This is a genomic window from Mycolicibacterium parafortuitum (assembly GCF_002086815.1).
GTDB lineage: Bacteria > Actinomycetota > Actinomycetes > Mycobacteriales > Mycobacteriaceae > Mycobacterium > Mycobacterium parafortuitum.
In genome coordinates this window covers 1-56039 of sequence record NZ_MVID01000003.1, presented here as the reverse complement: position 1 = coordinate 56039, position 56039 = coordinate 1, and the positions used below count along the sequence as shown (strand labels likewise).

Sequence of the window (56039 nt, the reverse complement as noted above, 5' to 3'; positions counted from 1 at the left end):
GTATCGGCCGCGGCATCGCCCTACGCCTGGCCCGCGACGGCGCCGACGTGGCCCTGGTGGACGTCCATCAGGGCGGTCTCGATGACGTCGCCGCGGAGATCGCCGAAATCGGCAGCAAAGCAACGACGTTCGTGGCCGACGTCAGCAACCGCGACCAGGTCTTCGCCGCGGTGGAGCACGCCGCGTCGGCCCTCGGCGGATTCGACATCATGGTGAACAACGCCGGCATCGCGCTGGTCGGTCCGATCAGCCAGGTGACACCGGCCGAGCTCGGCAAACTCTGGTCGATCAACGTCGACGGCGTGCTGTGGGGGATCCAAGCGGCCGTCGCGCAGTTCACGACGTTGCGCAACAAAGAGCAGGGAAAGATCAGCAAGATCATCAACGCATCGTCGATCGCCGGCCACGACGGATTCGCGATGCTCGGGCCGTACAGCGCGACGAAATTCGCGGTCAGGGCACTCACCCAGGCCGCGGCCAAGGAACACGCCGCCGACGGCATCACCGTCAACGCGTACTGTCCCGGCGTCGTCGGCACCGACATGTGGGTGGAGATCGACAAACGGTTCGCCGAGCTGACCGGCGCCGCCGAAGGCGAGACCTACGACAAGTTCGTCGGGGGCATCGCGCTGGGCCGCGCCGAGACCCCGGACGACGTCGCCGGTTTCGTGTCGTATCTGGCAGGGCCGGATTCGGACTACATGACGGGACAGGCGGGGTTGATCGACGGCGGCCTGGTCTACCGCTGAGATGGGGAGCACAATCGGAGTCGATGCCCAGCAATGTCGGCAGCCCGCTCGTGCCTGAGCCCGCCGTCGCGGTCGGTGAGGATCCGCGCAGCTACGCGCGGCTGATGTCGGCTGTCTACGACGCGACGATGGCCGGCGATCGCGCGCCGGCGCGTCCGCGGGAGGTCATCGGGGACTCGTGGCGCCGGATCATGGCCAGCGGTATCGAGCCCGACGAACAGGCGGAGCCGGTGGTCGAGACGGGGGCGCTGGAGATGCTCCGTCGGTCCTCCGGGCTGATGGAGGTGCTCGACGACATCTCCCACGGCTTGGGGCCGCTGGTCGCCGACGGCGAGAACATCCTCGTGGTGGCCGACGCCAAGGGCCGCGTGTTGTGGCGCTCCGGGTCGCCGTCGGTGCTGATGAACGCCGACCGGCTGGGCTTCGTCGAAGGCGCGAACTGGGGTGAGCGCGCGGTCGGCACGAACGCGATCGGGACGGCCCTGGTGTCGCAGCGCGCCGTCCAGGTGTTCTCGGCCGAGCACTTCCTGCGCAGCCATCACTCGTGGACGTGCGCGGGCGCACCGATCCGGGATCCGCGCACGGGGCAGGTCATCGGCGTGGTCGACGTGTCCGGGCCGGCCGCGACCGTGCACCCGACGACCGTGGCCCTCGTCGACGCCGTCGCCCGGCTCGCCGAATCCCATCTGCGGATCGAACACGACCGCACGCTGAACAGGCTGCGGGCGCTCACCGCGCCGATCCTGGCGCGGATGGGCAGCCCGGCACTGGTCGTCGACACCGACGGATGGGTGGCCGCGGTCGACGCGATGCCGCTGCACCACCGCATCCTGTTACCCGAGCGGCTCGGCCCGGGGCGGGTGCGGTTGGCGACGCTGGGGATGTGCGCCGTCGAGCCGCTGCCCGGTGGCTGGCTGGTGCGTCCGGCCGGGGGAGAGGACGACGAGGACGCCGACGGCGCGCACCCGTCGCGGGCGACCCTCGACGTCAGTGACCCGGACCGCCCGTCGCTGGTCATGGTCGGACGGTCCGGCAGCTGGCGCCACGACCTGTCGTTGCGGCACGCGGAAATCCTTGTCGCTCTGGCGCTCTCGCCACAGGGTCGGTCGGCGCCCCAGCTCGCGGAGGACCTCTACGGGGACCGGTCGAAGGTGGTGACCGTCCGCGCGGAGATGTCGCGGCTGCGCAAGCAGTTCGCCGGGATCCTCGCCACCCAGCCGTACCGGTTCGCGCGGGCCATCGAGTTGTCCGTCCGGTATCCGGCCGACCGGCGCATGATCCTTCCTCCGTCGAACGCCCCGGTGATCCGCGTCGCGAGGGACAATGGCTGATATGGCCGCACCTCATCGGGCGCTGATCACCGCCGCCGCCGCAGAACTTCTGCTGTCCCTTCAGGAACGTCACGGCCCGTTGATGTTTCACCAGTCCGGCGGATGCTGCGATGGTTCGTCACCGATGTGCTATCCCGCCGGCGACTTCATCGTCGGAGACCGTGACGTGCTGCTCGCGGTGCTCGACGTCGGTGCCGGGGTGCCTGTCTGGATCTCCGGTCCGCAGTTCGACACGTGGAAGCACACCCAGCTGGTGATCGACGTGGTGCCGGGCAGGGGTGGCGGCTTCAGTCTGGAATCGCCGGAGGGCAAGCGGTTTCTGTCCCGCGGCCGGGCGTTCACCGAGGACGAGAACCGGGAGCTCGACGACGCCCCGCCGGTGACGGGGGCGGCCTACGAGCGGGGTGAACGACCGCCGCGCACCGGCACGCATGTCGTCGCGGATGCCGGCTCGGTTCAGGATGTGTGCGGTATTCCGCAGCGGTGAGCGCGAGTACGCGCCGAAGGTAAGAACACAAGATCATCACGATCGCGACGCCGCGGGCGGGATCGCAGCGGGCTCAATCGGATCCGTCGGTACCGCGTCGACCGGGCACGAAACCACCCGACACCGTCGGGCGCGGTGGAACGCGTGCCCGCGCCGTGACCGAGCTGTTACGCCACGCGGCGCCGGATGCGGCGCGCCGTCCGAAATGTGGCCCATAGCAGCGTTATCGTCGAATACGTGATCCCGTTGCCACGAGCATCGGCCCTCGCCGGAGTGATGATCATCGGTGTCGCTCTGGGAATGATGGCCGCGCTCATCGCCGCCGTCGAAGTCACCGCGACTGTCCGGCCGGACCTCGTCATCGGTGTCGTGGTCGGCGTGCCCAGTGTGATCGGGATGTTGATGATCCTGACGTCGAGCCGTCGGTGGGTCACTGCCGTCGGAGCCATGATCCTGGCCATCGGACCGGGTTGGTTCGGGGCCCTCACCGCAATCCAGGTGGCCTCCGGTGTCTGAGCACACGCAGTCCTTCACGCCCGTGTTCACCGGCGGAATCGCGATGCCGACGGTGATCGATCCACCCGCGTACGCCGGCGAACTTCCCCCGCCGCATGCGCAGCCGGTCGTCGTCCCGTCGGTCCAGCAGTACGTGAGCCGGTGGCGGTTCGTGGCTGTGGTCGCCGCGACGTGGATCGCCGCGGCCGCCGCCGGGGCGGGTCTGTACTACTGGTGGTTCCACTCGATGGACAAATCCCTGCCGGTGTTCGCCGTGCTCGTCTTCGTCGTCGCCTGCGTCGTGGGCAGCCTGCTGACCGCGATGGTGCAGGAGAGGCCCGGTATCGCGGCCATGTCACTGGCGATGATGTCGGCGCCGTTGGCGACGGCGCTGGGAGCCGGCGCGCTCTACGCAAGCTACGGATTGGGCTGGATCCCCGCCTGAGGCCCCGCCCGAGTCCCCGCCCGAAGGGCCGGTGCGCACAGAAGTAGTTCATGTGTTCAGATAGACACATGAAATCCCGCGTCGCGTTGGCCTGCGCGCTCAGCGCCGCACTTGCCGTGGCGGCGTGCTCGGGGTCCACCACCGAGGAGCCCGGCGACCAGATCGTGCTCGCGGAGGGCTACGAGCTCGGGGGCTACAACCCGGTCAACGGTTACGCCGAGTCCGGTGTCTCCCCGATCTACGACGGTCTCTTCCGGCCCAGCGCGACCACCGACACCGTGGTTCCGGAGCTGGTCCCCGCCCTGGCCGGTGAGGAACCGCAACCCGCCGGCCCGAACCGCTGGCGTATCCCGCTGCGGCCCGGCGTCACGTTCTCCGACGGAAGCACCTTCGACTCCGCCGACGTCGTGGCGACGTACAACGCCGTCCCGGACCCTCGGGTGGCGTCGGAGATCTCGACCTCGGTGGCGCCCGTCGTGTCGATCGAGGCCGACGGTCCCGACGCCGTCGTCGTCGAGCTCGACACCGCAGCCGACCCGAAACCCTATCTGCTGCTGGGCATCCTGCCCTCGGAGAAGGTCGAGGCGAAACCGGCCGCGGATTGGGCGGTCAACACCGAGCCCGTCGGCACCGGCCCCTACCGCCTGGAGAGCCTGCGCCCCGATCAGGCCGTCCTGGTCGCGCGCGAGGACTACTGGGGCGGCGCCCCGCAGGTCACGCGGCTGGTCTACGCCTATGCGCCCGACGACAACGCCAGAGCGCAGAGCATGGTGTCCGGCGCCGTCGACGGCACCAATCTTCCACCGCGGCTCGTCGATTCGGTCAAGGGCTCCAACGGCGATGTCCAGACCGTCGCCGTGCGCTCCGCGGACTGGCGCGGCATCGCCCTGCCCGCGGGCAACCCGTTCACCGCCGACGTGACCGCCCGGCTGGCGATGAACATCGGCGTCGACCGTGACGCGATGGTGCGCGACGTCCTCCTCGGCTACGGCAGCCCGGCCAGCACCCCGGTGGCCGCCGCGTACGGCGACGCCTACGACCCCGACGCGCAGTACGCGTTCGACCTCGACCGCGCCAAGGGGCTGCTCGACGATGCGGGGTGGCGTACCGGGGCCGATCAGGTCCGCGAAAAAGACGGTGCGCGTGCGTCGTTCGAGCTGCTCTACAACGCCCAGGACACCCTGCGCCGGGATCTGGCGGTCGCCTACGCCGCGGCGATGAAACCGCTCGGTGTCGACGTCCGGCCCCGCGGCACCAGCTGGGACGAGATCGACACCCGGTTCGCCGACTCGGCCGTGGTGCTCGGCGGTGGCTCGACGCCCTACAGCATCGACTCCCAGGTGTATGACACCCTGCACACGCGGGTGCCCGACTCGTCGCCGTACTCCAATCCGGGGAACTTCACCGCGCCGGGGATGGACGCGATGCTCGAACAGGCGAGCCGGTCGCCGTCCGGTCCCGCCAAGGACGAGCTGTACCGCAGGATCCAGGCCGCGTACACGGCCGCGCCGTCGCACGTCTTCCTGGTGTTCCTGCACCACACCTACAGCTACAAGGATCTCGGCTGGCAGCAGAGCCCGCCGATCATGGAGCCCCACTCGCACGGGGTGTCGTGGGGCCCCTGGTGGAATCTCGCCGCGTGGACACGCTGACGCCGCCGGCGTTCGCCGAGAAGGCCGCCGCGCGCCCCGTGCGTGCCGCGGCCCGGCTGCTGGCGGTCCGCACCGCCGTCGCTGTGCCCCTGACGGTGGCGATCTCGGCGGCGATCTTCGCCGTCGCGTCGCTGTCGCCCTTCGATCCGCTGGCGGCCTATCTCGGCGGCAACTACCAGTTCGCGACGCAGTCCCAGCGCGACGCGATGCGCGAGGCCTACAACACCGACATGCCGTGGTATCAGGCCTGGTGGCAGTGGATCGGCGGGGTGTCGCGGGGCGAGCTCGGCTGGTCGTCGACGCAGTCGCAACCGGTCACCACCGTCCTGGCCGAGCGGATGCCGTTCACCCTGGCGCTGTCCGGGGCCGCACTGCTGACCGCGACGGTGTTGGCGGTGCTTCTGGGCTGCCTGGCGGGGATGCGCCGCGGTGGTCTGGTCGACCGGCTGTGTACCGGCTTCTCGGTGACCTTCGCCGCGGTGCCGCCGTTCGTGGTGTCGCTGGCACTGGTGGTGGTCGTCGCGGTCGGTCTGCGGTGGCTCCCCGCGTCCGGCGCCGCGCCGCCCGGCGCCGACTACACCGTCGAAGGTGTTCTGCGCCATGGCATCCTGCCATGGATCGCGCTCACGGTGTCGATGATCCCGTGGCTGTTGCTGACCACGCGTGCCGCCGTCGTCGAAAGCGTCGGCTCCGATGCGGTGCGCGCCGCGCGGTCCCGTGGGGTGCACGGCTGGGCGCTGCTGCGGGGGCATATCGCGCCGGTCTCGGTGCTTCCGACGCTCGCGCTGCTGGGTACCAGGCTGCCCGAGCTGATCGCCGGCGCCGCGATCGTCGAAACCGTCTTCGGCTGGCCCGGTATGGCCGCCGTGCTGGTGGATTCGGCTGCGGCGCTGGACTTTCCGCTGCTCGCGGCGCTCACCGTGGCCGCGGCCGCCGCGGTGCTCGCCGGTTCGGCGCTGTCGGATGCGGCAGCGGTGGGGATCGACCCGCGGGTCAGGATGCGCGCATGAGCGAGCGTGCGAGCGAATCATCGGCTATGAGCGAGCGTGCGAGCGAATCATCGGTCATGAGGGAGCGTGCGAGCGAACTGGCGCGCAGCTCCAGGTGGCCGTGGATCGTGCTGGGTGTCATCGCCGCGGCGGCCCTCGGTATCCCGCTGCTGGCCGGCGAACAGGTGGCCGACTTCTCCGCCGCGCTGCGCCCACCGAGCGCCGAACACCTTGTCGGAACCGACCATTCGGGCTACGACCTGCTGGTCCGCACTGCGGAGGGGCTGCGGGTCTCACTGGTGATCGCGGTGGTGTGTGCGGTGGCGGCGACGTGTCTGGGCCTGGCGGTCGGCGTCGCCGCGGCCCTGGTCGGCGGGTGGCTCGACGCGGTCGTGATGCGTCTGGTCGACGGGTTCAACGCGCTGCCCCACCTGGTGGTCGGCATCGTGATCGCCGCGATGTGGCGCGGCGCCCCGCTGGCGATCATCGCATCCATCGCGCTGACGCACTGGCCGGCGGTCGCGCGCGTGGTGCGCGCCGAGCTGCTCGCGGTCGCCAATGCCGGGTGGGTGGAATCCGCACGGCTGGCGGGGGCCTCGCGATGGTTCGTCGCACGCACCCATCTCGTGCCCGCGGTGACGGGGCAGGCCCTGGTCGCGATGATCGTGCTGCTGCCGCACGCGGTGTGGCACGAGTCGACGCTGTCGTTCCTGGGGGTCGGGCTCTCCCCGGACCGCGCCAGCCTCGGCACGTTGCTCAGCGAGGCCCGCGGCGACGTGCTCACCGGCGCCTGGTGGACGCTGGCCGTCCCCGCCGCGGCGCTGATCGCGACGGCGCTCGCGTTCGCCGCGGCAGGCACCCTGATGCGCAACCGGCACCGACCACCGGCGGGGCAGGTGTGGTGAATTCACAAACGCAGGAGGACACGATGAACGCCGCACGCCTGACCGGGCTGACCGTGGGCATCGATCTTCGCCGGGGACGCGGCTCGGCCACCGTCGATGTGCTCGACGACGTCCACCTCGACGTCCCCGCCGGCCGGGTCACCGCGCTGGTCGGCGAATCCGGTTGCGGAAAATCGCTGGTGGCCGCCGCGCTGACCGGACTGATGCCGCCGGGATCCCGGGTTCGCGGCACGGTGCAGGTCGGCGGCCGGCAGGTGCGCTGCGACGACGAGCGCGCCTGGCGTGAGTTGCGCGGCCGCCAGGTCGGTTCGGTGCCGCAGTCGGCGTCGACGTCGTTCACCCCGGTACGCACCATCGGCTCCCAGCTGGCCGAGATCTGCGCCCGGCTGGACTCCGACCGCACTCCCGAACAGCTGTGTGCCGCCGTCGCGCTGCCGCCGCACGTCGTCGACCGTTACCCGCACGAACTGTCCGGCGGCATGGCCCAGCGCGTCGCGATCGCCGCGGCGCTCGCCGGCCGCCCGGGCCTGCTGGTCGCCGACGAACCCACCTCGGCGCTGGACCCCGACAACGCCGCACTGACCTGGCGGCTGCTCGGCGACGCCGCCGCCGACGGCGCGGGCGTGCTGGTGATCACCCACGACATGCCGTCGCTGCTGCGTGCGGCGGTGTGCGACGACGTCGCGGTGATGGCACGCGGCACCGTGCTGTCCCAGACCTCGTTGGTCGACACGCTCGGCAGCACCGATGCGTACACGCAGGCCTTGCTCGGGACGGTTCTGGTGTGACCGGACTGTCGGCCACCGGGATCGGGCTGGCGCTCGGCGGCAGGACCGTCCTGGACGCGGTCGATCTGAGCGCTCCGGCCGCGCAGGTCACCGGGGTGACCGGCGCGTCGGGCAGCGGCAAGACCACTCTGCTGCGGGTGCTGGCCGGGCTGCAGCGGCCCGACACCGGGGAAGTCCGCTACGACGGGGATCCGGTGGCGCCCAGGGGATCGATCGCGCTGCTGGCCCAGCACCCGCGCCTGGTGTGCAACCCGCGCTGGACCCTGGCGCAGATCCTCGCCGAGCCCGCGCTGATCCGCGGCGCTCGGTTCGGCGCCGACGACCTGCACCGCACCGCAGGCGAGGTGGGGCTTGACCCGGTACTGCTCGACCGCTATCCGGGGCAGGTCAGCGACGGACAGTTGCAGCGCGCCTGTATCGGGCGGGTGCTCACGCAGCGGGCCCGGTTCGTGCTGTGCGACGAGCCGACCGCGATGCTCGACCCGATCTCGACCGCGTCCGTGGTGGCACTGTTGCGCCGCCTCGCCGACGGCGGCGCCGCCGTGGTGCTCGTCAGCCACGACTTCGTGTTGGTCGAGACGCTCACAGCAGCCACGCTCGCCTTGCCGAGCCCACTAGGGTAGGTAAACGTGACCCACTATGACGTCGTCGTCCTCGGAGCCGGCCCCGGCGGTTACGTCGCGGCCATACGCGCGGCCCAGCTCGGGCTGAAGACCGCCATCGTCGAACCCAAGTACTGGGGCGGCGTGTGCCTCAACGTCGGGTGCATCCCGTCGAAGGCATTGCTGCGCAACGCCGAACTCGCCCACGTGTTCCACAAGGACGCCAAGACGTTCGGCATCAGCGGCGACGTCAGCTTCGACTACGGCGCGGCCTACGACCGCAGCCGCAAGGTCGCCGACGGCCGCGTCGCCGGTGTGCACTTCCTGATGAAGAAGAACAAGATCACCGAGATCCACGGCTACGGGAAGTTCACCGGGCCCAACAGCCTCGAGGTCGACCTGAACGAGGGTGACACCGAGAAGGTCGAGTTCGACAACGCGATCATCGCGACCGGCTCGAGCACCCGGCTGGTGCCGGGCACGTCGCTCTCCGAGAACGTGGTCACCTACGAGAAGCAGATCCTGAGCCGCGATCTGCCCTCCTCGATCATCATCGCCGGGGCGGGCGCGATCGGCATGGAGTTCGCGTACGTGCTGAAGAACTACGGCGTCGACGTCACGATCGTCGAGTTCCTGCCCCGCGCGCTGCCCAACGAGGACGCCGAGGTCTCCAAGGAGATCGAGAAGCAGTACAAGAAGCTCGGTGTGAAGATCCTGACGGGCACCAAGGTCGAGTCCATCGAGGACAGTGGATCGTCGGTCACCGTGAAGGTGTCCAAGGACGGTAAGTCCGACGAGCTCAAGGCCGACAAGGTGCTGCAGGCCATCGGTTTCGCGCCGAACGTCGAAGGATTCGGCCTGGACAAGGCGGGCGTCGAGCTCACCGACCGCAAGGCCATCGGCATCGACGACTACATGCGCACCAACGTGGGCCACATCTACGCGATCGGTGACGTCACCGGCAAGCTGCAGCTGGCCCACGTCGCCGAGGCGATGGGCGTGGTCGCGGCCGAGACCATCGCCGGCGCCGACACGCTGGCACTGGGCGACTACCGGATGATGCCGCGTGCGACGTTCTGTCAACCGCAGGTCGCGAGCTTCGGGCTGACCGAGCAGCAGGCCAAGGACGAGGGCTATGACGTCGTCGTCGCGAAGTTCCCGTTCACCGCCAACGGCAAGGCGCACGGTCTGGGCGACCCGACCGGCTTCGTGAAGCTGATCGCCGACAAGAAGCATCTCGAGCTGCTCGGCGGGCACCTGATCGGTCCCGATGTCGCCGAGCTGCTGCCGGAGCTGACGCTGGCCCAGAAGTGGGACCTGACGGCCAACGAGCTGGCCCGCAACGTGCACACCCACCCGACCCTGTCGGAGGCACTGCAGGAGTGCTTCCACGGCCTGGTCGGCCACATGATCAATTTCTAATTGAGAGCGATCTGGGTCGCCGGTATCGGCGGATTGGTGGTCGGCCACATTCTGTGGCTGGCCGGTATCTCCTTTGCCATCTCATCGACGAACATTCCGGCATGGGTGCTCGTCGTCGCCGGGGTGTCGTTCGCCGTGGGGTTGGCGGCATCGCTGCGCGGCCGCCGGCTGTGGCAGCGCAAGGATGAGAAGTCCGAGGCGCGCGCGGCATTCCTGTGGGGACTGTCGGTGTCGCCGGTGCTGTTGTCGCTGATCGTGCTCGGCGTGACGTACCTGTAGGTCAAAATGGCCTAGTGGGAGACGGGACCGCCGGTATCGGTGTGCTGTTGCGGGAATGGTGGCAGCAGCGCGACGACTACCAGTGGCGCATCGATTTCCTGCGCAGCCGCGGGCTGCTGTCGATCCTGCGGTGGGTGATCGCCGGCATCGGCGCGACATTGGGCCTGCTGTCGGCCTACAACGCGTTCGTACCGCCGGGCGCCGACGGCGCGCTGATCCGCACCGGCTGGGCGGTGGTCGCGGTCGGCTCGCTCGGCTGGGCGGCCCGTTGGGCGCTGCGGCCGTGGCCGAACGTGGTGGAGTCGGCGGTGCTCATCATCGCCGTCGACGTGTTGATGACGGTGTCGGCGTTGCTGTTCGGCGATCCGACACTGGCCATGTCGGGCATCCCGATCCTGCTGTGCGCGGGCGGATACGTCGCGTTCTTCCACGGCCCGCGGCTGCATCTGATCCACATCGCGTGGTGCATCGTGTCGGTGCTGGGAATCGCGGTGTGGCTGGCGTTGTCGGATCCGGTGTTCGGTCCGCAGGTCGCGGCGTCGCGGGCGGTCATCGCGCTCGCGGTCACGGTGTGCGTGCTGCCCGCGCTGCAGTTCGGGTTCTGGCTGCTGCAGGACAGCTCGATGCAGTCGCTGACCGATCCGCTGACCGAGCTGACCAACCGGCGCGGGCTGGCGGTGTCGGTGAAACGGCTCAACGCCGACGCGCCCGCCGGGGAGCACCTGTGCGCGCTGCTGATCGACGTCGACGGCTTCAAGCGGGTCAACGACACCTTCGGTCACGCCGTCGGCGACGACGTGCTCATCCGCACCGCGCGCCGGATCCGGGCCAGCGTCGACGACGCCGCGGTGGTGGTGCGCTGGGGCGGTGAGGAGTTCCTCGTCGTCGACCGGATCGCGCGCCAGCACGCCCCCGAGGTCGCCGAGCGGATCCGCGCGGCGGTCGCCGAACCGGCGGACCCGACCGTCACCGTGAGCATCGGGCTGGCCACCTGCGAACGCCCCGACATCGACCTGATCGACGTGATCGGCGCGGCCGACGCGGCGATGTACGAGGCCAAGGCCGAGGGCGGCAACCGCGTCGTGGTCGTCACCAACGGCTCCACCAACGGCGCTACCTGACGGTCAGCTCTGCTTGCGGCGCTCGCCGTTGTGCGGCGTGAGGTGCTCGGCGAGGAACGCGAGCACGTCGTCGGCCTTGGCGAACCCGCCGAGGTGGCTCTCGTCGGGCATCAGCAGCAGGTCGACGGCGGGCAGGTGCTCGGCGGCGGCCTGCGCGTCGGCCAGCGAGATGATCGAGTCCGCGTCGCCGTGCCACCACCGCACCGGGACGTCCACGTCGGCCATCCGGAAACCCCAGTCGAGGCCGAACAGGCGGGCGTCGTCGAGCAGCGCCTGGAACCCGCCGTTGGCGACGTGCACGATGTCGTCGATGAACATCGCCTCGATCTCCGGGTTGGCGAAAACCCGCTTGTCGCCGTCGGGCATCACGGCGGCCAGACCGGAGTAGGCCAGGTGGGCCAGGGGAATCACCGGGGTCAGCAGGCTCGCGGTGACCGCGGCGAACGGCCGGCGCAGTGCCGACGTCACCGCCGACAACTGCCGGGCCAGCGTGATCGCGCCGCTGGCGGTGGCGTCCGGGCCCACCGACGGGGTGACCCCGCCCAGGACGGCGACGGCGGCCACCCGGTCGCGCAGGGCGGGCATCCCGGCGCAGGCCAGCGCATACGGGCCGCCGCCGGAGAGTCCGGCGACGCCGATGCGGTCAGCGCCGAGGACATCGGCGACATGCGCCATATCGGTGGCCCAGTCGCCGATCTGGCCGTACTTGTGCCGATCGCTCAGGCCCGAGCCCGCCCGCTCGACGAGCACCACCCGCAGGCCGAGCCGTTCGGCCGCGCGCCGGCCGACGATCGGCAGCTGGCGCCGGCCGCCCGGGGTGCCGTGGAACCACAGCACGACCGGGCCGGTCGGATCACCGAACTCGGCGTAGCCCAGCCGGCGGCCGCCGGGCAGGAAGAACGTGCCCTCGGCACGCGGTGGTTCGCAGCGGGGCACCCCCGGAGGGTGGCGCCACGGGTTCGCGGGGCTCATGGACGCATGGTAACCGTGGCGTTACACCCGTGGTCACGCGTGTCAACCCGTGCCGTCAGTCCGGGAAGTCCAGCGGAACCCCGAGCGTCGAGATCGTCGCGGCCAGGCCGTCGTATTGCGCTGCGAGCAGACAGAATTCGATCAGCTGCGGCTTGCTGAAGTGTCGGCTGAGCTGCTGCCAGGTCTCGGGGGACACCCCGCGGGTGACGACGAACTCGTCGGTCGCGGTGATCAGGACCCGTTCCTTCTCGGCCAGCCCTTCGGCGTCGGGGCCCTCGAAGATGCGCGCCTGAGTCTCTTTGTCGAGCCCGCGCGAGCGTGCCAGCCTGCGGTGCTGCTGCAACTCGTACTCGCTGTCGCGCAGGTGTGCGACGCGCAGGATCACCACTTCGGCGTCGCGCCGCGACAGCTTGCCCGCGTAGAGCAGGTACGCCGACAGTGGCAGCCAGGCCAGGAACATCAGCCGGTGCCGGCCCAGCACGTTCATCAGGCTGAACCGGGGCCGGCGGATGCCGCGGGCACCGCCCTTGGCGATCAGCCAGTTCAGCGGGCCGAGATCCTTGAAGCCGCCGGGCGGGATGCGTTCGGTCATGACTGCTTCACCAGGTACGGCGAGACGGTGGAGCGGTGCTCGTCGATGTCGAGCGCGCGGCCGAGCGCGGGGAACGCGCGCTGCGGGCAGTTGTCGCGCTCGCACACGCGGCAACCGGCGCCGATCGGCGTCGCGGGCACATTGGGATCACCGGTCACCAGGCCTTCCGAGTAGACCAACCGCTGCGCGTGTCGCAGTTCGCAGCCGAGGCCGATCGCGAACGTCTTACCCGGCTGACCATAGCGGGTGGCGCGGCGCTCCACGGTGCGCGCCACCCACATGTAGGCCCGGCCGTCGGGCATCTCGGCGATCTGCACCAGGATCTTGCCCGGGTTGGCGAACGTCTCGTAGACGTTCCACAGCGGGCAGGTGCCGCCGCTGGACGAGAAGTGAAAACCGGTGGCGGACTGGCGTTTCGACATGTTCCCGGCCCGGTCGACCCGGACGAACGAGAACGGCACCCCGCGCATCGTCGGGCGCTGAAGCGTCGAAAGCCGGTGACAGATCGTCTCGTAGCTCACCGAGTAGTACGCCGACAACCGCTCGATGTCATAGCGGAACCTCTCGGCCACCTCATGGAACTGCGCGTACGGCAGCACCGCCGCGGCGGCGAAGTAGTTCGCCAACCCCATCCGGGCCAGCTTCTTGGACTCCTCGCTGGTGAAATGCCCGTCCTCGACCAGCTTTTCGATCAGATCGCCGCACTCCAGGTAGGCCAGCTCGGCAGCCATCCGGAACACCCGCTGCCCGGCCGAGAGCTGGGTGCCGATCTCCAGACGCTTGGTGGCCGGGTCGTAGCGGTGCATCACGGCCTCGCCGAGGTCCGGGCTGCGGATGATCGTCACACCGTGCACGAACCGCAGCCGGTCGGCCAGGTCGCTGGCCAGCTCCCCGCGGTGCACCCGCATGTCCGCGGTGAGGTTCTCGGCGGCCACGTCGAGGTCGTGCAGATAGTTCTGCCGTTCGTAGAAGTAGTCGCGGACTTCCTCGTGCGGCATCGAGATCGCGCCGGAACCGCTGGCGCCGGACCCGATACCGCCGAGGAACCGGTCCTCGGTCGCGGCGGCCAACTGGGTGGTGGTCAGCTGGTAGCGGCGGTGCAGGTTCACCATCGCCCGCGCCAGCCCCGGATGCGACGCGACCATGTCGGCGACCTCGGCCGGGTCGACGTCGACGTCGAGGTCGCGGTCCATCAGGACCTCGCGCAGTTCGGCGATCAGCCGGGTGTCGTCCTGGGAGGCGAAGAACGTCGCGTCGACCCCGAACACCTCGGTGATCCGCAGCAGCACCGCGACGGTCAGCGGGCGCACGTCGTGCTCGATCTGGTTCAGGTAGCTCGGTGAGATCTCCAGCATCTGCGCGAGCGCGGCCTGGCTGAAGCCGCGCTCACTGCGCAGCTGCCGGACCCGGGCGCCGACGTACGTTTTGGCCACATCACCGAGCGTAACAACCCTGCTAAGGCTGTATTTGCAGCGTTGGCAGACCAGCCCCGTGTGGCAGTATCGGAACCCGTGAGTAGTACTGGACGGCCGGTTGCGGGCCTGGCGAAGACGATGATGCCGGTGCCGGATCCGCACCCCGATGTCTTCGACGTCCAGTGGCCGCTGCGGGTCGCCGACGTCGACCGCGAGGGCCGGCTCAAGTTCGACGCCGCCACCCGCCACATCCAGGACATCGGGACCGATCAGCTGCGGGAGATGGGCTTCGAGGAGACCCATCCGCTGTGGATCGTGCGCCGGACCATGATCGACATGATCGAGCCGGTCGTGTTCAAGGACATGCTGCGGCTGCGCCGCTGGTGCTCGGGGACGTCGAACCGGTGGTGCGAGATGCGGGTCAGGGTCGAGGGGCGCCGGTCCGGCCTTCTGGAATCCGAGGCGTTCTGGATCAACATCAACCGCGAGACCCAGGGGCCCGCGCGAATCAGCGACGACTTCATCGAAGGCCTTCGGCGCACCACGGGCGAGACCCGGTTGCGGTGGAAGGCCTACCTGACGCCCGGCTCCCGCGACGATGCCGCCTCCGTGCACCGGTTCCCGGTGCGCGTCAGCGATATCGACATCTTCGACCACATGAACAACGCGGTGTACTGGAGCGTCGTCGAGGACTACCTGGCGTCGCGGCCCGAGCTGATGAAGGCGCCGCTGCGGGTCGCCATCGAGCACGATCTGCCGGTGGCTCTCGGCGACGATCTGGAGATCATCCGCCACGAGTATCCGGCGGGTTCGACCGACAAGTTCGGCGAGGAACTCACCGATCGCGCTGTTACAACCCTCACATATGTGGTCGGCGACGAGACGAAAGCCGTCGCCGCGATCTTCCCGCTCTGAGTGCGCCAGCTAAACAGTACGGGCGTACTGACCTGCGCATATTCGCTACTCGCCGGTAGCTTCTGAACCGGTCAAGGCCCGCACCTTCTTTGCAAACTTTGCAAATTCCCGCGCACGGTTGGCGAAAATTGGCAAGCGAAACGGGTGGACCTGCGCTTATGGGCTGAGGCATGCTCGTCGTAGCAAGCCGGTGAACTCGCCGGAGCATTAACAAAGGCTGTGAGTCCTCCCCGTCGGGAGGTTTGCAGTGCTGTGCAACACATCGAAGGAGCAGGCCCCGCCATGACGAAGTCGACCGTTGGCACGCCGAAGAGCCCGGAGCAGATCCAGCACGATTGGGACCACAACCCCCGCTGGAAGGGCATCACCCGCACCTACACCCCCGATGACGTCATCGCCCTGCAGGGCCACGTCGTCGAGGAGCACACCCTGGCCCGCCGCGGCGCCGAGGTGCTGTGGGAGCAGCTGCACGACATGGACTTCGTCAACGCGCTCGGCGCGCTGACCGGCAACATGGCCGTCCAGCAGGTCCGCGCCGGCCTGAAGGCGATCTACCTGTCCGGTTGGCAGGTCGCCGGCGACGCCAACCTGTCCGGCCACACCTACCCCGACCAGAGCCTCTACCCGGCCAACTCGGTGCCGCAGGTGGTGCGCCGCATCAACAACGCGCTGCTGCGCGCCGACGAGATCGCCAAGGTCGAGGGCGACACCTCCGTCGAGAACTGGCTCGCCCCGATCGTGGCCGACGGTGAGGCCGGCTTCGGTGGCGCGCTGAACGTCTACGAACTGCAGAAGGCGATGATCGCCGCCGGTGTCGCCGGTTCGCACTGGGAGGACCAGCTGGCCTCGGAGAAGAAGTGCGGCCACCTCGGTGGCAAGGTGCTGATCCCGACCCAGCAGCACATCCGCACCCTGACCTCGGCCCGCCTGGCCGCTGACGTCGCCGGCGTGCCGACCGTCGTCATCGCCCGCACCGACGCCGAGGCCGCGACGCTGATCACCTCCGACGTCGACGAGCGCGACCAGCCGTTCATCACCGGCGAGCGCACCGCCGAGGGCTTCTACCGGGTCAAGAACGGCCTGGAGCCCTGCATCGCCCGCGCCAAGGCCTACGCGCCGTACTCCGACCTGATCTGGATGGAGACCGGCACCCCGGACCTGGAGCTGGCCAAGAAGTTCGCCGAGGGCGTCAAGAGCGAGTTCCCGGACCAGATGCTGGCCTACAACTGCTCGCCGTCGTTCAACTGGCGCAAGCACCTCGACGACGCGACGATCGCGAAGTTCCAGAAGGAACTCGGCGCGATGGGCTTCAAGTTCCAGTTCATCACCCTCGCCGGCTTCCACGCGCTCAACTACTCGATGTTCGATCTGGCGCACGGCTACGCCCGCAACCAGATGACCGCCTACGTCGAGCTGCAGGAGCGCGAGTTCGCCGCCGAGGAGCGTGGCTACACCGCGACCAAGCACCAGCGCGAGGTCGGCGCCGGTTACTTCGACCGGATCGCCACCACCGTGGACCCGACCAGCTCGACCACCGCGCTCGCGGGCTCGACCGAAGAGGGCCAGTTCCACTAGCCCTCCCCGACGGCGAGCGTGCGTGTCTGCAGGCGCCACGCCGTGCCACACGCAGACAAAGCGCACGCTCGTGCAGCTTGACAGCGCAGACCCCGCCCACAAATCTTGGGCGGGGTCTGACGCATGTAACAGGAGAAAAATCTTGAGCATTGAACGTGTAGGTGTGGTCGGCGCAGGGCAGATGGGTTCGGGCATCGCCGAGGTGGCCGCGAAAGCGGGCGCGAACGTCGTCGTCTACGAGCCGTCGGACGCGCTCGTCAACGCGGGGCGGGGACGCATCACCGCGTCGCTGGAGCGGGCGAAGGCCAAGGGCAAGCTCGCCGCCGACGACTTCGAGATCACGCTGGGACGGCTGAGTTTCACCACCGACCTCGCCGATCTGGCCGACCGTCAGCTGGTGATCGAGGCGATCATCGAGGACGAGGCCGTCAAGGCCAAGCTCTTCGCGCAGCTCGACGAGGTCGTCACCGACCCGGATGCGGTGCTGGCGTCGAACACCTCCAGCATCCCGATCATGAAAATCGCTGCGGCGACCAAGAACCCGAGCCGGGTGCTGGGCCTGCACTTCTTCAACCCGGTGCCGGTGCTGCCGCTGGTCGAGGTGATCAACACGCTCGTGACGTCCGAGGACGCGATCGCGCGGGTCGAGCAGTTCGCGAGCGACGTGCTGGGCAAGAAGGTCGTGCGCTGCGGCGACCGCTCGGGCTTCATCGTGAATGCGCTGCTGGTGCCGTACCTGCTCTCGGCGATCCGGATGGCCGAGGCGGGCGTCGCGACGGTCGAGGACATCGACACCGCGATCGTCGCCGGGCTCTCGCACCCGATGGGCCCGCTGCGGCTGTCGGACCTGATCGGCCTGGACACCATGAAGCTGATCGCGGACTCGATGTACGACGAGTACAAGGACCCGAACTTCGCACCGCCGCCGCTGCTGCAGCGCATGGTCGAGGCCGGTCAGCTCGGCAAGAAGTCGGGTAAGGGCTTCTACACCTACTGAGGCGTTTTCGATCGCCGAGTGCACGCTTTCTGACCCGCTTTCGCGGATTTCGCATCAGATTGCGTGCATTCGGGAACCGCTGGGCCTCGCGATGCGCCTAACAGTGTGTGCGGGAACTGTTTCTGGGCTCGGAGGCGCTGGCCTGCGGTGCGGTGACGCGGCAGGACCTCCGCCGGCGATACGTCAAGATTCATCACAATGTGTATGCGCCGCAAGGCATGTCGCTGACGGCCCGCGACCGTGCGGTCGCGGCGTGGCTGTGGTCGGGACGACGAGCCACCCTCGCCGGGCTGTCGGCGGCGGCGATGCACGGTGCGCGGTGGCTGCCCGACGACGCCCCGGCTGAGCTGACCCGCGTGCGGTGCGGGAGTCCGCCGGGCATCTCCATTCACCGCGACACCCTGCTCGCCGGCGAGGTCTGCCTGGTGCAGAGCATCGACTGCACGATCGTCCCCCGTACCGCATTCGACCTCGGCCGCCGGATCCGCGGCGATGAGGCCGTCATTCGGATCGATGCCCTGCTGAACGCGACGCGCCTGCCGGTGTCGGACGTGGCCGCACTCGCCGCACGCCACCCCGGAGTGCGGGGGATCCGCCGGCTACGGGAAATTCTTGCGCTGGTCGACGGCGGTGCCGAGTCGCCGCAGGAGACCCGCGTGCGGTTGGTTCTGGTCCGCGGCGGCGCACCGAAACCGCAGACACAGATCCCCATTGCCAACGCGTCCGGCCGAGTCGTCCGGCGAATCGACATGGGCTGGCCCGAGTACTGCGTCGGCGTTGAGTACGACGGCGAGCACCATTGGACAGACCCCGCCGCCCACGCCGACGACATCATGCGGCTGGAGTTCCTGGCGGCGCGGGGATGGATCATCGTTCGCGTCAGTGCACGACAGCTCCGTGACGACCCTGCCGGGATCTGGCGGCGTGCCGAGCCGGCGTTACGCCGGCGCGGGTGGCCAGGACCGCCGCGAGTGCACGGTTTGTGACGGGTTTTGGGGCAGATTCGCGCAGAATGCGTGCGCTCGGCGAGCGGCGCCCAAGGCCCCCTACGCCGTGCCCCCCTTACACCGCGGCCAGCCGCTTCTTCTCCGCCTCGACGTCGAAGTCCGGCGGCGGCCAGGACATGTTGAGCCCCTTGAGCGCCTCGATCAGCAGCTCGGTGATCGCGAGCCGGCTGTACCACTTCCGGTTGCAGGGCACGATGTGCCAGGGCGCGTAATCGGTCGACGTCCGATCCAGCATCGCCTGGTAAGCCTGTTGGTAGGCAGGCCATTTCAGTCGCTCGTCGATGTCGCCCGGGTTGTACTTCCAGTACTTGTCCGGCCGTTCGAGCCGCTCGGCGAGCCGCTTCTTCTGCTCGTCGAGTGACACGAACATCGCGACCTTCACGATTGTCGTTCCGGCGGAGACGAGTTCACGTTCGAACGCGTTGATCTCGTCGTAGCGCGGCTCCCACACCCCGGGCGGGACCAGATTGTGCACCCGCACGATCAGCACGTCTTCGTAATGCGACCGGTCGAACACCCCGATGTGACCCGCGGCGGGCAGCGCCTTGCGCACGCGCCACAGGTAGTGGTGGGAGAGCTCCTCGGCGGTCGGCTTACCGAAGCTGCGGTACTGCACCCCCTGCGGATTGCAGCCACCCACAACATGTTTGACGATGCCGCCCTTGCCCGCGGTGTCCATGCCCTGCAGCACCAGCAGCAGCGAGCGGGTGTCGCCGGCGCGGCTGTTGGCGTAGAGCATCTCCTGCAGTTCGGCGAACCGCGTGTTGCGTTCGGCTTGCAGCGTCGGCGCGTCGGACTTGTCGCCGCGAAAGCCGGGGGTGGCGTCGGCGTCGATGTCGGCCACTTTGACCCCGGCCCGGAACCGCAGCTGCACGCGCGGTTCGTGGCTCCACAGGGACGGCAGCGCGTCGGGTTCGGTCACACCGCCTAGTCAAGCAGCTGCGAGGGCAGCGCCGGGGACGGATGCGGACTGTTGCGGAACGTTTCCAGCGATCCGTTCACCTCGACGATGCCGCACAGCGCGCTCCACGACAGCATCGCCAGGTAGTCGATCAGCTCGTCGGCGGTCATCCTGGGGTTCGACATCCAGGAGTGCGTCGCCAGCTGGACGCCACCGACGGTGTGGAACGCCCACGGTTCGGCGCCGGAGGCGTCCATCCCCACCGACAGCATCCGGCGGCGCAGCATCACCGCGAGCATGCGCGCGATGATGGCCTCCGAGTCGGCCACCGCCTTGCTCTTGCTGGCGGAGTTGTTGGCCATCACGAACCGGTACGGCTCGGGCTCATTGGCCACCGTCTCCACGTAGACGCGGATGACCTCGCGGGTCAGCTCGTAGCCGTCGAGATTCGACGACAGCGCCGCAGCCATGTTCGGGATCAGCGTGGTCTGCGCGAAGCGCATCATCACCGCGGTGGTGAGGTCGTTCTTGTCGACGAAGTAGCGGTACAGAACGGTCTTGGAGACACCGATCTCGGCGGCGATCTCATCCATGCTGACGTTACTGCCGAGCCGACGGATGGCATCGAGTGTGCCGTCCACCAACTCGTTACGGCGCTCGACCTTGTGCTGGTGCCAGCGCCGTTTCCGTCCATCCGTCTTGACCGCCACGGGCGGGGATTGTTGTGCCACGTTCGCGCAGTCCGTTCCCTAAGTCCGTGACGATAATACGGCGGTGATCGGACCTGGGCCGGACCGCGGCGCAGACGGGTACTCCAGCACGCGTGGATGATGTAGGTGTGGCACACCGACCCGAGGTCGCCGGCGCGGCGACCGCCCCGGTGCGCCGGAGTTTCGCCGAGAAGCTCGCGGGCGCCGACTCCGCGGCGGACGCGGAGCGACGGCGCGGACTACGGCGCATGAAGCTGGTCGCGCTGAGCTTCTTACTCGGCGCGACCGTCGTCTTCCTGTTCTGCACCTGGTGGCAGTCCCAGGGCGCCCCGTCCTGGGTCGGCTACGTCCGCGCGGCCGCCGAGGCCGGGATGGTCGGCGCGCTGGCCGACTGGTTCGCGGTGACGGCGTTGTTCAAGCATCCGCTGGGCATCCCCATTCCGCACACCGCGATCATCAAACGGAAGAAAGACCAGCTCGGCGAGGGTCTGAGCAGCTTCGTGCGGGAGAACTTCCTGTCCGCGGAGAACGTCGAGACCAAGCTGCGCGACGCCGACATCGCCAGCCGGGTGGGCAAGTGGCTGTGCGATCGCCGGCATGCCGAACGGGTCGCCGCCGAGGTCGCGACGGTGCTTCGGGTGCTGGTCGAGTTGCTGCGTGACGAGGACGTCCAGCAGGTGCTGGACCGGATGATCGTCAAACGGATCGCCGAGCCGCAGTGGGGGCCGCCGATCGGGCGGGTGCTGACCTCGCTGCTGGCCGAGGGGCGCCAGGAGGCGCTGCTGCAGCTGCTTGCCGACCGCGCATTCCAATGGTCCCTGGACGCCGACGAGATCATCGAGCGCGTCATCGAACGGGATTCGCCGACGTGGTCGCCGCGCTGGGTCGACCACCTGGTGGGCGAACGGATCCACCGCGAACTGATGGACTTCACCGACAAGGTGCGCCGCAACCCCGATCACGAGCTGCGCCGCTCCGCGACACGGTTCCTGTTCGAGTTCGCCGACGACCTGCAGAACGACGCGGCGACGATCCAGAAGGCCGAGAACGTCAAAGAGCAGATCATGGCCCGCGACGAGGTCACCCGGGCCGCCGAGACGGCCTGGACCGCGGCCAAGCGGATCATCCTGGAGTCCGTCGACGACCCGTCCTCGACGCTGCGCACCCGCATCGCCGACACCGTCGTGCGGATCGGGGAGTCCCTGCGCGACGACGCCGATCTGCGCGACAAGGTGGACAACTGGGTGGTGCGCGGCGCCCAGCATCTGGTCTCCCAATACGGGGCGGAAATCACGACGATCATCACCGACACGATCGAGCGCTGGGATGCCGAGGAGGCCAGTCGGCGCATCGAACTGCATGTCGGCCGTGACCTGCAATTCATCCGGATCAACGGCACGGTCGTCGGCGCGCTGGCGGGCCTGGTGATCTATTCGATAGCCCAGCTACTGTTCTGACCTGCGCTAACGGGTGCTTGCAAAAGTTAGCACTCCGTCGTACGGTGGTGGATGTCGGTAATCGGATACCCACCGCAACACAGGGAGCAAGGCATGTCACCGCCGTCGCAGGATGAGAATCTTGCCGCTGTCGTGTCCAACGCCGCGCAGGACATCGGTTCGTTCATCCGCTCCCAGCGCGAAGCTGCGCAGGTGTCGGTGAGGCAGCTGGCCGAGAAGGCGGGCGTGTCCAACCCGTACCTCAGTCAGATCGAGCGCGGCCTGCGGAAGCCGTCCGCAGATGTGCTCAACCAGATCGCCAAGGCGTTGCGGGTTTCGGCCGAGGTGCTCTACATCCAGGCCGGGATCCTCGAGCCGAGTGAGAGCAACCACGTTCGCGACGCGATCGTCACCGACACGGCGATCAACGAGCGGCAGAAGCAGGTGCTGCTCGACATCTACAACTCGTTCTGCCAGCAGAACGAGGCCGCCTCCGCGGACGACGGGGTGGACGCATCCGGTACGCGTGACGCAGATGAGGAGCCCGCAACTGAACAAGACAAGAGCCCTCTAGAGATCCCCTCTACTCCGCAATCCATCACAGAACTCGATCCTGAAAAGGAAGGAATGAACCATGGCTGAGACCAAGAATCTCGACATCGACGACCTGAAGGCCCCGCTGCTCGCCGCTGTGGGCGCTGCCGACCTCGCGCTGGAGCGTGTCAACGAGATCGTCGCGACGCTGCGCGAGCGCGCCGGCGAGGCCCGCACCGACGCCGAGAGCCGCGTCGAGGAGAGCCGGGCCCGGGTGGCCAAGCTGCAGGAAGACCTGCCGAGCCAGTTCGGTGACCTGCGCGACAAGCTGACCTCCGACGAGCTGCGCAAGTTCGCCGAGGGATACGCCGAGGCCGCCCAGACCACCTACACCAAGCTGATCGAGCGTGGCGAGGCCGCGCTGGAGCGCCTGCGCAACCAGCCGGCTCTCGAAGAGGCCGCCAGCCGCGTCGAGGAGTACACCGACCAGGCCGTCGAGCTGACCCAGGAGGCGCTGGGCAACGTCGCCTCGCAGACCCGCGCGGTCGGCGAGCGTGCCGCCAAGCTGGTCGGCGTCGAGCTGCCGAAGAAGGCCGAAGAGGCCGCCGCCCCCGTCAAGGCCGCCGCCGAGAAGGCCCCGGCCAAGAAGGCGCCGGCCAAGAAGGCCGCAACCCCGGCCACGGCCGCGAAGGCTTCGGCCACGGTTCCGGCCAAGAAGGCCCCCGCCAAGAAGGCGCCGGCCAAGAAGGTCACCCAGAAGTAATCACCGCCGCACAGGGCGGAAGTTAGACCGACAGGACGTAACCCGCATAGGCTGTGGAGCGTGGAGCTCCAAATCCTTGCGGGTTACGTCCTCGGCATCGTGAAGATCGTCGTGCTGGTCACGATCATCTACGCGCTCGTACACGCGGCGATGCAGCGGCCGGACGCCTACACCGCGGTGGACAAGCTGACCAAGCCGGTCTGGCTGGTCATCCTCGGCCTCGGTCTGCTGCTGGCATTGGTGCTCGATATCACCGGCACGGCGATCGCCGCCGTCGCGGCGGGGGTGTACCTCGTCGATGTGCGTCCCAAAATTCTTGAGGTGCAAGGAAAGTCACGATAGTGCGGATCGCTGCGATCGCGCTGGCCGCCGCCGCGCTTCCCGGCCTGCTCGCGCCCGTGGCGGCGGCGGCCCCCGCCGACACCCCGCCGCCCTACATCGACCACGTCACGTGGGCCAAGTGGGGCGACCTGTCGAGCCTGCGGGTCTACCCGACCCCGGCCGCGCGTCGGGCCTCCGGGCACGCAGGCACCCAGCCACTGGCCCAGGCCGCGTGGAACGAGGTCCTGACGCTCTCACCCGACGCCGCGATCCCCGGGATGTGGGAGCAGTTCCTGTGCCACTGGAACCTCGCCGAGTTCGCCCAGCCCGGTAAGACCAGCTGGAACCTCGAACCGTGGCGCCCCGAGGTCAGCTACGAGGAGATGGTCGCCAAGCGGTGCAACCCGGGCGGCACCGAAGAACCCTTCTGATGGGGTCCTACACCCGCGCTCAGGTCGCGGCCCTCGTCGATCACACCCTGCTCAAACCCGAAGCCACCGAGGCCGACGTCGCATCGTTCGTCGCCGAGGCGCAGGAACTCGCGGTGAAGGCGATCTGTGTGTCCCCGACCTTCGTCCCGACGGTCCGGTCCCTGGCCCCTGACGCGACGACCGCGTCGGTCGTCGGATTCCCGTCCGGCAAGCACCTTTCGGCGGTCAAGGCCGAGGAGGCGCGTGCCGCGGCCGCCGCGGGGGCGGCCGAGATCGACATGGTGATCGACATCGGCGCCGCGCTGGCGGGCGAACTCGACCGGGTACGAGCCGATATCGCGGCGGTGCGCGCCGCGGCGCCGGAGGCCGTGCTCAAGGTGATCGTCGAATCGGCGGCGCTGCTGGAGTTCAGCGGCTGGCCGATCCTGGTCGACGTGTGCCGGGTCGCCGAGGACGCCGGGGCCGACTTCGTCAAAACCTCCACCGGATTTCACCCCAGCGGCGGGGCATCCCCGCGCGCGGTGGAGCTGATGGCCGGCGCGGTCGAGGGCCGGCTCGGCGTCAAGGCCAGCGGCGGAATCCGCACGGCCGAGGCGGCCACCGCGATGCTCGACGCGGGTGCCACCCGGCTCGGGTTGTCCGGCACCCGCGCCGTTCTCGACGGTTTCGGGGTCTAGAGACCCGCGAAGCAGGGGTCCTGCTGGCCCTTCGGGATCGACGCGTTGCGCGTCGAGAACTGGCTGATCACACCGGAATCGGTGACCTCGACGGAGTCGGCCTTGATGTCCATCGGGTAGTCCTGCGTCAGTTCGGAGGTGAACGCGTCCAGCGCGGGCTGCACCGCCTCACGCGGCAGCGTGAACCCGAGCCCGGTGACGCGCTGCACCTGCAGCGACAGCCCACCGTTGACGACCTCGGGCTTGGCGGTGATGCTGCCGAGCGCCCCTTCGAGTTCGATGGTGCCGTCGCTGGCGTTGGTCGTGACGCCGGTGACGAAGCTGCCGACGAGCGGAATGGCGCCCTGGATCGTCTGCTTGATGCCCTCGGTGCTCCAGCTGATGTTGGCGACCAGCGAGCCGATCGAACCGCTGGAGGTCGGGGAGTCCTCCAGCCGCACGTCGTTGATGTCGAGGTTGACCTTCATGCCCTTGGCGTCGCGGACCTGGTTGCCCGCGGTCTCGATCCGGATGTTGGTGTAGTGGCCGGACATGTGCTGCAGCAGGAACGGCGGCATCACGCCGAACGACGCGGTCGCATCGTCTTGGACCACGCACTCCACGGTGCCGGCGACGATGGTGTCGGCGCGGTTGCGCGCGTACAGCTCACCGCCGAGCAGGCACGCGAACACCAGCGCGAGCACGATCACGACGACGAGCACCACCGAGACGGGGTCGCTGAAGATCCGCTTGAGCTTGGCGGGCAGCGAGGAATCCTCCGGCGAGGCGGGGACGGGCTGGCCCGGGTCCGGCGGGAACTGCCCCGGCGGGGGGCCTGGCTGTTGCGGCGGTCGGGCCCAGGGATCGGTCACGCCCGCGATTCTGCCTTACCGGCATGAGCCCAACCTGAGCGGTTGTGCATCACCGCGACGGTCTCGCGGGCTTTGCGGGCCGCGTCCAGGTCGATATCGCACACCAGAAGCTCGGGGTCCTCACCCGCGGATGCCAGCACGTCACCCAGCGCGGAGGCGACCAGGCTGCCGCCCACACCGGTGGGGCCGAGCTTGGCGATCTCGTCGCCGGGGTAGGCCTGCCCGACCGCGGCGACCACACTGTTGGTGTCGATCGCCCGGGCCCGGGCCAGCAGCGTCCACTGGTCGAGCTTGCCCGGCCCGGTGCCCCAGGAGGCGTGCGCGGTGATCACCTCGGCGCCGTGTTCGGCCAACTCGACGTACAACTCCGGGAAGCGGATGTCGTAGCAGAGCGTCAGGCCGACGGTGACCGGGCCCGACTCGGTGTCTACGGAGATGACGACCGGTTCCCGGCCGGGGGCGACGGTCTTGGATTCGACGAAGCCGAACGCGTCGTAGAGGTGGATCTTGTCGTAGCGCGCCTCCACCCCCGGGCCGGTGGCCAGCAGCGTGTTGAACGCGCGACCGTCCTCGGACGGGACGAACATGCCGGCGACGACGACCACCCCGGCGCGCGCGGCGATGTCGCGCACCCCGGTGGCCCACGGACCGTCGAACGGTTCGGCGACCTCGCCGAGCGGCACCCCGAACCGGCACATCGTCGCCTCGGGGAACAGCACCAGCGACGCACCCGCGTCGGCCGCGCGCCGGGTGTACTCGTCGACCAGGCCCAGGTTGTGCCGCGGGTCGGTACCGCTGCGGATCTGGGCCAGTGCGACCCGCATCTCTGAACGCATGGCACCCAGCCTAGTTACGGCCCCCAGGCCGGCCGGTCGGCCTTCGCGGCCTTCTTACCGAGCTTTCCGGAGCGGACCTGCGCGGCCAGGCTGTCCAGGATCACCCGCGAGCTCATCAGCGCGGTCTGCTCGGCCCAGTCGTAGGGCGGCGAGCACTCCACCACCTCGATGCCCGCCAGGCCGGGCTCGGAGATCATCTTGACCAGGTTCAGCGCCTCGCGGGGCAACAGGCCGCCCGGCTCCGGCCACCCGGTGCCGGGGACGAAGCCGGCGTCGATCACGTCGATGTCGAACGACAGGTACACCGCCTTGGCGCCCTTCCACGCGATCTCCAGCGCGGTCTCCGCGATTTTCTCGATGCCGACGCGTTCGACGTCGCCGACGGTGATCACCGTCGATTTGCGTTCGCGGCCCACCTTGACGCCTTCGCGGGGGCTCTGCCAGCCGCCGATGCCGATCTGCACCAGGTTGGTCGCGGGCGCGTTCTTGATGTTGGTGGCGTGGAACCACGGCGTGGTGTGCATCCGCTCGTCGAGGTCGGTCTCCTGGGTGTCGACGTGGCGGTCGAAGTGGATGATGCCGATGTTGCCGTCCATGTGGGGGGCCAGGCCGCGGATGGTCGGGAAGCCGATCGAATGGTCACCACCGAGCACGATGGGCATGACCCCCTTGCTCGCGACATGCGCCATCGCGGTGCTGATCTGGTCGAACGACTTCTCCAGGTTGCCCGGGATGGTGAACACGTCGCCGATGTCGACCATGTTGAGCTGCTCGCGCAGATCGACCCCGGATTCGTAGTTGTAGGTGCCGAACAGGTTGGTGGAGCGCCGGATTCCCTGCGGGCCGAACCGGGTGCCGGGCCGGTAGGTGGCGCCGGCGTCGAGCGGGACACCGAAGATCGCGACCTCGGCGTCGCCGACCTCGTTGACGTCCTCGATGAACGGGCACTTCAGGAAAGTCCCGCGCTCGCCGGCGAAATGCGGTTTCTCGCCGCGCACGAACGTGGAGATGGTGCGGTCGTTGATCGTCGGCGCGGCCTCCAGGCCGTAGGTCAGGCCGCGGTCGATCTCCTCCCGCAGCCGGCGGTCGCCGAGATTGGCCTCGACCTGCTGGGCCCACGCGCCTTCGGCATTCGGTAGCGACGGGTCTGGGTAGTCGGACATGAGAGCTCCCAAAGCGTCGTCTTGTCGCTGACCGGGTACGACGCACCTCGTCCGGGGCGCCGGATCGCACAGCGCCTGCGACAATTGTTGGCACAGCGGCGAATCCCTGTCCACCGGAAGTGGAAACACACCGTTAACGCGACGTGCTAACGCAGGTAATGCGCCGGGCTTTTCCTGACGTGGACTCACATGTGCATGTGGGGCGCGTCTAGGGTTCCGCCGGCCGTACTCGTTGACGGCCGGGTCTGGTCCGAGAGACGCAGGCGGCCGGCACCGACGCATGACCGTTCCACGGCGGGACAAAAGCCCGGGAGACTCCAGCGTGGTTGGGAGACTCCAATGATTCTTGTGGGCGTGGCGATCAGCATCGCCATAGTCGTCGCCGTCGGTTTCTACGTGTCCAAACGGATCGAAGGCGACAGCTCCAATTTCCTCGTCGGCGGCCGGATGCTGCCGTTCTGGCTGGTCGGTGGCGCGCTGATGGGCGCGGCCGTCGACACCAACGCCACCCTCGGAAACACCGATCTGGCCTTCGAATTCGGCTTCTGGGCCGGCGCGTGCCTGCCGCTGGGGCTGGCGCTGTGCCTGACCATCACCGGGATCTTCTTCGCCAAACCGATGAACCGGATGGGTCTGACGTCGTTCCCGGACTACTACCGGCTGCGGTTCGGCCGCTCGGTCGAGGTCGGCGCGTCGGTGCTGCTGGCCGTCGCGTTCTGCATGCTGGTGGCCGGCAACCTGGTGGCCGGTGGGTTGCTGTTCAACTACTTCCTCGGGATGCCGTACTGGCTGGGAGTGGTGCTGATCGCGGCGATCGCGGTGGCCTACACCGGCACCGGCGGGCTGATCGCCGACGCGTACACCGCGATCATCCAGATGTCGCTGATCCTGGTCGGCGCGATCGGGTTGTTCTTCTGGATGACGAGCACCCACGGCCTCGACATCGCCGAGGGCACAGGGCCTTTCGCGCTCGGCCAGCTCAGCGACCCGGCGCAGGGTGCGGTGATCAACTGGGCGACGCTGATCGCGCTCGGCATCGGCGACATCGTCGCGATCGACTTCATGGCCCGGGTGTTCTCCGCGAAGTCGCCCGAGGCGGCGCGGCGCGCGTGCTTCACCGCGGCGACCGGAACCGTGGCGATCTGCATCCCGTTCGGGCTCGTCGTGCTCGCCGCGCACTCGTTCCTGCCCGAGGAGCTCGACGGACCCGTGCTGTTCGTATTGCTCAACGATTACGCCCCCGTCGGGTTGACGGTGCTGGTGCTGTGCGGGCTGGTCGGTGCGTCGATGTCGACGGCCAACGGCGCGATCCTGGCGATCTCCAACGTGTGCGTGCGCAACCTCGGCGGGGTGCGCCGGGTGCACGTGCCCGGCCGGCGGGATCCGCTGCTGCGGGCCACCCGTGTCGCGATGGTGCCGATGACGTTGTTCTCGATCGTGTTCGCGATCTACGTCCAGCAGACCGGCATCCTGCTCACGCTGGCGTTCGACCTGATGTTGGCGTGCCTGATCGTGCCGTTCATCCTCGGGTTGGTGTGGCGACGCGGGACGACGACTGCCGCGGTCGCCGCGATCGCGGTCGGATTCGTGGTCCGGATCGGGCTTTTCGTGATGACACCGACGATGTTCGGCGTCGAGAACACCATTCTGTACATCCCGAACAGCCTGATCGACGCGTCGTTCGACGGATGGCCGACGTTCATCGCGTTCGCCGCGGGCCTGCTGACCTACGTCGCGGTGGCGCTGGCCACCCCGCCGGCGGCGCTGCGCGGGCTCGACCTGCAGGTCGCCGACGATCTCGACGACATCCTCGATGCGGCCGATCAGCTGGAGAAGACCGGCGAGCCGGTCGCGGCGAAGGTGCCCGCCGAGGCTAGCTGACCGGTGCGACGGCGTCCCACGGCACCGTGAGGACGCCGTCGCGCAGGCTGCGCCGTGGGGTCTCGATCGGAAAGCCTTCGTTGACAAGGAGATCGAGCATCGCGCGCCACCGGATCCGCGGGCCGAAGACACCGTGGCCGGCGACGCTGACCCACGCGCGGTCGGCGGCACGCAGCAGGGTGTGGATCGGTTGCCCCTCGACGTTGAGATGGATCAGCACCTTCGGCAGCCGTTCGGCGAGGTCGGAGGGCCGTTCGATCGCGAACGGGTCGCACGCCAGCGTCAGGCTGACGGGGGAGTCCGCGTCCAGCAGCACCCAGCAGCACAGCCGGCCCAGTTCGTCGCACGTGCCGTCGACGATCAATCCGCCGGGCGCGATCCGGCCGCGCATCGCGTCCCAGGCCCCGGCGACCTCCTCGACCGGGTACTGGCGCAGCACGTTGAAGGCGCGCACCAGGATCGGCCGGTGGCCCGCCAATTCGAAGCCGCCGAGCGCGAATTCGACGCCGGGTTGGGCGGCGGCCTGCCCGGCGCGCACCCGTTCGGGTTCGATCTCCAGCCCGACCACCCGCACGTCGCGGCGGACCGCCCGCAGCCGGATCGCGAGCTCCAACGTCGTCACCGGTTTGGCGCCGTAGCCGAGATCGACGACCAGCGGATCGGCGGCGGTCTGCAGCGCGGTGCGCACCCGCGACGAGTGCACCAGCCAGCGGTCGCTGCGCCGCAGCCGATTGTGGCCCGTGGTGCCCCGGGTCACCTGTCCGAGCGGGGCCATGGCTCGATGGTAAGGGCCTGCTCAGCCGTTCTCGGTGATCCACTCCGTGGTGAAACGCTGTTCGGCGACCATCAGGTCCACCAGCTGGCTGCCGATGAAGTTCTCGATCTTGCCGCCGACCAGTGGCACCCGCACCTCCACGGTGGCCCGCAGGGCCAGCCGGGACACCAGAGCGCCCTCGTCGTCGGCCACCGACGACAACGTCGCGTCCCCGCTCAGCGACGCGGGCGCCCCCGGGATCGATCCGCGCACCGTCGCCCCCGAACGCCGGTTGCTGATCGGTGTCCAGATCTCCTCGCGCACGAAGCTCAGATCGCCCCGGTGGAACTGCGTGACCACCCCGGGCAGCCGGTCGGCGCGCAGGGTCTGGGTGGTTCTGACCCGGATCCCGCCGTCGGCGTCGATGGTCAGCTCGTCGAGGGTGGCGTGGTCGGCGCCGGAATCCTGCAGACGCACCAGCCAGTACCGCTCGTCGCCGAGCGCCCGGTGCACCTGCTCGACGGTGCCCCCGTAGTCCGTGGCCATGTCGAATGAACGCGGCATAGCTGGCCACGCTACCGTTACCGGCCGTGGCCCCTTCGTTGTTCGGCGGTGTGCCGTTCGCCGAGAACGTGCCGCTGGCGCCGCTGACCACGCTGCGGGTCGGACCGGTGGCCCGCCGCCTCGTCACCGCGGAGACGACCGAGCAGGTCGTCGCCGCTGTCGGCGCCACCGGACCGGACGCGCTGATCCTGGCCGGCGGATCCAACGTGGTGCTCGCCGACGACATGACGGACCTGACCGTGATCCGGCTGGCGAACGCCGCGATCACCGTCGACGGTGACGTGCTGCGCGCCGAGGCCGGGGCGGTGTGGGACGACGTCGTCGCCGCCGCATTGGCGCACGGGCTGGGCGGGCTGGAGTGCCTGTCGGGCATCCCCGGTTCCGCGGGCGCGACCCCGGTACAGAACGTCGGTGCGTACGGCGCCGAGGTCGCCGACACCATCCGCCGGGTCCGGCTGCTGGACCGGACCACCGGCGAGGACCGCTGGGTATCGCCCGATTTTCTCGAATTCGGGTATCGGACAAGCATTCTCAAGCACGCGTCGGAGTGGGTGGTGCTGGAGGTCGAGTTCGGGCTGGACGCCGCCGGGCGCAGCGCGCCGCTGCGCTACGGCGAGCTGGCCACCGCGCTGGCCGCCGGACCGGGGGAGCGCGCCGACCCGCACCGGGTGCGGGCCGCGGTACTGGAGCTGCGCGCCCGCAAGGGCATGGTGCTCGACGCGGCCGACCACGACACGTGGAGCGTCGGCTCGTTCTTCACCAACCCCGTCGTGTCCCGCGCCGACTTCGAGCGGATCGCGGCGTCCGTCGACGCCCCGGTGCCGAATTACCCGGCCGACGCCGGGGTCAAGCTTGCTGCCGGATGGCTGGTCGAGCGGGCCGGATTCGGCAAGGGATACCCCGGTGACGCGGCGCCCGCCCGGCTGTCGACCAAGCATGCGCTGGCGCTGACCAACCGCGGTGCGGCGACCACCGCCGATGTGTTGGCCCTGGCCAGGACGGTGCGCGACGGTGTCAGGGCCGCCTTCGGGATCGAACTCACACCCGAACCGGTTCTGGTCGGGTGCGTGCTGTAAGTACCCTGGGTCTACGTGAACCCCGCAGACCCGCTGCCGTCGATCACCAGACGGCGAGCTCTCACCGCGTTTGCGGTCGGTGTCGTGGCGCCGGCGACGCTGGCAGCCTGTATGTCGAACGACGGAACGCCGTCCCCGGACGGCTCGTCCGGCGACACACCGAAGGCTCCCACAGTCAGCTACGAACCCGTCGCGGACGCCACCGACGTCTCCCCCAAGGACACCGTCGCGGTGAAAGTCGAGGACGGCTGGTTCCAGAAGGTGTCGCTGGCCAACGCGAGCAGCGGGAAGGTGGTCGCGGGCTCGCTGAACAAGGAGCGCACCACGTTCACGGTGACCGAGTCGCTGGGCTACGGCAACACCTACGAGTGGTCGGGTTCGGCGGTCGGCGAGGACGGTAAGGCGGTGCCGCTGTCCGGGTCGTTCACGACGGTCGCCCCGGCCACCGAGGTCAACGGCCGGTTCCAGCTCGCCGACGGGCAGACCGTCGGCGTCGCCGCCCCCATCATCCTGCAGTTCGACGCCGCGATCGCCGACGCCGACCGCGCTGAGGTGGAGAAGGCCGTCAAAGTCACCACCACTCCCGCGGTCGAGGGCAGTTGGGCGTGGCTGCCCGACGAGGCGGGCGGCTCGCGGATGCACTGGCGGACCAAGGAGTACTACCCGGCCGGCGCCACCGTGCATGTGGACGCCGATCTGTACGGCGTGCCGTTCGGCGACGGCATGTACGGCGCCGCGGACTCCACCCTCGATTTCACCATCGGCCGCTTCCAGGTGGTCAAGGCCGAGGCGTCGTCGCACCGCATCCAGGTCATCACCGACGCCGGGGTGATCATGGACTTCCCGTGCAGCTACGGCGAGGGCGATCTGGACCGCAACGTCACCCGCAGCGGCGTGCACGTGGTCACCGAGAAGTACGAGGACTTCTACATGACCAACCCCGCCGCCGGGTACGCGAACGTGCGGGAGCGGTTCGCGGTCCGGATCTCCAACAACGGCGAGTTCATCCACGCCAACCCGGCCAGCTCGGGCGCGCAGGGCAACAGCAACGTCACCAACGGCTGCATCAATCTGTCCCTGGAGGACGCCGAGCAGTACTTCAACACCGCGATCTACGGCGATCCGGTGGAGGTGACGGGCACCCGGATCCAGCTCTCCTACGCCGACGGCGACATCTGGGACTGGGCCGTGCCGTGGGAGGAATGGCAGGCGATGTCGGCGCTGTCGTCTGCGGACAAACCCGACGAGATCCCCGCCTCGGCGCCGGCGACCCCGTCCGGGGCCCCGCAGCCGGCGGGCGCCGGCCGCCCCGGCGGCTAGCGGCGCCGAGAGTGCGCACAGATCGCGTCGTCCGCCGCGACGGCGCTCTCACCGCACTCTCGAGGGGGCCCGGCGGGCCGAACGGTCAGCTCTGCCGGTTGAAGCGCGATCCGCTCGCGCCGCTGACCTGATCACGCGGCCGGACCACGATCAGGTCCAGGTCGACGTGCGGCGGGCGGCTCGCGACGAACCCGACCACCTCGGCGATGTCCTCGGCCACCAGCGGGGTGACGCCCTCGTACACCTTCTCGGCGCGCTCGGCGTCGCCCTCGAAACGGTTCAGCGAGAATTCCGTCTTCACCATGCCGGGCGCGATCTCGGTGAGCCGCACCGGTTTTCCGAGCAGCTCGCTGCGCAGCGTGCGGTGCAGCACGCCCTGCGCGTGCTTGGCCGAGGTGTAGCCGCCGCCGTTGTCGTAGATCTCCACCGCGGCGATCGAGGTGATCGTGACGATCAGGCCGTCCCCGGATTCGATCAGCTTGGGTAGCAGCGCCCGGGTGACATGCAGCGTGCCCAGCACGTTGGCCTCCCACATCCAGCGCCAGTGCTCGACGTCGGCGTCGGCGATCGACTCCAGTCCGCGGGCACCCCCGGCGTTGTTGACGAGCACGTCGACGCGGTCCAGCCGCCCGGCGAGCGCCGCCACGGCCGTCGGATCAGTGACGTCCGCCACAATCGCGGTGCCGTCGATCTCGGCGGCCAGCGCCTTGATGGGGCCCTCTCGCCGGGCCACGCAGATCACGTGAAAGCCTTGGGCGGCAAGGGTTCTCGCAGTGGCTTCACCGATTCCGGCACTGGCTCCGGTGACCACTGCGACGCGGCGGGTATCTGAGGGCGTCGTCATGGCCCCAAGCCTAGGCCCCGAAAACAAGGCGTCGCGAAACCGCGAGTAGTCGTGTTAACTTGACCGCGTGTACCGGAATAGTCAGGCAGTTCTCGCTGCCGCGCGGCGTGCGTGTTGTTGTTGCGCACCCCGCCGCGCCTGACTGCGCCCGGACTGATCCAGTCCCGCTGAGTCGCCAGGTGTGGCACGAGCCCACCGACCGACTTCACCGAAGGACTGATCCATGAGCACCTCCGCCACCACCCTCGCCCCCCGCACCCGCGCCGCCGCCGTCAAGCGCGCGACCCCGGTCCGCGGCACGGCCGCCGGCGCTCGTCGGCCCCAGGCGCTGCTGCACCAGATCGTCGCGCCGTCGCTGTGCCTGCCGGAGGCCGCCGCCGCATCGGTGTTCGCCGCCGCCCGGCAGCGCGGGCCGATCGCACGAGACGTGATCGCGCAGGTCACCGGCCTGAGCATCGCGACGGTGAACCGCCAGGTCACCGCCCTGCTGGATGCCGGACTGCTGCGTGAGCGTGCCGACCTCGCCGTCTCGGGGGCCATCGGCAGGCCGCGCGTTCCGGTCGAGGTCAACCACGAACCGTTCCTGACCCTCGGCGTCCACATCGGCGCCCGGACCACCAGCATCGTCGCCGCCGACCTGTTCGGCCGCACCCTCGACGTCGTCGAGACCCCGACCCCGCGCGGACCCCAGGCGGCCGCGCTGGCCGCCATCGCCGGCAGCGCCCGCCGCTATCTGAGCCGCTGGCACCGTCGCCGCCCGCTGTGGGTCGGCGTGGCCACCGGCGGCGTGGTGGACAGCGTCACCGGCTACCTCGACCACCCGCGGCTGGGCTGGGTCGACGCCCCCGTCGGCCCGGTGCTCGCCGATTCCCTCGGACTCCCGGTGTCGGTGGCCTCGCACGTCGACGCGATGGCCGGCGCCGAACTGCTGCTGGGTATGCGCCGCCAGCCCGCCAAGTCCGCCACCAGCTTGTACGTCTACGCCCGTGAGACCGTCGGCTACGCGCTGTCGATCGGCGGCCGGGTGCATTCCCCGACGAGCGGTCCCGGGACCATCGCCGCGCTGCCGGCGTACTCCGAATTGCTCGGCGGCACAGGGCGACTGGAGTCCACCGTCAGCGACGAAGCGGTGCTGACCGCCGCGCGCGAGGCGCACATCGTGCCGGCCGACGGACCGGCCTCGACAGTGACCGCGGTGCTGCGCGCCGCCAAGCAGGGCAACGCGCAGGCGGTCGCGCTGGTCACCGAACGCGCACGGGTGCTCGGCGAGGCTGTCGCGTTGCTGCGCGACATGCTCAACCCCGACGATCTCGTGGTCGGCGGTCAGGCCTTCACCGAGTATCCCGAGGGGATGAGCGCCGTCGAGGCGGCGTTCGCCGAGCGGTCCGTGCTCGGCCACCGCGACATCCGGGTGACCGCGTTCGGGAACCGTGTCCAGGAGGCCGGCGCCGGCATCGTGTCCCTCGGCGGCATCTACGCCGATCCGATCGCCGCGATGCGTCGGGCCCAGTCCCGCAGGCCCGAAGTCAGCGCCTGAGTTTGGCGCCGACGGCGGCGGTGTAGACATAACTTGTGCGCCTAGCAACCGATCCGGCCGGACTGCCCCAACCGCGGCGGGTGGCGGTGTTATCCGTGCACACGTCTCCGCTGGCCCAGCCGGGCACCGGGGACGCCGGCGGGATGAACGTCTACGTGCTGCAAACCTCCCTGGAGCTGGCCAGCCGCGGCGTCGAGGTGGAGATCTTCACCAGGGCCACCTCCTCGGGCGACGATCCGGTGGTCCCGGTGGCCCCCGGCGTGCTGGTCCGCAACGTCGTCGCCGGCCCCTTCGAAGGCCTCGACAAGAACGACCTGCCGACTCAGCTGTGCGCGTTCACCGCCGGCGTGCTGCGCGCCGAGGCCACCCATGAACCCGGCTACTACGACATCGTGCACTCGCACTACTGGCTGTCCGGACAGGTCGGCTGGCTGGCCGCCGACCGGTGGGCGGTCCCGCTGGTGCACACCGCCCACACGCTGGCCGCGGTCAAGAACGCGTCGCTGGCCACCGGGGACGCCCCCGAGCCGCCGATGCGCGCGATCGGCGAGCAGCAGGTGGTCGACGAGGCCGACCGGCTCATCGTCAACACCGAACACGAAGCCCGACAACTGGTTTCACTTCATCGGGCCGATCCCGCCCGCATCGACGTCGTGCATCCCGGCGTCGACCTGGCCACCTTCACCCCCGGCGACCGGACCGATGCGCGGGCGGCGCTCGGGCTTGACCCCGACGCCAAGATCGTCGCGTTCGTGGGACGCATCCAGCCGCTGAAGGCCCCCGACGTGCTGCTGCGCGCCGCCGCGCTGCTGCCCGACGTCCAGGTCGTGATCGCCGGTGGCCCGTCCGGGTCCGGGCTGGCGACCCCGGACAACCTGGTTCGCCTGGCTTCCGAGTTGGGTATCGCCGATCGGGTGACGTTCCTGCCCCCGCAATCGCGCGCCGACCTGGTGCGCGTCTACCGGGCCGCCGACATCGTCGCGGTTCCCAGCCACTCGGAATCCTTCGGCCTTGTCGCGGTCGAGGCCCAGGCGTGCGGGACCCCGGTGGTCGCCGCCGCGGTGGGCGGACTGCCGGTGGCCGTGCGCGACGGGGTGAGCGGCGCCCTGGTCGACGGGCACGAGCCCGCGGCGTGGGCGACGACGCTGGCAGAGGTGCTCGCCGCCGACCCCGACGCGCTGCGCCGCGCCGCGATCGAGCACGCCGCGACGTTCTCCTGGTCGCACACCGTCGACGCGCTGCTGGGCAGTTACGGCCACGCCATCGCCGACTACCGCGCCCGGCATCAGTTCTCGGCCCGGCGCAACGGACGCCGGTTCAGCATGCGGCGGGGAGTCCGCGCATGAGCACCGCCGACGCCGTGCGGGACCTCATCGAGCGGACACTGAAGGACAACGACCTCGAATACGCCTTCCACGAGGGTGCCGCCGGTGGGCTGCCCGGCCTGGTGGTGGCGCTGCCGGGGGAGCGCAGGCTCAAGACCAACACGATCCTGTCGATCGGCGAGCACTCGGTGCGCGTGGAGGCGTTCGTGTGCCGCAGACCCGACGAGAACCACGAGGGCGTCTACCGGTTCCTGCTCAAGCGCAACCGCAGGCTCTACGGCGTCGCCTACACCCTCGACAACGTCGGCGACATCTACCTCGTCGGCCGGATGGCGCTGGCCTCGGTGACCCCCGAGGAGATCGACCGGGTGCTCGGGCAGGTCCTGGAGGCGGTCAACTCCGACTTCAACACCTTGCTGGAGTTGGGCTTTCGCACCTCCATCCAGAAGGAATGGGAGTGGCGGGTCTCGCGCGGCGAATCGCTGAAGAACCTGCAGGCCTTCGAGCATCTCATCAGCGAAGACCTTGACGACGACTGAACCGTGTCGTGAGAAGATCACCTTATGGCAGATACCGCGACGCTGATCCTGCTCCGCCACGGCGAAAGTGAGTGGAACGCGCTGAACCTGTTCACCGGCTGGGTCGACGTCGACCTCACCGACAAGGGCAGGGGCGAGGCCGCCCGCGCCGGCGAACTGATCGCCGAACAGGACAAGCTGCCCGACGTGCTCTACACGTCGCTGCTGCGGCGCGCGATCACCACCGCCAACATCGCGCTCGACAAGGCCGACCGGCACTGGATTCCGGTGCACCGGGACTGGCGCCTCAACGAGCGCCACTACGGCGCGCTGCAGGGCCTGAACAAGGCCGAGACGAAGGCCAAATACGGTGACGAACAGTTCATGGCGTGGCGGCGCAGCTACGACACCCCGCCGCCGCCGATCGAGGCCGGCTCGGAGTTCAGCCAGGACCAGGATCCCCGCTACGCCGACATCCCCGGCGGCGCCCCGCTGACCGAATGCCTCAAAGACGTCGTCGAGCGGTTCGTCCCTTACTTCACCGAAGTCATCGTTCCCGACCTGAAGGCGGGCAAGACCGTGCTGATCGCCGCGCACGGCAATTCGCTGCGGGCACTGGTGAAGTACCTGGACGGGATGTCCGACGAGGACGTCGTCGGCCTGAACATCCCCACCGGGATCCCGCTGCGCTACGACCTGGACGAGAACCTCAAGCCCACGGTCGCCGGCGGCAGCTACCTCGACCCCGACGCCGCGGCGGCCGGAGCGGCCGCGGTGGCCGCGCAGGGCGCCAAGTAGGCCCTGGTTCACGCATCCGGGAAACGGCGGGTGAACACGCGGGGACAACTCGGAGACCCTGGCTGAAATTTCCGTCTCAGCGTCTGTGACTTGTCCCGATTTGGCCGCACGCTGCTGGGGTGACGTTCACCGAGTGCGTACGCTTTGCCCGTGAGTGTCGTATCGGCGCTGCTGCTCGTCGCAGTCGTGGCATTGCTCGCGCTGGCGATCGGTGTCGCGGTCGGCGTCCGGATGGCGCCCCGGGTTCGGGAGCGCCGGCAGCGGCGCTCGACCGAGCAGTCCGGCATCACCGTGTCCCAGATGCTCGAGCACATCGTCTCGCAGTCCCCGATCGGGATCGTCGTCGTCGACCACTTCCGTGACGTGGTGTACATGAACGAACGAGCCGGCGAGCTCGGCCTGCTGCGCGAACGCCTCCTCGACGACCGGGCCTGGGCCGTCGCCAAGCGCACGCTGGCCACCGGCGAACCGGGCGAGTTCGACCTGTCACCGCTCAAAGGCGACCGTCCCGGCCGCTCCGGGCTGTCGGTCCGTGGCCACGTGCAGCTGCTGACCGAGGTGGACCGCCGGTTCGCGGTGCTCTACGTCGACGACCAGTCCGAGCACGCCAGGATGGAGGCGACGCGGCGCGACTTCGTCGCCAACGTCAGCCACGAACTCAAGACCCCGGTCGGGGCGCTCGGCGTGCTCGCCGAGGCGGTGCTCGCCTCGGCCGACGATCCGGCCACCGTCGCGCACTTCGCGGAGAAGATGGTGATGGAGTCCACCCGGCTGGCCAACATGGTCGGGGAGCTGATCGAGCTGTCCCGGCTGCAGGGCGGCGAGCGGCTGCCCGATCTGGGTGCGGTCGATGTGGATGTCGTTGTCTCCGAAGCGCTCTCGCGGCACAAGGTGGCCGCTGAGAACGCCGACATCACGGTCACCACCGACGCGCCGACCGGTTACCGCGTGCTCGGCGACCAGACCCTGCTGGTGACGGCGATCGCGAACCTGGTCTCCAACGCGATCGCCTACTCGCCCAACGGATCCTCGGTCTCGATCAGCAGACGCAGGCGCGGCCGCAACATCGAGATCGCGGTCACCGACCGCGGCATCGGCATCGCCCCCGCCGATCAGGAGCGGGTGTTCGAACGCTTCTTCCGCGTCGACAAGGCCCGCTCGCGGGCCACCGGCGGCACCGGTCTCGGCCTGGCGATCGTCAAGCACGTCGCCGCCAACCACAACGGTTCGATCCGGTTGTGGAGCCAGCCCGGCACCGGCTCGACCTTCACCTTGTCCATTCCGGCGGCCGATCCGCCACACCTTGACGGCAACGACGCCGACGACAACCTGGACGACCGAGAGGATTGATTCATCGATGACCAGCGTGCTGATTGTGGAGGACGAGGAGTCCTTGGCCGATCCCTTGGCCTTTCTCCTCCGCAAAGAGGGCTTCGAAGCCACCGTGGTGGCCGACGGGCCCTCAGCCCTGGCCGAATTCGAGCGCTCCGGCGCCGACATCGTGCTGCTGGACCTGATGCTTCCCGGCATGAGCGGCACCGATGTGTGCAAGCAGCTGCGGTTGCGGTCGAGTGTCCCGGTGATCATGGTGACCGCCCGCGACAGTGAGATCGACAAAGTGGTGGGCCTGGAGCTCGGCGCCGACGACTACGTCACGAAGCCGTACTCGGCGCGCGAGCTGATCGCCCGCATCCGGGCGGTGCTGCGGCGCGGCGCCGACGCCGAGGATCCGGGCAACACCGACGGGGTGCTGGAGGCCGGGCCGGTGCGGATGGACGTCGAACGTCATGTGGTCAGCGTCAACGGCGCACCAATCACGTTGCCGCTCAAGGAGTTCGACCTTCTCGAGTATCTGATGCGCAACAGTGGGCGGGTGCTCACCCGCGGCCAGCTGATCGACCGGGTGTGGGGCGCGGACTACGTCGGCGACACCAAGACGCTCGACGTGCACGTCAAGCGGCTGCGCAGCAAGATCGAAGCCGATCCGGCCAACCCGGTGCATCTGGTCACCGTGCGCGGGCTCGGCTACAAACTGGAGGGCTGAGGTTCTCCGGCGATCAGCCGGTGACGCCGTCGATGATCTCCAGCAGCTCGAAGGTGTTGAGGGCGGCCGTGATCGACGGATCGGCCTCCGCGATCGCGAGTGCCTCGGCGCGGTCGGCGGCGCGCAGCACGCCCAGCCCCCACACCCCCTCGGGGTCGGCGACCGGGCCGTAGACGACGACGCGGCCGTCGGCGAGCAGCTGCTGCCAGTAGGTGTTGTGCAGGTGCATCGTGTGCTGCTCGATGTCGGTCATCGTCTGCGCGAAGTCGGCGCGGGGTGGGATCAGCCGAAACAGGAACAGCCCGCTCATTCGGCGGCGCGGGTCGCGGGGTGGACGGCGATCAGCCCTAATGCGCTGCGCCGCCTGCACATTGCGGCCAGCTCGGCGTACGCCTTCTCGCCGAGCAGCTCGGTCAGCTCGGGGGCGTAGGACTCCCACACCTGTTTGGCGCCGACGTGCGCGCCGGGGTCGCCGGTGCAGTACCAGTGCAGGTCCGAACCGCCCTCACCCCAGCCGCGCCGGTCGTACTCGGTGATGGTCGTCTTGAGGATCTCGGTGTCGTCGGGCCGGGTCACCCACTCCTGGGTACGCCGGATCGGCAGCTGCCAGCACACCTCGGGTTTGAGCGTCAGCGGCTCGACACCGATCTCGAGCGCCTTGCTGTGCAGCGCGCAGCCGATGCCCTTGGGCCACCCGGGACGGTTCAGAAAGATGCACGCGCCCTTGTATTTCCGGGTCCGCCAGTTCGGCTTACCGTCGTACTCGTCGAGCTCGAGATAGCCCTTCTTGCCCAGGCCCTTCTCGCGGTACTGCCAGTCCTCGTCGGTCAGCAGCTTCACCGCGTCGTCGAGCTGGGCGCGGTCGTCGTCGTCGGACAGAAACGCGCCGTGCGAACAACATCCGTCGTCCGGGCGTCCCTCGACCGTGCCCTTGCACGCGGGGGTGCCGAACACGCACGTCCAGCGCGACAGCAGCCACGTCATGTCGGCGGCGATCAGATGCTCGGGGTTGTCGGGGTCGTAGAACTCCACCCACTCACGGGCGAAATCGAGTTCGACCTCCCCGGGATGCGATGCCGATGCGCTCACGGTTTTCCACGGTAGACCCATTACGTTGTACGGGTGCGATTAGGCGTGCTCGACGTGGGCAGCAACACCGTCCATCTGTTGGTGGTCGATGCCCGCCGTGGTGGGCACCCGACGCCGATGAGTTCGACCAAGGCGTCGCTGCGGCTGGCCGAGGCGATCGACGACTCCGGGAAACTCACCCGCCGCGGCGCCGACAAGCTGATCGGCACGGTCGACGAGTTCGCGCGGATCGCGACCAGCTCGGGCTGTGCGGAGCTGATGGCGTTCGCGACGTCGGCGGTGCGGGATGCGACGAACTCCGAGGACGTCCTGACCCGGGTGAAGGCCGAGACCGGCGTCGACCTCAAGGTGCTCAGCGGCGTCGACGAGTCGCGGTTGACGTTCCTGGCGGTGCGGCGCTGGTACGGGTGGAGCGCCGGACGGATCATCAACATCGACATCGGCGGTGGCTCGCTGGAGCTGTCCAGCGGGGTGGACGAGGAGCCCGATGTGGCGCTGTCGCTGCCGCTGGGTGCGGGCCGGATGACCCGCGAATGGCTGCCCGACGATCCGCCGGGCCGGCGCCGGGTCGCGATGCTGCGCGACTGGCTGGCCAACGAGCTGTCCGAGGCGGGTACGGCGATCTCGGCCGCGGGTACCCCGGATCTGGCCGTCGCCACCTCGAAGACGTTTCGTTCGCTGGCGCGGTTGACCGGTGCGGCGCCCTCGGGTGCCGGCCCGCGGGTCAAACGCACGCTCACCGCGACCGGTCTTCGTCAACTCATAAATTTCATCTCTAGGATGACCGCGGCTGACCGTGCGGAATTGGAAGGGGTGAGTGTCGACCGGGCTCCGCAGATCGTTGCGGGCGCATTAGTGGCGGAGGCGAGCATGAGGACTCTCGGCATCGAGAGCGTGGACATCTGTCCCTGGGCGTTGCGAGAGGGGCTCATCCTGCGGAAACTCGACAGTGAGGCCGATGGGAGCGCGTTCGTCGGGGGCGGTGCCGACCATCCGGGCAAGGTCGGCGGGCCGGGCAACACCGGCGACGGTGAATCCGCCTCACGACCGATGTCCGTGCGCAATGCTGGACGCTGAAGCGGCAAAGCTCAGAGGCGACGAAGGCGATGACTGGAACTGAGGACAGCAACAGCAGCACGCGGCCGATCTCGGTCGCCGAGCTGCTGGCCCGCAACGGCACGATCGGGGCACCCCCGGTCGGCGGACGACGCCGCCGCCGTCGCGGCAACGCCGACGCCGTCACCGTCGCCGAACTCACCGGCGAGATCCCGATCATCCGGCCGGACGATCCGCCTCCCACGGCCCCGGTAGCCGAGCCCACTCCGGCCGCCGAGACGCCCTCCGAACCGGACGACGAACCCTCCACCAACGGTGTGGTCGATCACACCGACACCGCGGCCCAGGACGACGTGCAGGCCGAGCCCGAGGCCGAACCGGACGCGGTCGACGACGTTGCTGACGCCGAGCCCGAAGAAGAGGCCGAGCAGGCCGAGTCCGCCGGGAGCGACGGGGAAGTCCAGGCCGACCCAGAAGTCCAATCCGACCCAGAAGCCGCCGAGGACGAGGCGGACACGGTCGAGGCGGAAGCTGTCGCCGAGGTCCCGGAGCCCGACACCGTCGCCGAGCCCGTCGTCGAGCAGAGCAGCCCCCCACCCGCGCCGAAGCGCCGGTTCGGCTTCCCCCGGTTCGGCCGCAAGAGCGCGCCGGTCGCCGAGCCCGTCGTCGAGCGCGCTGCCGCGCCTGCGCAGGCCGAGGTGACCGACGTGGTCCCGACGGTCGACGAAGCTCGTGACCAGACGGCGCTCGACGATGCGCCGGCCGACATCGAGGTCGAGGACATCGACGTCGAGGCGGCGGTCGATGCCGACACCGCCACCGACACCGCCGACACCGACATCGCCGACTACATCGACGACATCGACGACGACGACCTAGCCGAGGACCTGGACAAGGACGACCTGAGCAAGGACGACGACTCAGACAAGGACGACGAGGACGACCTGCCGTCGTACCTGCGCCCGAGCAAGGAACCGCGGCTGTTCGGCGGTCCGTCGGCCGCCGACAGGGAGCTGGTCGACACCATCGAGGACGATCTGGCCGACGAAGACCTGGCCGAGGACGATCTCGACGACGACCTGGACGTCGAGGACGAGCCCCGCAAGATGTCCTCGGTCGTGCACGCGGCGTGGATCGTCGGGCAGTGCGTCATCGCGGTGTTCTTCGGCGCGGGCCTGTTCGTCGCGTTCGATCAACTCTGGAAGTGGAACAACATCATCGCGCTGGTGTTGTCGGTGCTCGTCATCCTCGGTCTGGTGGTCGGCGTGCGGATCGTGCGCAAGACCGAAGACATCGGCAGCACCCTGATCGCGGTGGCCGTCGGTGCGCTGGTCACCCTCGGTCCGCTCGCGCTGCTGCAATCGGGCTGACCGGGAATCGCCGGAAAGCACTGTGCGTCCAGCAATCAAGGTCGGTCTGTCGACCGCCTCGGTCTATCCGCTCAAGACCGAGGCGGCCTTCGAGTACGCCGCCAACCTGGGCTACGACGGCGTCGAGCTGATGGTGTGGGCCGAGGCGGTCAGCCAGGACATCGACGCGATCGAGGCGATGTCGAAGCGCTACGGCGTGCCGGTGCTCTCCGTGCACGCACCGTGCCTGCTGATCACGCAACGGGTCTGGGGCGCCAACCCGGTCACCAAGCTCGAGCGCAGCGTGCGCGCCGCCGAACAGCTCGGCGCCCAGACCGTGGTGGTGCATCCGCCGTTCCGGTGGCAGCGGCGCTACGCCGACGGCTTCAGCGACCAGGTGGCCGAGCTGGAGTCCGGCAGCGACGTGATGGTCGCGGTGGAGAACATGTTCCCGTTCCGCGCCGACCGGTTCTTCGGCGCGGGGCAGACCTCGATCGAGCGGATGCGCAAACGCGGCGGCGCCCCCGGTCCTGGCATCTCGGCGTTCGCGCCGTCCTACGACCCGCTCGACGGCGGCCACGCGCACTACACCCTGGACCTGTCGCACACCGCGACCGCGGGCACCGACGCGATCGAGATGGCCGGCCGGATGGGCGACGGCCTGGTCCATCTGCACCTGGCCGACGGCAGCGGCGCCTCCCACGACGAGCATCTGGTCCCGGGCCGCGGCACCCAGCCGACGGCCGAGGTCTGCGAGATGCTGGCTGCGAGCGACTTCGCCGGACATGTCATCCTCGAGGTCAGCACCTCCGGCGCCCGCACCGCGGCCGAACGTGAGGCGTTGCTGACCGAGTCGCTGCAGTTCGCGAGGACGCACCTGCTGCGCTAACCGCGATGAGCGCTTGCGCGACGAAGAGACGATAGAGGACGTGCATGACGAGCTCCGCCCTGTTCACCGACGCGATGGCGCTGACATCCGCAGGGGGCGGCGTCTACGACGGCGTACTCAACGAGCACTGGACGATCGGGCCGAAGGTGCACGGCGGCGCGATGCTCGCGCTGTGCGCCAACGCCGCCCGGATCGAGTTCGGCGAACCCGGCGTGGAGCCGATCGCGGTGTCGGGCAGCTTCCTGTGGGCCCCGGATCCGGGGCCGATGCAGGTCGTCACGACCGTGCTCAAGCGGGGACGGCGGGTCAGCCTGCTCGACGTCGAGCTGCGGCAGGGTGATCGCGCCGCCGTCCGTGCCGCGATCACGATGGGCACCCCCGAACACAGCGGTCCCGACACTCGGCCGCTGCTGTCGGTGAATCCGGTGGTACCGCTGATGACGCCCGAACCGCCGCCCGGCCTCGAACCGATCGGCCCGGACCATCCGATGGCCGACACCGTGCACCTCGCGCACGGCTGCGACATCAGGCCGTCGCTGACCACTTTCGGGCCACGCCGCGACGGCGGCATGCCGGTGATCGAGTACTGGGTGCGTCCCAAGGGGGTGGCGCCGGACGTGCTGTTCGCGCTGCTGTGCGGCGACGTGTCCGCTCCGGTGACGTTCGGGGTCAATCGGTTCGGTTGGGCGCCCACCGTGCAGCTGACGGCCTATGTGCGGGCCCTTCCCGCCGACGGCTGGCTGCGGGTGATGTGCACCGCCACCCAGATCGGGCAGGACTGGTTCGACGAGGATCACATCGTGGTCGACTGCGAGGGCCGCATCGTCGTCCAGACCCGCCAGCTGGCGATGGTGCCCGCCCAATAGCCCCGTCTGCCGCGTGCCATGCTTTCCCGCATGGCCAGAATCGCGATCATCGGTGGCGGAAGTATCGGGGAAGCACTGCTTGCGGGGCTGTTGCGCGCAGGCAGGCAGGTCAAGGACCTCGTGGTGGCGGAGAAGGGCCCGGACCGGGCCAAGTACCTCGCCGAGAAGTACTCCGTGCGGGTCACCTCGGTCTCTGACGCCGTCGACGCCGCCACCTACGTGGTGATCGCCGTGAAGCCCGGCGACGTCCAGCACGTGATCGGCGACATCGCCGACACCGCCGCCCGTGCCGAGAGCGACACCGCCGAGCAGGTCTTCGTCAGCGTCGCCGCGGGCGTCGGCACCGCCTACTACGAGAACAAGCTGCCCGCGGGCTCACCGGTCGTGCGGGTGATGCCGAACGCCCCGATGCTCGTCGGCGGCGGGGTGAGCGCGGTGGCCGCGGGCCGGTTCGCGACGCCCGAACACCTCAAGGAGGTGGCGCAGCTGTTCGACGCCGTCGGCGAGGTGCAGATCGTCACCGAGGGGCAGATCGACGCCGTCACCGCGGTGTCGGGGTCCGGGCCCGCGTATTTCTTCCTGATGGTCGAGGCGCTCGTCGACGCGGGTGTGGAGGCCGGGCTGCCGCGCAACGTCGCCACGGACCTCGCCGTGCACACCATGGCAGGCTCGGCGGCCATGCTGCTGGAGCGGCTCGACGAGGCCGCCGAGCGGGCCGGCTCGGGCCCGACGATGGACACCTCGCCCGCCCAGCTGCGCGCCACCGTGACGTCCCCGGGCGGCACCACCGCCGCGGGCCTGCGGGAACTCGAGCGCGGCGGTCTGCGGGCCGCTGTGGCCGCCGCCGTCGAGGCCGCGAAAAGGCGCTCTGAGCAGCTCGGAATTACATCCGAGTAGTTCAGCAATTTGGAACCGATTACCCCACACCCGTCGCAGTAACCCCACCCGCCACGCTATTCTCCCAGTGGTAAGCACGGGTGGGTCCAGCGGTGGGGAAGCCGCTGGAACTGCCCGCGCCTGATGGATTGGGTTGCGATGACGTCTATGAACGGGCCATCTTCGCGGGATTCGGCGAGCGGGAAGACGGCGCGTGACGCCGGGCAGGGTAGCGCCGGGGACGCGCAAGCGCCGCGTGCCCAATTTCTGACCGTCGCCGAGGTCGCGAGCCTCATGCGGGTCAGCAAGATGACGGTGTACCGCCTGGTGCACAACGGCGAGCTGCCCGCGGTGCGGGTGGGCCGCTCGTTCCGGGTGCACGCCAAAGCGGTCCACGACATGCTGGAAAGTTCGTACTTCGACGCCGGGTAGCCGCGGCCAGTCTGCACGCAGGCGGATTTCGGCGCCGGGACGGTTGCCAGGTAAGGTGACCGGTCGAGGCTGACGAGATCCGTACACGGGTCTCCACACAATCTAGGTAGCGGAGTTCATGGGTTCTGTCATCAAGAAGCGGCGTAAGCGCATGTCGAAGAAGAAGCACCGCAAGCTGCTTCGTCGCACCCGGGTGCAGCGCAGAAAACTCGGCAAGTAGGTCTGACGCCCCGTCGTTAGGCTGGCTGGATGGATTCTGAGGGTCGGTCCGGAACAAGCGCCGACGGGTCGGATACCCGCGAGGCCCTGAACTACCCGAAGGTCGTGCTGGTCACGGGAGCCTGTCGGTTCCTCGGCGGGTATCTCACGGCGCGCCTCGCGCAGAACCCGTTGATCAACCACGTGATCGCGGTCGACGCGGTCGCGCCCAGCAAGGATCTGTTGCGCCGGATGGGCCGCGCGGAGTTCGTCCGCGCCGACATCCGCAATCCGTTCATCGCGAAGGTGATCCGCAACGGCGACGTCGACACCGTGGTGCACGCCGCGGCCGCGTCCTACGCGCCGCGGGCCGGTGGCCGCGCGACGCTCAAAGAGCTCAACGTGATGGGCGCGATCCAGCTGTTCGCGGCGTGCCAGAAGGCGCCGTCGGTGCGCCGGGTCATCCTCAAGTCGACCTCCGAGGTGTACGGGTCCAGCTCGCGTGACCCGGTCGCGTTCTTCGAGAGCAGCAGCCGCAGGCGCCCGCCCGGTGAGGGGTTCGCCCGCGACAGCATCGACATCGAGGGTTACGCGCGCGGCCTGGGCCGGCGCAGGCCCGATATCGCGGTGACGATCCTGCGGCTGGCCAACATGATCGGCCCGGCCATGGACACCGCGCTGTCGCGGTATCTGGCGGGCCCCGTCGTCCCGACGGTCGTCGGCCACGACGCCCGGCTGCAGTTGCTGCACGAGCAGGATGCGCTCGGTGCGCTGGAGCGCGCCACCATGGCGGGGAAGCCCGGCACGTTCAACATCGGCGCCGCTGGGGTGATCATGATGAGCCAGGCGATCCGGCGGTCGGGGCGGCTGGCGCTGCCGGTGCCGCGGTCGGCGTTGGTCGCCGTGGATTCGCTGTGGCGAGCCACCCGCAATACCGAACTGGATCGCGAGCAGCTCGACTACCTCAGCTACGGCCGCGTGATGGACACCAACCGGATGGTCAACGAACTCGGCTACACCCCGAAGTGGACGACGGCCGAGGCTTTCGACGACTACGTGCGCGGCCGGGGTCTGACCCCGATCATCGACCCGCGCTGGATGAATGCGCTGGAGAATCGCGCGGTGTCGGCGGCGCAGCGCTGGGGACGGTAGACTCTGCGCCGGGTGCGATCGTGGGGGACAGCAGGGGAGAAGGATAGCCGGTGCCGGGCGAGCCGAGAGCGAAAGTCATTCCGCTGCATGGGAATTCGGGACGCAGCGCGGCCAGTCGGCGCTCCGCGGCACAGCGGGCCGATAGCGCGTCGCGTCATCCGTCGCTGCTGACCGACCAGGGAACGCGCGCCTCCGCCGAACAGATCGCGGCCGTCGTCCGCGAGATCGACCAGCATCGCGGGCCCGGTGCGGGCGCCGGATTCGACGAGCAGGAACCCAACGAACTCGCCCAGCGCATCGCGGGTATCGCCGAGTTCGTGCGCAAGCGGATGACGGGCGACTACGCCGTCGACGAGTTCGGGTTCGATCCGCACCTCAACGACGCAATCTTTCTGCCTTTGCTACGAGTGCTTTTCAACTCCTGGTTCCGGGTCGAGGTCAGTGGCATCGAGAACCTTCCGGACACCGGTGCGGCGCTGGTGGTGGCCAACCATGCGGGCGTGCTGCCGTTCGACGGGTTGATGACCCAGGTCGCCGTTCGCGACAAGCACCCGGCGCACCGCGATCTGCGGATGCTGGCCGCCGACATCGTGTTCGACATGCCGGTGGTCGGGCAGGCCGCCCGTAAGGCCGGGCACACCATGGCCTGCACCGACGACGCGCACCGGCTGCTCGCCGCCGGTGAGCTGACCGCCGTGTTCCCCGAGGGCTACAAGGGGCTGGGCAAGGGGTTCAAGGACCGCTACAAGCTGCAGCGGTTCGGCCGCGGCGGGTTCGTGTCCGCGGCGCTGCGGACCAAGGCGCCGATCGTGCCGTGCTCCATCGTCGGATCCGAGGAGATCTATCCGATGGTGGCCGACGTGAAGCTGCTGGCCCGGCTGCTCGGGCTGCCGTACTTCCCGGTGACGCCGCTGTTCCCGCTGGCCGGCCCGCTCGGCGTGGTGCCGCTGCCGTCGAAGTGGTACATCCAGTTCGGCGAGCCGATCGACACCGGCGATTACGACGAGTCGGCCGCCGAGGACCCGATGGTCACCTTCGAACTGACCGACCAGGTCCGCGAGACCATCCAGCAGACCCTCTACCAGCTGCTGGCCAACCGGCGGAACACCTTCTTCGGCTGACCCGGGCCGACCGTCGCCCGGCGTAACTGGCTAGCCGGTCTCGGCTTTTTGCCCGGCAACGAACTTCGACAGCGCTGACGCATCGCGCTTGGCGGCGATCTGCGCGGTGAGCTCGTCGGCCTCGTTCTCGTACTGCGCCTCGCCCATCACCGTCACGATGCTGGTGATCACCGGCTCGCCGTTGTCGTCGGTCACCTCGCCGCGGATCTCGGTGAGCACCGCGCCGTGCGATTCGGTGACCGAATCCAGGTACGAGTCGAACCACAGCTTGTCGCCGGCCACGATCGGCCGGTGGAACACCAGCTTCTGGTCGCGGTGCAGCACCCGCTCCATGTTGATCGGGAGGTCGAACTGATTGAAGATCTCCTCCTGCACCCGCCGGCCCGCGACCGCCAGGAACGTCAGCGACGCGATCACCGCGTCATGGCCGCACTCCTTGGCCGCGTCCTCGTCGTAGTGCGCCGGGTGGTCGTCCTTGACGGCGCGGGCGAACTCACGGATCTTCTCCCGGTCGACCTGGAAGTAGTCCGGGTACCGGTAGTGCGTCCCGATGATCTCGTCTGCGATGCCCATGCGCGTCTTCCCGTGGTCTGTTCCCCCGATAGAACGGGTCGGCCCGCCGCTCGATGAGGCGGCGGGGCCCGAGCCTACCAACGGTGCGGGCGTGCCTACTTCTTGTCGCGGTGCGAGACGACCGCGGCCAGCGCCCCGCCCGCCGCGCCCAGTGCCAGCGCCGACGGCACCCCGATGCGGGCGGCCTTGCGCGCGGTGCGGAAGTCACGGCTCTCCCAGCCGCGCTCGCGGGCCAGGTCGCGCAGGTCGGCGTCCGGGTTGATCGCGACCGCGGTGCCCACCAGCGACAGCATCGGCACGTCGTTGAAGCTGTCGGAGTAGGCCGTGCAACGGCGCAGGTTCAGCCCCTCCCGGATGGCCAGCGAGCGCACCGCGTGCGCCTTGCCGGTGCCGTGCAGGATGTCGCCGACCAGCCGGCCGGTGAACACGCCGTCGATCGACTCCGCGACCGTGCCGAGGGCGCCGGTCAAGCCCAGCCGGCGCGCGATCGTATCGGCCAGCTCGTACGGCGTCGCGGTGACCAACCACACCTGCTGACCGGCGTCGAGATGCATCTGGGCCAGCGCCCTGGTGCCCGGCCAGATCTTGGTGGCGATGATCTCGTCGTAGATCTCCTCGCCGAGCGCGACCAGCTCGGCCGTCGACCGGCCCTCGATGAACGACAGCGCCTTACGCCTGCCCTCGGCGACGTCGTCGCTGTTCTCCCGCCCGGTCAGCTGGAATTTCGCCTGCGCGAACACGAACATCGCCAGGTCCCGGTAGGTGAAGTAGTCGCGGGCGGCCAGCCCGCGGGCAAAGTGCACCAGCGAGGAACCGTGCACGAGGGTGTTGTCGACGTCGAAGAACGCCGCCGCGGTCAGATCCGGCGGAGGCGGCGGAGGGCCGGTGAGGTCGGCCGGTGATTCGTCGAGGCCCTGCGCAGCAGCCTCCGCGCTAGCTTCACCTGCGAGTTTCTGGGCCCGGCCCCCGATATCGGACACGATGACAACACTAGGTCACCGCGCCGGGATACTGGCGGGGTGGATCGAGGAGTGCAGCTGCTGACGCGTGAGGGTTGTCCGATGTGCGCGGCCGCGGCCGAGCAGCTGAGGTCGCTGGCCGGCGAGCTCGGGTTCACGCTGACGGTCACCGACGTCGACGCCGCCGCAGCGGGCGGGGACACCGGGCTGCGCGCCGAGTACGGCGACCGGCTGCCCGTGGTGCTGCTCGACGGCGTGGAGCACAGCTACTGGGAGGTCGACGAACCCCGGCTGCGGAGCGATCTGACCAGTTGAGACCCTGGGCACGATTGTCCGAGCAAATTTGGTAGCACAACTGGTTAACGTCTACCTTGGACGGGTGCCAATCGTGGTGAGGAAGCCATGAGCGTCTTGCTTTTCGGGGTTTCGCACCGCAGCGCGCCGGTGTCGGTTCTGGAACAGCTGAGCACCGACGAATCGGACCAGGCCAAGATCGTCGCCGAGGTGCTGCGGTCGTCGCTGGTCACCGAGGCAATGGTGCTCTCGACATGCAACCGGGTAGAGATCTACGCGGTCGTCGAGGCATTTCACGGCGGTCTTTCGGTCATCGGACAGGTGCTGTCCGACCACTCCGGGATGTCGCTGCAGGACCTCACCAAATACGCCTACGTGCGCTACGCCGAGGCTGCCGTCGAACATCTCTTCGCCGTGTCCAGCGGGCTGGACTCCGCGGTCGTCGGCGAGCAGCAGGTGCTGGGCCAGGTCCGGCGCGCCTACGCCGCCGCCGAGGCCAACCAGTCCGTCGGTCGCACCCTCCACGAGCTGTCCCAGCGGGCGCTCGCGGTCGGCAAGCGCGTGCACTCCGAGACCGGGATCGACCGCGCCGGTGCTTCGGTGGTGTCGGTGTCGCTCGACATCGCCGAGCGCAAGGTCGGCTCGCTGGCGGGCCGCCATGCGGTGGTCGTCGGCGCCGGGTCGATGGGCTCGCTGGCCGCCAAGCAACTGTTGCGTGCCGGCATCGACCGCATCCATGTGGTCAACCGCAGCCTGCCACGGGCCAAGCGTCTGGCCGAGAACATCCGTGCCGACGGGATCGCCGCCGAGGCGTACCCGTTCGACCACCTGCCGCCGCTGTTGACCGACGCCGACATCGTGATCAGCTGTACCGGCGCGGTGCGCCCGGTGGTGTCGCTGGCCGACGTGCACCGCGGGCTCGCACACGTCCGCGAGCCCAAGGACCTGGTGATCTGCGACCTCGGCATGCCCCGCGACGTCGACCCCGCGGTCGCCGGTCTGCCCGGGGTGTTCGTCATCGACATGGACCGGATCCTGCGGGAGCCGTCGGCCAAGACCGCGACGTCGGACGCCGACGCCGCCCGCGCGATCGTCGCCGCCGAGGTGGCCGGCTACCTCGCCGGTCAGCGCGTCGCCGAGGTGGCCCCGACCGTCACCGCGCTGCGGCAGCGCGCCGCCGACGTGGTGGAGGCGGAGTTGCTGCGGCTGGACAACCGGTTGCCGGGTCTGGACTCCGCGCACCGCGACGAGGTCGCCAACACCGTGCGCCGTGTCGTCGACAAACTCCTGCACGCGCCCACGGTGCGCGTCAAACAACTGGCCAGCGCGCCGGGCGGGGACAGCTACGCCGAAGCGCTACGTGAACTGTTCGAACTCGACCAGCACGCCGTCGACGCCGTCGCCGGTAGTGAACTCGGGGCCGTCGCGGAAACTGAAATACCTTCTTCTGCACTGAATCTCGACCCAACCGAGTAAACCCACACAGCCGAAAGCCGCCACGTGATCCGAATCGGCACCAGGGGAAGCCTGCTTGCCACCACCCAGGCCGGCACCGTCCGCGACGCTCTCATCGCCGCCGGACATGACGCCGAGCTCGTCATCGTCTCCACCGAGGGGGACCGTCGCGCCGACGAGCCCATCGCCGACATCGGCGTCGGGGTCTTCACCGCAGCGCTGCGCGAAGCCATCGCCGACAACGTCGTCGACGCCGCCGTGCACTCCTACAAAGATTTGCCGACGGCCACCGACCCGCGGTTCACGATCGCCGCGACACCGGTGCGCGCGGACGCCAGGGACGCGTTGGTCGCCCGTGACGGGCTGGTGCTCGGGGAGTTGCCGACGGGCTCGGTGATCGGCACGTCGTCCCCGCGAAGGGTCGCACAGCTTAGAGCACTGGGTCTCGGTTTGGAAATCCGCCCCCTACGAGGCAACCTAGATACCAGGTTGAACAGGGTAAGCAGCGGTGAGCTCGACGCCATCGTGGTGGCCAAGGCGGGTCTTGCCCGCATCGGTCGCCTCGACGCGGTGACCGAGACGCTGGAGCCGGTACAGATGTTGCCGGCGCCTGCGCAGGGAGCTTTGGCAGTCGAGTGCCGTGCCGGTGATACGGCGCTCGCGCAACTGTTGGCGGAGCTCGACGACGCCGACACGCGTGCGGCGGTCACCGCGGAGCGAACCTTGCTGGCCGAACTGGAGGCGGGTTGCTCTGCACCGGTGGGCGCGATCGCGGAAGTGGTCGAGTCGATCGATGAAGACGGCCGCGTCTTCGAAGAGCTGTCGCTGCGCGGCTGCGTGGCGACGCTGGACGGATCCGACGTGATCCGCGCGTCCGGCATCGGGACACCCGATCGGGCACGGGAGCTGGGGCTCTCCGTGGCCGCGGAGCTGTTCGAGCTGGGGGCACGCGATCTGTTGGACGAAAGCGGGAGAGACACATGAGCTTGCGAGGACGCAAGGGCAAGCCCGGACGCATCACATTCGTCGGCTCCGGGCCCGGAGATCCCGGCCTTCTGACGGCGCGGGCCCGCGCGGTGCTGGCCAACGCCGCCTTGGTGTTCACCGACCCCGACGTGCCCGAAGCGGTACTGACCCTGGTGGGCTGCGAGTTGCCGCCGCCGGCGGGACCGCTGCCCGCGGCCGCCGACAAGGCGGCCAAGAAGGACGCCGACCAGACCGATGCCGCGGCCGAGGACGCCAAGGCCGCCGAGGCGGCCAAGGACGCGGTGATCCCCGGCGGTCCCGACGTGCGGCCCGCTCTCGGCGATCCGGCCGAGGTGGCCAAGACGCTGGCCCACGAGGCGCGCACCGGGGTTGACGTGGTCCGGCTCATCGCCGGTGACCCGCTGTCGGTCGATTCGGTGATCACCGAGATCAACGCGCTGGCCAAGACCCAGCTGAACTTCGAGATCGTGCCCGGCCTGCCCGGCACCTCGGCGGTGCCGACCTACGCCGGGCTGCCGCTGGGGTCGTCGCACACCGTCGCCGACGTCCGCGGTGACGTCGACTGGGCGGCGCTGGCCGCCGCCCCCGGACCGCTGATCCTGCACGCGACGCCGTCGCACCTGCCGGAGTCCGCCCGCACCCTGATCGAATACGGGCTGTCCGAGTCCACCCCGGCCGTGGTCACCGCCAATGGCACGACGTGCCAGCAGCGTTCGGTCGAGACCACCCTGGGTGGGCTGCTCGACAAGGCCGTGCTCGCCGGTACCGAACCGGCCGGTCCGCTGACCGGCACGCTGGTGGTCACCATCGGCCGCACCGTCGCCCACCGCGCCAAGCTGAACTGGTGGGAGAGCCGCGCGCTGTACGGCTGGACCGTGCTGGTGCCGCGCACCAAGGACCAGGCGGGCGAGATGAGCGACCGGCTCGTCGGCCACGGCGCGCTGCCGATCGAGGTGCCGACCATCGCCGTCGAACCGCCCCGCAGCCCGGCCCAAATGGAAAGGGCCGTCAAGGGTTTGGTGGACGGCCGGTTCCAGTGGGTGGTGTTCACCTCGACCAACGCGGTGCGCGCGGTGTGGGAGAAGTTCAACGAGTTCGGTCTCGACGCCCGCGCGTTCTCCGGGGTGAAGATCGCGTGCGTCGGCCAGGCCACCGCGGACAAGGTCCGCGCCTTCGGTATCAACCCGGAGCTGGTGCCCACCGGCGAACAGAGCTCGCTCGGCCTGCTCGACGAATTCCCGCCGTACGACGACATTTTCGATCCGGTGAACCGGGTGCTGTTGCCGCGCGCCGACATCGCGACCGAGACGCTGTCCGAGGGTCTGCGCGAACTCGGTTGGGAGATCGAGGATGTCACCGCGTACCGGACCGTGCGCGCAGCTCCGCCGCCGGCTCACACCCGCGAGATGATCAAGACCGGAGGGTTCGACGCGGTCTGCTTCACCTCCAGCTCCACGGTGCGCAACCTCGTCGGTATCGCGGGTAAGCCGCACGCGCGCACCATCGTCGCGTGTATCGGCCCGAAGACCGCCGAGACCGCAGCGGAATTCGGCCTGCGCGTCGACGTCCAGCCCGAGGTGGCCGCGGTCGGCCCGCTCGTCGAGGCGCTCGCCGAGCATGCCGCCCGGCTCCGCGCCGAGGGGGCCTTGCCGCCCCCGCGGAAGAAGAGCCGCCGCCGCTAACCCGAGGAGCCAACAGTGGGGTTCCCCCGACACCGTCCCAGAAGGCTGCGGACCAGCCCGGCCATGCGCCGGCTGGTGTCCGAAACCACGCTGCAACCACGGCATCTGGTGCTCCCGATGTTCGTCGCCGACGGCCTGGACCAGCCACGCGACATCCCTTCCATGCCCGGCGTGGTGCAACACACCCGCGAGTCGCTGCGCAGCGCGGCCGCCGAGGCGGTGGCTGCCGGTGTCGGCGGGCTGATGTTGTTCGGGGTGCCCAAGGACGAGGACAAGGACGCGACGGGGAGCGCCGGCGTGGATCCGGACGGCATCCTGAACCGCGCGCTGCGTGATCTGTCCAAGGACCTCGGCGACGACACGGTGCTGATGGCCGACACTTGCCTCGACGAGTTCACCGACCACGGTCACTGCGGGGTGCTCGACCCCAAGGGCCGGGTCGACAACGACCTGACCAACCGCAGGTATGTCGAACTCGCCGTGGCGCAAGCCATTTCGGGTGCCCATGTGGTGTCGCCGAGCGGGATGATGGACGGTCAGGTTGCCGCGATCCGCGACGGCCTGGACACCGCCGGCTACTCCAACACCGCGATCCTGGCGTACGCGGCCAAGTTCGCGTCGGGTTTCTACGGCCCGTTCCGTGACGCCGTCGGCTCCAGCCTGCAGGGCGACCGGCGCACCTACCAGCAGGATCCGGGCAACGGGCGTGAGGCGCTGCGCGAGGTCCAGCTCGACCTCGACGAGGGCGCCGACATCGTGATGGTCAAACCCGCGATGTCCTACCTCGACGTGGTCCGCGCGACCGCCGAGATCTCCCTGGTGCCCGTCGCGGCCTACCAGGTCTCCGGCGAGTACTCGATGATCGCCGCGGCCGGCGAGAAGGGCTGGATCGACCTGCCGACCGTGGTGCTCGAATCGCTGGAGGGGATCCGCCGCGCCGGCGCCGACATCGTGCTGAGCTACTGGGCCGTCGACGTGGCCCGCTGGCTGTCGTGACGGCGCCGCAGCAGCCACCGGTCACGCCCGGTACGCCCCCGCC

61 protein-coding genes and 2 riboswitches (1 of these 63 running past the window's edge) are annotated in these 56039 nt (G+C 69.3%); of the genes, 46 read left to right on the top strand and 15 right to left on the bottom strand.

The features are described 5' to 3' along the window. From BST38_RS05065 to BST38_RS05005, 13 genes are all read left to right on the top strand, one after another. A protein-coding gene (locus BST38_RS05065; RefSeq protein WP_083142177.1) for an acetoin reductase crosses the window boundary here: on the top strand, window positions 1-749 show its 3' portion. The gene continues 46 nt to the left of window position 1, outside the view; 749 of the gene's 795 nt are visible here — the last part of the coding sequence; its start codon lies off the left edge, out of view; it ends in the stop codon at window positions 747-749. A gap of 23 nt (window positions 750-772) precedes the next feature. After that, on the top strand, window positions 773-2080 hold the full coding sequence (locus tag BST38_RS05060) for a GAF domain-containing protein (RefSeq protein WP_083142176.1): 1308 nt from the start codon (window positions 773-775) through the stop codon (window positions 2078-2080). A 1-nt stretch (window position 2081) separates the two neighbouring features. Continuing rightward, on the top strand, window positions 2082-2567 hold the full coding sequence (locus BST38_RS05055; protein WP_083142175.1) for a DUF779 domain-containing protein: 486 nt from the start codon (window positions 2082-2084) through the stop codon (window positions 2565-2567). Window positions 2568-2804: 237 nt separating this feature from the next. Then, complete coding sequence (locus BST38_RS05050) at window positions 2805-3083, top strand: putative holin (RefSeq protein ID WP_110781510.1); 279 nt, start codon at window positions 2805-2807, stop codon at window positions 3081-3083. After that, complete coding sequence (locus BST38_RS05045) at window positions 3076-3507, top strand: hypothetical protein (RefSeq protein ID WP_237160671.1); 432 nt, start codon at window positions 3076-3078, stop codon at window positions 3505-3507. Before BST38_RS05050 ends, BST38_RS05045 begins: the two co-directional genes overlap by 8 nt. Before the next feature lie 68 nt (window positions 3508-3575). After that, window positions 3576-5159 (top strand): ABC transporter substrate-binding protein, encoded by a 1584-nt coding sequence (locus BST38_RS05040; protein WP_083142173.1) that lies wholly within the window; start codon window positions 3576-3578, stop codon window positions 5157-5159. Continuing rightward, window positions 5147-6169: an ABC transporter permease gene (locus tag BST38_RS05035; RefSeq protein WP_420872524.1), complete on the top strand. Its 1023-nt coding sequence runs from the start codon at window positions 5147-5149 to the stop codon at window positions 6167-6169. Before BST38_RS05040 ends, BST38_RS05035 begins: the two co-directional genes overlap by 13 nt. Before the next feature lie 56 nt (window positions 6170-6225). Further along, window positions 6226-7053 carry an ABC transporter permease gene (locus tag BST38_RS05030; protein ID WP_237160670.1) on the top strand — a complete coding sequence of 276 codons (828 nt, stop codon included), beginning with the start codon at window positions 6226-6228 and terminating at the stop codon, window positions 7051-7053. A 23-nt stretch (window positions 7054-7076) separates the two neighbouring features. Beyond that, window positions 7077-7841, top strand: coding sequence for an ATP-binding cassette domain-containing protein (locus BST38_RS05025; protein ID WP_083142421.1), 765 nt, complete (start codon window positions 7077-7079; stop codon window positions 7839-7841). Beyond that, window positions 7838-8464: an ABC transporter ATP-binding protein gene (locus BST38_RS05020; RefSeq protein WP_083142171.1), complete on the top strand. Its 627-nt coding sequence runs from the start codon at window positions 7838-7840 to the stop codon at window positions 8462-8464. Before BST38_RS05025 ends, BST38_RS05020 begins: the two co-directional genes overlap by 4 nt. 6 nt (window positions 8465-8470) lie before the next feature. Then, a complete protein-coding gene (lpdA, locus tag BST38_RS05015; RefSeq protein ID WP_083142170.1) occupies window positions 8471-9865 on the top strand; it encodes a dihydrolipoyl dehydrogenase in 1395 nt (464 codons plus the stop codon). Further along, the gene (locus BST38_RS05010) at window positions 9866-10144 is read left to right on the top strand and encodes a hypothetical protein (RefSeq protein WP_181791994.1); all 279 of its coding nucleotides are present in this window, start codon (window positions 9866-9868) and stop codon (window positions 10142-10144) included. It abuts the gene before it with no gap. Window positions 10145-10158: 14 nt separating this feature from the next. Then, on the top strand, window positions 10159-11265 hold the full coding sequence (locus tag BST38_RS05005; RefSeq protein WP_083142169.1) for a GGDEF domain-containing protein: 1107 nt from the start codon (window positions 10159-10161) through the stop codon (window positions 11263-11265). 3 nt (window positions 11266-11268) lie between these two features. Here BST38_RS05005 and BST38_RS05000 read toward each other — a convergent pair whose 3' ends face one another. From BST38_RS05000 to ramB, 3 genes are read right to left on the bottom strand one after another with little or no spacing between them, the layout of a single operon-like run. Further along, complete coding sequence (locus BST38_RS05000; RefSeq protein ID WP_083142168.1) at window positions 11269-12237, bottom strand: alpha/beta fold hydrolase; 969 nt, start codon at window positions 12235-12237, stop codon at window positions 11269-11271. A 55-nt stretch (window positions 12238-12292) separates the two neighbouring features. Further along, complete coding sequence (locus BST38_RS04995; RefSeq protein ID WP_083142167.1) at window positions 12293-12829, bottom strand: carboxymuconolactone decarboxylase family protein; 537 nt, start codon at window positions 12827-12829, stop codon at window positions 12293-12295. Next, the gene (gene ramB, locus BST38_RS04990; protein WP_083142166.1) at window positions 12826-14262 is read right to left on the bottom strand and encodes an acetate metabolism transcriptional regulator RamB; all 1437 of its coding nucleotides are present in this window, start codon (window positions 14260-14262) and stop codon (window positions 12826-12828) included. The genes BST38_RS04995 and ramB overlap by 4 nt, the downstream gene beginning before the upstream one ends. A 120-nt stretch (window positions 14263-14382) precedes the next feature. On the opposite strand from ramB, the gene BST38_RS04985 reads away from it, so the two are divergent. The 4 genes from BST38_RS04985 to BST38_RS04970 all read left to right on the top strand — a co-directional run bounded on the left by BST38_RS04985 (window position 14383) and on the right by BST38_RS04970 (window position 18717). Next, complete coding sequence (locus BST38_RS04985; RefSeq protein ID WP_083142165.1) at window positions 14383-15159, top strand: acyl-[acyl-carrier-protein] thioesterase; 777 nt, start codon at window positions 14383-14385, stop codon at window positions 15157-15159. Window positions 15160-15441: 282 nt separating this feature from the next. Further along, a complete protein-coding gene (gene aceA / locus BST38_RS04980; protein ID WP_083142164.1) occupies window positions 15442-16734 on the top strand; it encodes an isocitrate lyase in 1293 nt (430 codons plus the stop codon). A 142-nt stretch (window positions 16735-16876) separates the two neighbouring features. After that, window positions 16877-17731: a 3-hydroxybutyryl-CoA dehydrogenase gene (locus BST38_RS04975; RefSeq protein WP_083142163.1), complete on the top strand. Its 855-nt coding sequence runs from the start codon at window positions 16877-16879 to the stop codon at window positions 17729-17731. Between the two features lie 107 nt (window positions 17732-17838). After that, entirely contained in the window at window positions 17839-18717 is an 879-nt protein-coding gene (locus BST38_RS04970) for a hypothetical protein (protein WP_083142162.1), read from the top strand. Between the two features lie 76 nt (window positions 18718-18793). Here BST38_RS04970 and BST38_RS04965 read toward each other — a convergent pair whose 3' ends face one another. After that, complete coding sequence (locus BST38_RS04965; RefSeq protein WP_083142161.1) at window positions 18794-19660, bottom strand: polyphosphate kinase 2 family protein; 867 nt, start codon at window positions 19658-19660, stop codon at window positions 18794-18796. 5 nt (window positions 19661-19665) lie between these two features. Next, window positions 19666-20370 (bottom strand): TetR/AcrR family transcriptional regulator, encoded by a 705-nt coding sequence (locus BST38_RS04960; protein ID WP_083142160.1) that lies wholly within the window; start codon window positions 20368-20370, stop codon window positions 19666-19668. Window positions 20371-20477: 107 nt separating this feature from the next. Between BST38_RS04960 and BST38_RS04955 the strand changes: the two genes are divergently transcribed. From BST38_RS04955 to deoC, 6 genes are all read left to right on the top strand, one after another. Then, window positions 20478-21806, top strand: coding sequence for a DUF445 domain-containing protein (locus BST38_RS04955; RefSeq protein ID WP_083142159.1), 1329 nt, complete (start codon window positions 20478-20480; stop codon window positions 21804-21806). 93 nt (window positions 21807-21899) lie between these two features. Further along, window positions 21900-22427, top strand: coding sequence for a helix-turn-helix domain-containing protein (locus BST38_RS04950; protein WP_083142158.1), 528 nt, complete (start codon window positions 21900-21902; stop codon window positions 22425-22427). Then, window positions 22420-23082: a heparin-binding hemagglutinin gene (locus BST38_RS04945; RefSeq protein WP_083142157.1), complete on the top strand. Its 663-nt coding sequence runs from the start codon at window positions 22420-22422 to the stop codon at window positions 23080-23082. Before BST38_RS04950 ends, BST38_RS04945 begins: the two co-directional genes overlap by 8 nt. 60 nt (window positions 23083-23142) lie before the next feature. Then, window positions 23143-23424 (top strand): DUF2516 family protein, encoded by a 282-nt coding sequence (locus BST38_RS04940; protein ID WP_083142156.1) that lies wholly within the window; start codon window positions 23143-23145, stop codon window positions 23422-23424. Next, window positions 23424-23834, top strand: coding sequence for a DUF2599 domain-containing protein (locus BST38_RS04935; protein WP_083142155.1), 411 nt, complete (start codon window positions 23424-23426; stop codon window positions 23832-23834). Before BST38_RS04940 ends, BST38_RS04935 begins: the two co-directional genes overlap by 1 nt. Next, window positions 23834-24511, top strand: a complete 678-nt coding sequence (gene deoC / locus BST38_RS04930; protein ID WP_083142154.1) for a deoxyribose-phosphate aldolase — start codon at window positions 23834-23836, stop codon at window positions 24509-24511. The genes BST38_RS04935 and deoC overlap by 1 nt, the downstream gene beginning before the upstream one ends. Here deoC and BST38_RS04925 read toward each other — a convergent pair. From BST38_RS04925 to BST38_RS04915, 3 genes are read right to left on the bottom strand one after another with little or no spacing between them, the layout of a single operon-like run. After that, complete coding sequence (locus tag BST38_RS04925; protein WP_083142153.1) at window positions 24508-25362, bottom strand: LmeA family phospholipid-binding protein; 855 nt, start codon at window positions 25360-25362, stop codon at window positions 24508-24510. The genes deoC and BST38_RS04925 overlap by 4 nt on opposite strands. Further along, window positions 25359-26186: a carbon-nitrogen hydrolase family protein gene (locus BST38_RS04920; protein WP_181792101.1), complete on the bottom strand. Its 828-nt coding sequence runs from the start codon at window positions 26184-26186 to the stop codon at window positions 25359-25361. Before BST38_RS04920 ends, BST38_RS04925 begins: the two co-directional genes overlap by 4 nt. A gap of 26 nt (window positions 26187-26212) precedes the next feature. After that, window positions 26213-27361, bottom strand: coding sequence for an agmatinase family protein (locus tag BST38_RS04915; RefSeq protein ID WP_083142151.1), 1149 nt, complete (start codon window positions 27359-27361; stop codon window positions 26213-26215). A 10-nt stretch (window positions 27362-27371) separates the two neighbouring features. After that, window positions 27372-27440, bottom strand: a riboswitch (guanidine-III (ykkC-III) riboswitch). Window positions 27441-27558: 118 nt separating this feature from the next. Continuing rightward, window positions 27559-27677: riboswitch (guanidine-I (ykkC/yxkD leader) on the top strand. Window positions 27678-27700: 23 nt separating this feature from the next. Between BST38_RS04915 and BST38_RS04910 the strand changes: the two genes are divergently transcribed. After that, window positions 27701-29242 (top strand): high affinity choline transporter 1, encoded by a 1542-nt coding sequence (locus BST38_RS04910; protein ID WP_083142150.1) that lies wholly within the window; start codon window positions 27701-27703, stop codon window positions 29240-29242. Here the strand turns inward: BST38_RS04910 and BST38_RS04905 are convergent. Together BST38_RS04905 and BST38_RS04900 are read right to left on the bottom strand one after the other, a co-directional pair. Continuing rightward, the gene (locus BST38_RS04905; RefSeq protein WP_083142149.1) at window positions 29235-30017 is read right to left on the bottom strand and encodes an SAM-dependent methyltransferase; all 783 of its coding nucleotides are present in this window, start codon (window positions 30015-30017) and stop codon (window positions 29235-29237) included. The two genes, BST38_RS04910 and BST38_RS04905, sit on opposite strands and share 8 nt — an antisense overlap. 21 nt (window positions 30018-30038) lie before the next feature. Next, window positions 30039-30560: a DUF2505 domain-containing protein gene (locus BST38_RS04900; protein ID WP_083142148.1), complete on the bottom strand. Its 522-nt coding sequence runs from the start codon at window positions 30558-30560 to the stop codon at window positions 30039-30041. A 26-nt stretch (window positions 30561-30586) separates the two neighbouring features. Here BST38_RS04900 and BST38_RS04895 point away from each other — a divergent pair, with 26 nt between their 5' ends. Beyond that, window positions 30587-31636: a UDP-N-acetylmuramate dehydrogenase gene (locus BST38_RS04895; RefSeq protein ID WP_083142147.1), complete on the top strand. Its 1050-nt coding sequence runs from the start codon at window positions 30587-30589 to the stop codon at window positions 31634-31636. Between the two features lie 15 nt (window positions 31637-31651). After that, a complete protein-coding gene (locus tag BST38_RS04890; protein ID WP_083142146.1) occupies window positions 31652-32956 on the top strand; it encodes a L,D-transpeptidase in 1305 nt (434 codons plus the stop codon). A gap of 85 nt (window positions 32957-33041) precedes the next feature. On the opposite strand, the gene BST38_RS04885 is transcribed toward BST38_RS04890, so the two are convergent. Next, the gene (locus BST38_RS04885) at window positions 33042-33800 is read right to left on the bottom strand and encodes an SDR family oxidoreductase (protein WP_083142145.1); all 759 of its coding nucleotides are present in this window, start codon (window positions 33798-33800) and stop codon (window positions 33042-33044) included. Window positions 33801-34023: 223 nt separating this feature from the next. Here BST38_RS04885 and BST38_RS04880 point away from each other — a divergent pair, with 223 nt between their 5' ends. The 6 genes from BST38_RS04880 to regX all read left to right on the top strand — a co-directional run bounded on the left by BST38_RS04880 (window position 34024) and on the right by regX (window position 40022). Continuing rightward, a complete protein-coding gene (locus tag BST38_RS04880; protein ID WP_110781506.1) occupies window positions 34024-35337 on the top strand; it encodes an ROK family transcriptional regulator in 1314 nt (437 codons plus the stop codon). 35 nt (window positions 35338-35372) lie between these two features. Beyond that, a complete protein-coding gene (gene mshA / locus BST38_RS04875; RefSeq protein WP_083142144.1) occupies window positions 35373-36683 on the top strand; it encodes a D-inositol-3-phosphate glycosyltransferase in 1311 nt (436 codons plus the stop codon). Beyond that, a complete protein-coding gene (locus BST38_RS04870; protein ID WP_083142143.1) occupies window positions 36680-37201 on the top strand; it encodes a type III secretion system chaperone family protein in 522 nt (173 codons plus the stop codon). Before mshA ends, BST38_RS04870 begins: the two co-directional genes overlap by 4 nt. Before the next feature lie 24 nt (window positions 37202-37225). Further along, window positions 37226-37978, top strand: coding sequence for a phosphoglyceromutase (locus tag BST38_RS04865; RefSeq protein ID WP_083142141.1), 753 nt, complete (start codon window positions 37226-37228; stop codon window positions 37976-37978). A gap of 150 nt (window positions 37979-38128) precedes the next feature. Then, window positions 38129-39328, top strand: coding sequence for a sensor histidine kinase (locus tag BST38_RS04860; protein WP_083142139.1), 1200 nt, complete (start codon window positions 38129-38131; stop codon window positions 39326-39328). A gap of 7 nt (window positions 39329-39335) precedes the next feature. Then, entirely contained in the window at window positions 39336-40022 is a 687-nt protein-coding gene (gene regX / locus BST38_RS04855) for a two-component sensory transduction protein RegX (RefSeq protein WP_083142137.1), read from the top strand. A gap of 13 nt (window positions 40023-40035) precedes the next feature. On the opposite strand, the gene BST38_RS04850 is transcribed toward regX, so the two are convergent. Together BST38_RS04850 and BST38_RS04845 are read right to left on the bottom strand one after the other, a co-directional pair. Then, complete coding sequence (locus tag BST38_RS04850) at window positions 40036-40332, bottom strand: YciI family protein (protein WP_181791995.1); 297 nt, start codon at window positions 40330-40332, stop codon at window positions 40036-40038. Further along, window positions 40329-41132 (bottom strand): DUF3109 family protein, encoded by an 804-nt coding sequence (locus BST38_RS04845; RefSeq protein ID WP_083142135.1) that lies wholly within the window; start codon window positions 41130-41132, stop codon window positions 40329-40331. The genes BST38_RS04850 and BST38_RS04845 overlap by 4 nt, the downstream gene beginning before the upstream one ends. Window positions 41133-41144: 12 nt before the next feature. On the opposite strand from BST38_RS04845, the gene BST38_RS04840 reads away from it, so the two are divergent. The 9 genes from BST38_RS04840 to BST38_RS04800 all read left to right on the top strand — a co-directional run bounded on the left by BST38_RS04840 (window position 41145) and on the right by BST38_RS04800 (window position 49050). Next, window positions 41145-42188 (top strand): Ppx/GppA family phosphatase, encoded by a 1044-nt coding sequence (locus tag BST38_RS04840; protein WP_083142134.1) that lies wholly within the window; start codon window positions 41145-41147, stop codon window positions 42186-42188. A 29-nt stretch (window positions 42189-42217) separates the two neighbouring features. Beyond that, a complete protein-coding gene (locus BST38_RS04835; RefSeq protein ID WP_083142132.1) occupies window positions 42218-43537 on the top strand; it encodes an Rv0497 family membrane protein in 1320 nt (439 codons plus the stop codon). A gap of 22 nt (window positions 43538-43559) precedes the next feature. Beyond that, complete coding sequence (locus tag BST38_RS04830) at window positions 43560-44405, top strand: sugar phosphate isomerase/epimerase family protein (protein WP_083142131.1); 846 nt, start codon at window positions 43560-43562, stop codon at window positions 44403-44405. 44 nt (window positions 44406-44449) lie between these two features. Next, a complete protein-coding gene (locus BST38_RS04825; RefSeq protein ID WP_083142130.1) occupies window positions 44450-45271 on the top strand; it encodes a thioesterase family protein in 822 nt (273 codons plus the stop codon). A gap of 30 nt (window positions 45272-45301) precedes the next feature. Beyond that, the gene (gene proC, locus BST38_RS04820) at window positions 45302-46168 is read left to right on the top strand and encodes a pyrroline-5-carboxylate reductase (RefSeq protein WP_181791996.1); all 867 of its coding nucleotides are present in this window, start codon (window positions 45302-45304) and stop codon (window positions 46166-46168) included. A 138-nt stretch (window positions 46169-46306) separates the two neighbouring features. Then, window positions 46307-46579, top strand: coding sequence for a helix-turn-helix domain-containing protein (locus tag BST38_RS04815; RefSeq protein ID WP_083142418.1), 273 nt, complete (start codon window positions 46307-46309; stop codon window positions 46577-46579). A gap of 118 nt (window positions 46580-46697) precedes the next feature. After that, window positions 46698-46799, top strand: a complete 102-nt coding sequence (locus BST38_RS04810; protein WP_003402602.1) for a 30S ribosomal protein bS22 — start codon at window positions 46698-46700, stop codon at window positions 46797-46799. Between the two features lie 29 nt (window positions 46800-46828). Continuing rightward, the gene (locus BST38_RS04805; RefSeq protein WP_083142128.1) at window positions 46829-47929 is read left to right on the top strand and encodes an NAD-dependent epimerase/dehydratase family protein; all 1101 of its coding nucleotides are present in this window, start codon (window positions 46829-46831) and stop codon (window positions 47927-47929) included. A gap of 50 nt (window positions 47930-47979) precedes the next feature. Next, on the top strand, window positions 47980-49050 hold the full coding sequence (locus BST38_RS04800; RefSeq protein ID WP_083142127.1) for a lysophospholipid acyltransferase family protein: 1071 nt from the start codon (window positions 47980-47982) through the stop codon (window positions 49048-49050). A 30-nt stretch (window positions 49051-49080) separates the two neighbouring features. Here BST38_RS04800 and BST38_RS04795 read toward each other — a convergent pair whose 3' ends face one another. Together BST38_RS04795 and BST38_RS04790 are read right to left on the bottom strand one after the other, a co-directional pair. Next, entirely contained in the window at window positions 49081-49623 is a 543-nt protein-coding gene (locus BST38_RS04795; RefSeq protein ID WP_083142126.1) for an FAS1-like dehydratase domain-containing protein, read from the bottom strand. Window positions 49624-49718: 95 nt separating this feature from the next. Continuing rightward, window positions 49719-50603, bottom strand: a complete 885-nt coding sequence (locus BST38_RS04790) for an HAD family hydrolase (RefSeq protein WP_083142125.1) — start codon at window positions 50601-50603, stop codon at window positions 49719-49721. Window positions 50604-50642: 39 nt separating this feature from the next. Here BST38_RS04790 and BST38_RS04785 point away from each other — a divergent pair, with 39 nt between their 5' ends. From BST38_RS04785 to hemB, 5 genes are all read left to right on the top strand, one after another. After that, window positions 50643-50897, top strand: coding sequence for a glutaredoxin family protein (locus tag BST38_RS04785; RefSeq protein ID WP_083142124.1), 255 nt, complete (start codon window positions 50643-50645; stop codon window positions 50895-50897). Between the two features lie 87 nt (window positions 50898-50984). After that, entirely contained in the window at window positions 50985-52352 is a 1368-nt protein-coding gene (locus tag BST38_RS04780) for a glutamyl-tRNA reductase (protein WP_083142123.1), read from the top strand. A 24-nt stretch (window positions 52353-52376) separates the two neighbouring features. Continuing rightward, a complete protein-coding gene (hemC, locus tag BST38_RS04775; RefSeq protein WP_083142122.1) occupies window positions 52377-53315 on the top strand; it encodes a hydroxymethylbilane synthase in 939 nt (312 codons plus the stop codon). Next, window positions 53312-55000 carry a bifunctional uroporphyrinogen-III C-methyltransferase/uroporphyrinogen-III synthase gene (locus BST38_RS04770; RefSeq protein ID WP_083142121.1) on the top strand — a complete coding sequence of 563 codons (1689 nt, stop codon included), beginning with the start codon at window positions 53312-53314 and terminating at the stop codon, window positions 54998-55000. Before hemC ends, BST38_RS04770 begins: the two co-directional genes overlap by 4 nt. Before the next feature lie 15 nt (window positions 55001-55015). Next, window positions 55016-55996 (top strand): porphobilinogen synthase, encoded by a 981-nt coding sequence (gene hemB / locus BST38_RS04765; protein WP_083142120.1) that lies wholly within the window; start codon window positions 55016-55018, stop codon window positions 55994-55996. Window positions 55997-56039 lie beyond the last annotated feature (43 nt).

What these genes read in the sequence shown, in the direction of transcription:
- BST38_RS05060 (WP_083142176.1), top strand. Translation starts at nt 773, where the DNA reads ATGCCCAGCAATGTCGGCAGCCCGCTCGTGCCTGAGCCCGCCGTCGCG.
- BST38_RS05055 (WP_083142175.1), top strand. Translation starts at nt 2,082, where the DNA reads ATGGCCGCACCTCATCGGGCGCTGATCACCGCCGCCGCCGCAGAACTT.
- BST38_RS05040 (WP_083142173.1), top strand. Translation starts at nt 3,576, where the DNA reads ATGAAATCCCGCGTCGCGTTGGCCTGCGCGCTCAGCGCCGCACTTGCC.
- BST38_RS05030 (WP_237160670.1), top strand. Translation starts at nt 6,226, where the DNA reads ATGAGGGAGCGTGCGAGCGAACTGGCGCGCAGCTCCAGGTGGCCGTGG.
- BST38_RS05025 (WP_083142421.1), top strand. Translation starts at nt 7,077, where the DNA reads ATGAACGCCGCACGCCTGACCGGGCTGACCGTGGGCATCGATCTTCGC.
- BST38_RS05000 (WP_083142168.1), bottom strand. Translation starts at nt 12,237, where the DNA reads ATGAGCCCCGCGAACCCGTGGCGCCACCCTCCGGGGGTGCCCCGCTGC.
- BST38_RS04995 (WP_083142167.1), bottom strand. Translation starts at nt 12,829, where the DNA reads ATGACCGAACGCATCCCGCCCGGCGGCTTCAAGGATCTCGGCCCGCTG.
- BST38_RS04985 (WP_083142165.1), top strand. Translation starts at nt 14,383, where the DNA reads ATGATGCCGGTGCCGGATCCGCACCCCGATGTCTTCGACGTCCAGTGG.
- aceA (WP_083142164.1), top strand. Translation starts at nt 15,442, where the DNA reads ATGACGAAGTCGACCGTTGGCACGCCGAAGAGCCCGGAGCAGATCCAG.
- BST38_RS04950 (WP_083142158.1), top strand. Translation starts at nt 21,900, where the DNA reads ATGTCACCGCCGTCGCAGGATGAGAATCTTGCCGCTGTCGTGTCCAAC.
- BST38_RS04945 (WP_083142157.1), top strand. Translation starts at nt 22,420, where the DNA reads ATGGCTGAGACCAAGAATCTCGACATCGACGACCTGAAGGCCCCGCTG.
- deoC (WP_083142154.1), top strand. Translation starts at nt 23,834, where the DNA reads ATGGGGTCCTACACCCGCGCTCAGGTCGCGGCCCTCGTCGATCACACC.
- BST38_RS04920 (WP_181792101.1), bottom strand. Translation starts at nt 26,186, where the DNA reads ATGCGGGTCGCACTGGCCCAGATCCGCAGCGGTACCGACCCGCGGCAC.
- BST38_RS04915 (WP_083142151.1), bottom strand. Translation starts at nt 27,361, where the DNA reads ATGTCCGACTACCCAGACCCGTCGCTACCGAATGCCGAAGGCGCGTGG.
- BST38_RS04910 (WP_083142150.1), top strand. Translation starts at nt 27,701, where the DNA reads ATGATTCTTGTGGGCGTGGCGATCAGCATCGCCATAGTCGTCGCCGTC.
- BST38_RS04905 (WP_083142149.1), bottom strand. Translation starts at nt 30,017, where the DNA reads ATGGCCCCGCTCGGACAGGTGACCCGGGGCACCACGGGCCACAATCGG.
- BST38_RS04900 (WP_083142148.1), bottom strand. Translation starts at nt 30,560, where the DNA reads ATGCCGCGTTCATTCGACATGGCCACGGACTACGGGGGCACCGTCGAG.
- BST38_RS04885 (WP_083142145.1), bottom strand. Translation starts at nt 33,800, where the DNA reads ATGACGACGCCCTCAGATACCCGCCGCGTCGCAGTGGTCACCGGAGCC.
- BST38_RS04880 (WP_110781506.1), top strand. Translation starts at nt 34,024, where the DNA reads ATGAGCACCTCCGCCACCACCCTCGCCCCCCGCACCCGCGCCGCCGCC.
- BST38_RS04870 (WP_083142143.1), top strand. Translation starts at nt 36,680, where the DNA reads ATGAGCACCGCCGACGCCGTGCGGGACCTCATCGAGCGGACACTGAAG.
- BST38_RS04865 (WP_083142141.1), top strand. Translation starts at nt 37,226, where the DNA reads ATGGCAGATACCGCGACGCTGATCCTGCTCCGCCACGGCGAAAGTGAG.
- regX (WP_083142137.1), top strand. Translation starts at nt 39,336, where the DNA reads ATGACCAGCGTGCTGATTGTGGAGGACGAGGAGTCCTTGGCCGATCCC.
- BST38_RS04850 (WP_181791995.1), bottom strand. Translation starts at nt 40,332, where the DNA reads ATGAGCGGGCTGTTCCTGTTTCGGCTGATCCCACCCCGCGCCGACTTC.
- BST38_RS04845 (WP_083142135.1), bottom strand. Translation starts at nt 41,132, where the DNA reads ATGGGTCTACCGTGGAAAACCGTGAGCGCATCGGCATCGCATCCCGGG.
- BST38_RS04835 (WP_083142132.1), top strand. Translation starts at nt 42,218, where the DNA reads ATGACTGGAACTGAGGACAGCAACAGCAGCACGCGGCCGATCTCGGTC.
- BST38_RS04825 (WP_083142130.1), top strand. Translation starts at nt 44,450, where the DNA reads ATGACGAGCTCCGCCCTGTTCACCGACGCGATGGCGCTGACATCCGCA.
- proC (WP_181791996.1), top strand. Translation starts at nt 45,302, where the DNA reads ATGGCCAGAATCGCGATCATCGGTGGCGGAAGTATCGGGGAAGCACTG.
- BST38_RS04815 (WP_083142418.1), top strand. Translation starts at nt 46,307, where the DNA reads ATGACGTCTATGAACGGGCCATCTTCGCGGGATTCGGCGAGCGGGAAG.
- BST38_RS04810 (WP_003402602.1), top strand. Translation starts at nt 46,698, where the DNA reads ATGGGTTCTGTCATCAAGAAGCGGCGTAAGCGCATGTCGAAGAAGAAG.
- BST38_RS04805 (WP_083142128.1), top strand. Translation starts at nt 46,829, where the DNA reads ATGGATTCTGAGGGTCGGTCCGGAACAAGCGCCGACGGGTCGGATACC.
- BST38_RS04795 (WP_083142126.1), bottom strand. Translation starts at nt 49,623, where the DNA reads ATGGGCATCGCAGACGAGATCATCGGGACGCACTACCGGTACCCGGAC.
- BST38_RS04780 (WP_083142123.1), top strand. Translation starts at nt 50,985, where the DNA reads ATGAGCGTCTTGCTTTTCGGGGTTTCGCACCGCAGCGCGCCGGTGTCG.
- BST38_RS04770 (WP_083142121.1), top strand. Translation starts at nt 53,312, where the DNA reads ATGAGCTTGCGAGGACGCAAGGGCAAGCCCGGACGCATCACATTCGTC.